Annotated in this window: 50 protein-coding genes and 5 pseudogenes (2 of these 55 only partly in view); 22 read left to right on the top strand and 33 right to left on the bottom strand. The window is 66.7% G+C overall.

Annotated features, from left to right (window positions below; translation table 11 throughout):
• Nucleotides 1-608 carry the 5' portion of an amidohydrolase gene (locus MPSD_RS06325; protein ID WP_086085239.1) on the bottom strand. 1,048 nt of this gene lie to the left of the window's left edge, so the window shows 608 of its 1,656 coding nt (coding positions 1-608); the start codon lies at nucleotides 606-608; its stop codon lies beyond the left edge, outside the window.
• 332 nt (nucleotides 609-940) lie between these two features.
• Here MPSD_RS06325 and MPSD_RS06320 point away from each other — a divergent pair.
• From MPSD_RS06320 to MPSD_RS06290, 5 genes and pseudogenes are all read left to right on the top strand, one after another.
• Nucleotides 941-2,603: pseudogene (locus MPSD_RS06320) on the top strand (PPE family protein).
• Nucleotides 2,604-3,151: 548 nt separating this feature from the next.
• Nucleotides 3,152-4,117, top strand: a pseudogene (locus tag MPSD_RS06310) (PPE family protein); the annotation flags it as partial.
• 144 nt (nucleotides 4,118-4,261) lie between these two features.
• Entirely contained in the window at nucleotides 4,262-5,464 is a 1,203-nt protein-coding gene (locus MPSD_RS06300; RefSeq protein ID WP_420811876.1) for an ISAs1-like element IS2404/ISMul1 family transposase, read from the top strand.
• 17 nt (nucleotides 5,465-5,481) lie between these two features.
• Nucleotides 5,482-6,243 (top strand): annotated as a pseudogene (locus MPSD_RS06295) (PPE family protein); the annotation flags it as partial.
• 265 nt (nucleotides 6,244-6,508) lie between these two features.
• Nucleotides 6,509-6,937 (top strand): hypothetical protein, encoded by a 429-nt coding sequence (locus MPSD_RS06290; protein ID WP_020788505.1) that lies wholly within the window; start codon nucleotides 6,509-6,511, stop codon nucleotides 6,935-6,937.
• 36 nt (nucleotides 6,938-6,973) lie between these two features.
• On the opposite strand, the gene MPSD_RS06285 is transcribed toward MPSD_RS06290, so the two are convergent.
• The 14 genes from MPSD_RS06285 to glmS all read right to left on the bottom strand — a co-directional run bounded on the left by MPSD_RS06285 (nucleotide 6,974) and on the right by glmS (nucleotide 22,162).
• Nucleotides 6,974-8,194 carry an Rv1453 family transcriptional regulator gene (locus MPSD_RS06285; protein WP_086084784.1) on the bottom strand — a complete coding sequence of 407 codons (1,221 nt, stop codon included), beginning with the start codon at nucleotides 8,192-8,194 and terminating at the stop codon, nucleotides 6,974-6,976.
• A gap of 250 nt (nucleotides 8,195-8,444) precedes the next feature.
• Nucleotides 8,445-10,064: a chaperonin GroEL gene (groL, locus tag MPSD_RS06280; protein WP_012393010.1), complete on the bottom strand. Its 1,620-nt coding sequence runs from the start codon at nucleotides 10,062-10,064 to the stop codon at nucleotides 8,445-8,447.
• 92 nt (nucleotides 10,065-10,156) lie between these two features.
• A complete protein-coding gene (groES, locus tag MPSD_RS06275) occupies nucleotides 10,157-10,459 on the bottom strand; it encodes a co-chaperone GroES (RefSeq protein ID WP_011739140.1) in 303 nt (100 codons plus the stop codon).
• Nucleotides 10,460-10,772: 313 nt separating this feature from the next.
• On the bottom strand, nucleotides 10,773-11,804 hold the full coding sequence (gene tsaD, locus MPSD_RS06270) for a tRNA (adenosine(37)-N6)-threonylcarbamoyltransferase complex transferase subunit TsaD (protein WP_036426877.1): 1,032 nt from the start codon (nucleotides 11,802-11,804) through the stop codon (nucleotides 10,773-10,775).
• Nucleotides 11,805-12,281 (bottom strand): ribosomal protein S18-alanine N-acetyltransferase, encoded by a 477-nt coding sequence (gene rimI, locus MPSD_RS06265; RefSeq protein ID WP_011739138.1) that lies wholly within the window; start codon nucleotides 12,279-12,281, stop codon nucleotides 11,805-11,807.
• Complete coding sequence (gene tsaB / locus MPSD_RS06260) at nucleotides 12,278-12,904, bottom strand: tRNA (adenosine(37)-N6)-threonylcarbamoyltransferase complex dimerization subunit type 1 TsaB (protein ID WP_036427500.1); 627 nt, start codon at nucleotides 12,902-12,904, stop codon at nucleotides 12,278-12,280. Before tsaB ends, rimI begins: the two co-directional genes overlap by 4 nt.
• Nucleotides 12,901-13,371, bottom strand: a complete 471-nt coding sequence (gene tsaE, locus MPSD_RS06255; protein ID WP_086084783.1) for a tRNA (adenosine(37)-N6)-threonylcarbamoyltransferase complex ATPase subunit type 1 TsaE — start codon at nucleotides 13,369-13,371, stop codon at nucleotides 12,901-12,903. The genes tsaB and tsaE overlap by 4 nt, the downstream gene beginning before the upstream one ends.
• Nucleotides 13,364-14,485 (bottom strand): alpha/beta fold hydrolase, encoded by a 1,122-nt coding sequence (locus tag MPSD_RS06250; protein WP_020788509.1) that lies wholly within the window; start codon nucleotides 14,483-14,485, stop codon nucleotides 13,364-13,366. Before MPSD_RS06250 ends, tsaE begins: the two co-directional genes overlap by 8 nt.
• Nucleotides 14,475-15,641 carry an alanine racemase gene (gene alr / locus MPSD_RS06245; protein ID WP_020727371.1) on the bottom strand — a complete coding sequence of 389 codons (1,167 nt, stop codon included), beginning with the start codon at nucleotides 15,639-15,641 and terminating at the stop codon, nucleotides 14,475-14,477. Before alr ends, MPSD_RS06250 begins: the two co-directional genes overlap by 11 nt.
• Before the next feature lie 86 nt (nucleotides 15,642-15,727).
• Entirely contained in the window at nucleotides 15,728-17,113 is a 1,386-nt protein-coding gene (gad, locus tag MPSD_RS06240; RefSeq protein WP_086084789.1) for a glutamate decarboxylase, read from the bottom strand.
• A gap of 36 nt (nucleotides 17,114-17,149) precedes the next feature.
• The gene (locus tag MPSD_RS06235) at nucleotides 17,150-18,571 is read right to left on the bottom strand and encodes an NAD(P)H-hydrate dehydratase (protein WP_086084788.1); all 1,422 of its coding nucleotides are present in this window, start codon (nucleotides 18,569-18,571) and stop codon (nucleotides 17,150-17,152) included.
• Between the two features lie 30 nt (nucleotides 18,572-18,601).
• Nucleotides 18,602-19,315 (bottom strand): rhomboid-like protein, encoded by a 714-nt coding sequence (locus MPSD_RS06230; RefSeq protein ID WP_012393003.1) that lies wholly within the window; start codon nucleotides 19,313-19,315, stop codon nucleotides 18,602-18,604.
• Nucleotides 19,316-19,377: 62 nt separating this feature from the next.
• On the bottom strand, nucleotides 19,378-20,220 hold the full coding sequence (locus tag MPSD_RS06225; RefSeq protein WP_086084782.1) for a DUF4436 domain-containing protein: 843 nt from the start codon (nucleotides 20,218-20,220) through the stop codon (nucleotides 19,378-19,380).
• A 64-nt stretch (nucleotides 20,221-20,284) separates the two neighbouring features.
• A complete protein-coding gene (gene glmS, locus MPSD_RS06220; protein ID WP_036426881.1) occupies nucleotides 20,285-22,162 on the bottom strand; it encodes a glutamine--fructose-6-phosphate transaminase (isomerizing) in 1,878 nt (625 codons plus the stop codon).
• A 112-nt stretch (nucleotides 22,163-22,274) separates the two neighbouring features.
• Between glmS and MPSD_RS06215 the strand changes: the two genes are divergently transcribed.
• From MPSD_RS06215 to MPSD_RS06205, 3 genes are read left to right on the top strand one after another with little or no spacing between them, the layout of a single operon-like run.
• Entirely contained in the window at nucleotides 22,275-22,745 is a 471-nt protein-coding gene (locus MPSD_RS06215; RefSeq protein WP_020788515.1) for a DUF2510 domain-containing protein, read from the top strand.
• 9 nt (nucleotides 22,746-22,754) lie between these two features.
• Entirely contained in the window at nucleotides 22,755-23,594 is an 840-nt protein-coding gene (locus MPSD_RS06210; RefSeq protein ID WP_012392999.1) for a dienelactone hydrolase family protein, read from the top strand.
• Nucleotides 23,595-23,609: 15 nt separating this feature from the next.
• On the top strand, nucleotides 23,610-24,653 hold the full coding sequence (locus MPSD_RS06205; protein WP_036427502.1) for an LLM class F420-dependent oxidoreductase: 1,044 nt from the start codon (nucleotides 23,610-23,612) through the stop codon (nucleotides 24,651-24,653).
• A 26-nt stretch (nucleotides 24,654-24,679) separates the two neighbouring features.
• Here MPSD_RS06205 and MPSD_RS06200 read toward each other — a convergent pair whose 3' ends face one another.
• The 9 genes from MPSD_RS06200 to eccCa all read right to left on the bottom strand — a co-directional run bounded on the left by MPSD_RS06200 (nucleotide 24,680) and on the right by eccCa (nucleotide 34,770).
• A complete protein-coding gene (locus MPSD_RS06200; RefSeq protein WP_020788517.1) occupies nucleotides 24,680-26,077 on the bottom strand; it encodes a hypothetical protein in 1,398 nt (465 codons plus the stop codon).
• Between the two features lie 2 nt (nucleotides 26,078-26,079).
• Nucleotides 26,080-26,391 (bottom strand): type VII secretion target, encoded by a 312-nt coding sequence (locus MPSD_RS06195; protein WP_011739126.1) that lies wholly within the window; start codon nucleotides 26,389-26,391, stop codon nucleotides 26,080-26,082.
• A gap of 104 nt (nucleotides 26,392-26,495) precedes the next feature.
• Nucleotides 26,496-27,833: a phosphoglucosamine mutase gene (gene glmM, locus MPSD_RS06190; RefSeq protein WP_015354723.1), complete on the bottom strand. Its 1,338-nt coding sequence runs from the start codon at nucleotides 27,831-27,833 to the stop codon at nucleotides 26,496-26,498.
• A 150-nt stretch (nucleotides 27,834-27,983) separates the two neighbouring features.
• The gene (gene rpsI / locus MPSD_RS06185; protein WP_012392994.1) at nucleotides 27,984-28,442 is read right to left on the bottom strand and encodes a 30S ribosomal protein S9; all 459 of its coding nucleotides are present in this window, start codon (nucleotides 28,440-28,442) and stop codon (nucleotides 27,984-27,986) included.
• Nucleotides 28,439-28,882: a 50S ribosomal protein L13 gene (rplM, locus tag MPSD_RS06180; protein ID WP_012392993.1), complete on the bottom strand. Its 444-nt coding sequence runs from the start codon at nucleotides 28,880-28,882 to the stop codon at nucleotides 28,439-28,441. Before rplM ends, rpsI begins: the two co-directional genes overlap by 4 nt.
• 238 nt (nucleotides 28,883-29,120) lie before the next feature.
• Nucleotides 29,121-29,417, bottom strand: coding sequence for a WXG100 family type VII secretion target (locus MPSD_RS06175; protein ID WP_020788518.1), 297 nt, complete (start codon nucleotides 29,415-29,417; stop codon nucleotides 29,121-29,123).
• A 15-nt stretch (nucleotides 29,418-29,432) separates the two neighbouring features.
• Nucleotides 29,433-29,786, bottom strand: coding sequence for a WXG100 family type VII secretion target (locus MPSD_RS06170; protein WP_012392991.1), 354 nt, complete (start codon nucleotides 29,784-29,786; stop codon nucleotides 29,433-29,435).
• 62 nt (nucleotides 29,787-29,848) lie between these two features.
• Nucleotides 29,849-31,093, bottom strand: coding sequence for a type VII secretion-associated protein (locus tag MPSD_RS06165; protein ID WP_020788519.1), 1,245 nt, complete (start codon nucleotides 31,091-31,093; stop codon nucleotides 29,849-29,851).
• Complete coding sequence (eccCa, locus tag MPSD_RS06160) at nucleotides 31,090-34,770, bottom strand: type VII secretion protein EccCa (RefSeq protein ID WP_086084781.1); 3,681 nt, start codon at nucleotides 34,768-34,770, stop codon at nucleotides 31,090-31,092. Before eccCa ends, MPSD_RS06165 begins: the two co-directional genes overlap by 4 nt.
• A gap of 114 nt (nucleotides 34,771-34,884) precedes the next feature.
• Here eccCa and eccD point away from each other — a divergent pair, with 114 nt between their 5' ends.
• Together eccD and mycP4 are read left to right on the top strand one after the other, a co-directional pair.
• The gene (gene eccD / locus MPSD_RS06155; RefSeq protein WP_174524054.1) at nucleotides 34,885-36,267 is read left to right on the top strand and encodes a type VII secretion integral membrane protein EccD; all 1,383 of its coding nucleotides are present in this window, start codon (nucleotides 34,885-34,887) and stop codon (nucleotides 36,265-36,267) included.
• A complete protein-coding gene (mycP4, locus tag MPSD_RS06150) occupies nucleotides 36,264-37,637 on the top strand; it encodes a type VII secretion system ESX-4 serine protease mycosin MycP4 (RefSeq protein ID WP_036426882.1) in 1,374 nt (457 codons plus the stop codon). The genes eccD and mycP4 overlap by 4 nt, the downstream gene beginning before the upstream one ends.
• Here the strand turns inward: mycP4 and eccB are convergent.
• A pseudogene (gene eccB / locus MPSD_RS06145) lies at nucleotides 37,527-39,034 on the bottom strand (type VII secretion protein EccB). The gene mycP4 and the pseudogene eccB sit on opposite strands and share 111 nt — an antisense overlap.
• Nucleotides 39,035-39,146: 112 nt before the next feature.
• On the opposite strand from eccB, the pseudogene MPSD_RS06140 reads away from it, so the two are divergent.
• The 6 genes and pseudogenes from MPSD_RS06140 (at nucleotide 39,147) to MPSD_RS06115 (ending at nucleotide 46,881) form a co-directional block, all read left to right on the top strand.
• A pseudogene (locus tag MPSD_RS06140) lies at nucleotides 39,147-39,951 on the top strand (cutinase family protein).
• A 31-nt stretch (nucleotides 39,952-39,982) separates the two neighbouring features.
• Complete coding sequence (locus MPSD_RS06135; protein ID WP_036426885.1) at nucleotides 39,983-40,678, top strand: cutinase family protein; 696 nt, start codon at nucleotides 39,983-39,985, stop codon at nucleotides 40,676-40,678.
• 259 nt (nucleotides 40,679-40,937) lie between these two features.
• The gene (locus MPSD_RS06130) at nucleotides 40,938-42,596 is read left to right on the top strand and encodes a purine-cytosine permease family protein (protein ID WP_086084778.1); all 1,659 of its coding nucleotides are present in this window, start codon (nucleotides 40,938-40,940) and stop codon (nucleotides 42,594-42,596) included.
• A 170-nt stretch (nucleotides 42,597-42,766) separates the two neighbouring features.
• On the top strand, nucleotides 42,767-43,927 hold the full coding sequence (locus MPSD_RS06125; protein WP_086084787.1) for a PPE family protein: 1,161 nt from the start codon (nucleotides 42,767-42,769) through the stop codon (nucleotides 43,925-43,927).
• Between the two features lie 65 nt (nucleotides 43,928-43,992).
• Nucleotides 43,993-45,135 carry a PPE family protein gene (locus tag MPSD_RS06120; protein ID WP_086084777.1) on the top strand — a complete coding sequence of 381 codons (1,143 nt, stop codon included), beginning with the start codon at nucleotides 43,993-43,995 and terminating at the stop codon, nucleotides 45,133-45,135.
• Between the two features lie 270 nt (nucleotides 45,136-45,405).
• Nucleotides 45,406-46,881, top strand: coding sequence for an amino acid permease (locus MPSD_RS06115; RefSeq protein WP_086084776.1), 1,476 nt, complete (start codon nucleotides 45,406-45,408; stop codon nucleotides 46,879-46,881).
• A gap of 15 nt (nucleotides 46,882-46,896) precedes the next feature.
• On the opposite strand, the gene truA is transcribed toward MPSD_RS06115, so the two are convergent.
• From truA to infA, 8 genes are all read right to left on the bottom strand, one after another.
• Complete coding sequence (gene truA, locus MPSD_RS06110; protein WP_369797364.1) at nucleotides 46,897-47,814, bottom strand: tRNA pseudouridine(38-40) synthase TruA; 918 nt, start codon at nucleotides 47,812-47,814, stop codon at nucleotides 46,897-46,899.
• Nucleotides 47,741-48,310 (bottom strand): 50S ribosomal protein L17, encoded by a 570-nt coding sequence (rplQ, locus tag MPSD_RS06105; protein WP_011739110.1) that lies wholly within the window; start codon nucleotides 48,308-48,310, stop codon nucleotides 47,741-47,743. Before rplQ ends, truA begins: the two co-directional genes overlap by 74 nt.
• Before the next feature lie 60 nt (nucleotides 48,311-48,370).
• Nucleotides 48,371-49,414, bottom strand: a complete 1,044-nt coding sequence (locus MPSD_RS06100; protein WP_086084775.1) for a DNA-directed RNA polymerase subunit alpha — start codon at nucleotides 49,412-49,414, stop codon at nucleotides 48,371-48,373.
• Nucleotides 49,415-49,499: 85 nt separating this feature from the next.
• On the bottom strand, nucleotides 49,500-50,105 hold the full coding sequence (gene rpsD, locus MPSD_RS06095; protein ID WP_020788531.1) for a 30S ribosomal protein S4: 606 nt from the start codon (nucleotides 50,103-50,105) through the stop codon (nucleotides 49,500-49,502).
• Between the two features lie 18 nt (nucleotides 50,106-50,123).
• Nucleotides 50,124-50,540 (bottom strand): 30S ribosomal protein S11, encoded by a 417-nt coding sequence (gene rpsK / locus MPSD_RS06090; protein WP_011739107.1) that lies wholly within the window; start codon nucleotides 50,538-50,540, stop codon nucleotides 50,124-50,126.
• Between the two features lie 3 nt (nucleotides 50,541-50,543).
• Complete coding sequence (rpsM, locus tag MPSD_RS06085; protein ID WP_011739106.1) at nucleotides 50,544-50,918, bottom strand: 30S ribosomal protein S13; 375 nt, start codon at nucleotides 50,916-50,918, stop codon at nucleotides 50,544-50,546.
• Between the two features lie 190 nt (nucleotides 50,919-51,108).
• On the bottom strand, nucleotides 51,109-51,222 hold the full coding sequence (gene rpmJ / locus MPSD_RS06080; RefSeq protein WP_003879483.1) for a 50S ribosomal protein L36: 114 nt from the start codon (nucleotides 51,220-51,222) through the stop codon (nucleotides 51,109-51,111).
• A 33-nt stretch (nucleotides 51,223-51,255) separates the two neighbouring features.
• Complete coding sequence (gene infA / locus MPSD_RS06075; protein WP_003418601.1) at nucleotides 51,256-51,477, bottom strand: translation initiation factor IF-1; 222 nt, start codon at nucleotides 51,475-51,477, stop codon at nucleotides 51,256-51,258.
• 247 nt (nucleotides 51,478-51,724) lie between these two features.
• Here infA and MPSD_RS06070 point away from each other — a divergent pair, with 247 nt between their 5' ends.
• From MPSD_RS06070 to MPSD_RS06045, 6 genes are all read left to right on the top strand, one after another.
• Nucleotides 51,725-52,621: an LLM class F420-dependent oxidoreductase gene (locus tag MPSD_RS06070; RefSeq protein WP_117421004.1), complete on the top strand. Its 897-nt coding sequence runs from the start codon at nucleotides 51,725-51,727 to the stop codon at nucleotides 52,619-52,621.
• Between the two features lie 26 nt (nucleotides 52,622-52,647).
• Nucleotides 52,648-53,508 carry an LLM class F420-dependent oxidoreductase gene (locus MPSD_RS06065; protein ID WP_015354709.1) on the top strand — a complete coding sequence of 287 codons (861 nt, stop codon included), beginning with the start codon at nucleotides 52,648-52,650 and terminating at the stop codon, nucleotides 53,506-53,508.
• A gap of 9 nt (nucleotides 53,509-53,517) precedes the next feature.
• Nucleotides 53,518-54,513: a dTDP-glucose 4,6-dehydratase gene (rfbB, locus tag MPSD_RS06060; protein ID WP_011739103.1), complete on the top strand. Its 996-nt coding sequence runs from the start codon at nucleotides 53,518-53,520 to the stop codon at nucleotides 54,511-54,513.
• 1 nt (nucleotide 54,514) lies between these two features.
• Nucleotides 54,515-55,120, top strand: a complete 606-nt coding sequence (gene rfbC, locus MPSD_RS06055) for a dTDP-4-dehydrorhamnose 3,5-epimerase (protein ID WP_012392974.1) — start codon at nucleotides 54,515-54,517, stop codon at nucleotides 55,118-55,120.
• Nucleotides 55,121-55,283: 163 nt separating this feature from the next.
• Nucleotides 55,284-56,840 (top strand): MFS transporter, encoded by a 1,557-nt coding sequence (locus MPSD_RS06050; protein ID WP_020788534.1) that lies wholly within the window; start codon nucleotides 55,284-55,286, stop codon nucleotides 56,838-56,840.
• 179 nt (nucleotides 56,841-57,019) lie between these two features.
• Nucleotides 57,020-57,671: the start of a CoA-acylating methylmalonate-semialdehyde dehydrogenase gene (locus tag MPSD_RS06045; RefSeq protein WP_020788535.1), read on the top strand. 869 nt of this gene lie beyond the right edge of the window; the window shows 652 of its 1,521 coding nt (coding positions 1-652); its start codon is at nucleotides 57,020-57,022; its stop codon lies beyond the right edge, outside the window.

The following is a 57,671-nucleotide window of genomic DNA, read 5'->3' as shown; positions in this document are numbered from 1 at the left end:
ATCGGCAGGAACGCGGTTTCCACGATCAGGCCGTCGGGTTCGGTGGAACCTTCCTTGCGCACGATCACCCCGCCCGGCGGCGTTTCGGTGTCCGCCGAGATGCCAAACTTTTGCATCGCCGCGGAATTGAGCACGGCCCCGTGCAGGGATACGTGCCCGACCAGCACCGGGTTGTTCGGGAAGTCCGCGTCGAGGTCTTCGCGATGCAGTGTGCGTCCATCGGGCATGACCGTCTCGTCATATCCGTAGGCCATGATGATCTCGCCGTCGGCGATGTCGCGCGCGTCCCGGAACTTCTTGAGCTCCGCGACAATCGCCTCGACATCTGCCGCCGGGCCGGCTGGCGGTGCGAACACGTTGACCTGGTTGGCCACCGTCAGTGCATTGATGTAGTGGCTGTGCGGGTCGATGAATCCCGGTAGCAAGGTATTTCCGGCAAGATCGACGCGCCGTGTGTGCGGCCCCAGATGTTCGCGAACCACATCGTCGTGGGCCCCGACCGCAACGATGCGCCCATCCTTGACCGCGACCGCTTCGGCTATTGGCTGCTCATCGTCAACTGTGACGATGTCACCGTTGGTGTAGATGGCATCGGCGTCACCGGTCACGTAGACCCCCTCTTGATTGCCGTCATCCTACTGCGACCTCGAACAACACGCGCAACATCGGTTGCTTCATCTACCCAGCGGTCAAGGCCGACCATGTTGTGGCACAAGGCATTACCCGGCAGACAACCTCGCCCCGAGACGCCACCAACACTCGGGGAAACCGTGCACCCACAACTCTCATTAGAGCTGGCCGTCAACCTGGGTCCGGCCCGGCGCAAAGACGAAAATCCGAGTTGACATCGCGGTGGCGGTCCTAGCATTCCTGGCGAATTGCGATTCCACGGCGGCCTGGTCGCCGCCAGAGCAGCAAACGATACGGGCAGGGGCCGACCATGACGAACTTTGCGATGTTGCCACCCGAGGTCAATTCGTTGCGGATGTTCACCGGTGCGGGATCGGCACCGATGCTCGACGCCGCGACGGCCTGGGACAGCATGGCCTCGGAGCTGGGTGTGGCGGCATCGTCGTTTTCGTCGGTGACCTCCGGATTGGCCGGAGATGCCTGGCAAGGCGCGGCCAGCGCGGCGATGACGGCCGCGGCCAGCTCCTATGCGAAATTGTTGGGCGCGGCCTCGACCCGAGCTGCCGCGGCGGCCACCCAGGCCAAGGCGGTGGCCGGTGTGTTCGAGGACGCGCGCGGCGATGGTCCATCCGTTGGCCGTGGCGGCCAACCGCAGCGCGTTCCTCAAGTTGGTTCAGTCAAATTGGCTGGGGCTCAACGCACCGGCCATCATGGCCACCGAGGGCCACTACGAGCAGATGTGGGCCCAGGACGTGGCCACGATGGCCGGCTACCACGCCGGGGTGTCGTCAGCGGCAGCCGCGTTGCCCGGCGGTCTGCAGCAGCTGCTGAAAACCCTGCCCAACCTGGGCATCGGAAACATCGGCACCGCAAACATCGGCACCGGAAACAGCGGTGTGGGAAACACCCCGATCACACCTGGAATCGCGGGCAACTACAACATCGGCGGCGGAAACAACGGCAACAACAACCTCGGCGCCGGAAACTACGGCAACTTCAACTTCGGCTTCGGCAACAAGGGCGACGGGAACATCGGCTTCGGCAACGGCGGCCCGGCCAACCTGTCGAGACTGAACCCGTTCGCCCTGCAACCGGCGCCGGGCAACAACAACGTCGGCATGGGCAACACCGGCAACAACAACTTCGGCCTGGGCAACCTCGGCGACGGCAACATTGGCGGCGGCAACTACGGCAATAACAACATCGGGCTCGGCCTGCTGGGCAGCAATTTGGTCGGCCTCGGCGGTGCCTACTACGACACGGCCGCCGGCCAGTTCCATTTCGACGGCCTGAACACGGGCAGCGGCAACATCGGCATCGGGAACTCGGGCAACAACAACATCGGCTTCTTCAACTCCGGCGACGGCAACATCGGCGCCTTCAGCTCGGGCACCAACAGCGTTCTGCCGGGTCACCTCAACAGCTTTGGCGTCGGGAACTCCGGCATCGGCAACTTCGCCGTCGGGAACGCGGGCGCGGGAAACTTCGGCGCCGGAAACTCCGGCCTGCTGAACACCGGGGTCGGGAACGCCGGCTCGATTGATACCGGCGCGTTTAATGGGAACAACCTCAACACGGGCTTTTTGAACTCGGGCAAGACAAACACCGGCTTTGGGAACTCCGGCCACGAGAACACCGGCTTTTGGAATTCGGGCGACGTGAACACCGGCGTCGGGGCCACCACCGACAGCGGCCTGGCTACCGCGGGGTTCGGCAACACCGGCGAGGTCGGAATCTCGGGCTTCGGAAACACGGCCACGGGCGGTTTCCGCAGCGGCGACATGTCGGGCTTCTTCAACACCGCCGCGGGCGGCTCCAGCTATACCGGCGTCAGCTCGGGCTTTTTCAATACCGGTCTCACCGACCCCATCGGCCCCTTTGCCAGCGGTGTGCTCAGCGGCTTCAACTCGGGCATTTTCAATACCGGCATCGCCGTGTCGGGTTTATTCAGCCTCAGTCAGCTGGCGCGATGATCGGATTGGCCCGGGCGCCGGACTGCGCCCCCACGCATTGCACCGCGAGCAGATCTTCGAACTTGGCCGTGTCTAGCCGGCGGAACCCATCCGGAGGCGCATCTCCAGCGAGGACTTGGACGACAACCCCGGCCGGTATCGGGACGAACTTCGTCTCCCACCCTGCACAACCCGCCGGCGCGGCCGCGCACGCTCGCATTGTTGCGCACCCTTGCCCGGCGACCGGCTGGAGCACCCTCTCTCGACGAGTCATGTTGTGGCGCGAGGGGTTACCCGGAAATCCGCGGAAGCGCTCGAAGGCCGGGCCGACCCGGCCGGCGCCCCGCGAAGCCTCAGGTGGGCGTCGCATCAAGGGGTGCCATTTGCTCGCCTGTGGGCGCGCGCTCAGCATAATTGACGTGCCAGATCGACCGATCAACCTTGATCGGAATTCTGGCCAAAAGGCCAATATCGAAGAAGACAACGTCGTAGCATTCGTGGCGAATTGCTCGATTGCACGGCGACACAGTCGCTTCCAGAGCAGCAAACGCTACAGGTAGGGGTCTACCATGACGAACTTTGCAATGTTGCCGCCGGAGATCAATTCATCCTTAATGTTCTCCGGTGCCGGATCGGCCCCGATGCTTGATGCGGCCGCGGCCTGGGAGGGCCTGGCCTCCGAGCTCGGCACGGCGGCATCATCGTTCTCATCGGTGACCTCGGGTTTAGTCAGCGACACGTGGCACGGCGCGGCCAAGGCGGCGATGAACGCCGTGGCCACCCCGTACGCGCAGTTATTGAGCGCGGCGTCAACCCAAGCCGCAGGGGCGGTCTCCCAGGCCAAAGCGGTGGCCGGAGCGTTTGAGGTCGCGCGCGCCGCGATGATTCATCCGCTGGAGGTGTTGGCCAACCGCAACGTGTTCGTCCAGCTGATTCGAACCAACTTGTTCGGGCTCAATGCGCCCGCAATCATGGCCGCCGAGGGCCAGTACGAGCAGATGTGGGCCCAGGATGTCGCCGCGATGGTCGGCTACCACGGCGGGGCGTCATCCGCGGCGGCAAGCCTGCCGAGCGGGTTGCAACAGATACTGCAGAGCCTGCCGAACCTGGGGCTGGGCAACAAGGGCAATGCGAACCTCGGTAGCGGCAACACCGGGATCGGCAACATCGGCGTCGGCAACAGCGGCGAGGGAAACAGCGCACTGGTGCCCCCGCAGTCGGGGAACTACAACATCGGCGGCGGAAACAACGGCAACAACAACCTCGGCGCCGGAAACATCGGCAACTTCAACTTTGGCTTCGGCAATAACGGGACCGGTAACTTCGGCTTCGGCAACGCCGGCCCCGCAGACCTCTCCAATCCCAACCTGTTCACCTTCCACGTGACGCCCGGCGAGAACAACATCGGTATCGGTAATACCGGCAACGGCAACTTCGGCCTCGGCAACACCGGAGACGGCAATATCGGCGGCGGCAATACCGGTATTGGCAACATCGGGTTCGGACTCAATGGCAACAATTTGGTCAGTGTCGGGGCAGGGCTCCGGCGTTGTTGATTAGCAGGCTTGTGAGCTGGGTTGATGATCTTTGGTGCCGCGCTATTGGGGCCGGAGTGTAGGCACGGGCTATCTGGAGAACGATCGAGTTGGTTACTGTTCGTCGTTGGTCTGGAGTTGCCCGTGCCTACCGTTTCAGTATTGCCTGTGTCGTCGGTTCCAGAGGTGTTCGACCGCTGGAGTCCTGGTGAGCGCAGCGAGCTCATCGGATCGGAGTTTCTCGATGTGTTGGCCTCGGTGCCAGACCCGAGGGGCCCACGCGGTCGGAGGTATTCGCTGATGGCTTTGTTGGCGATCGCGGTTCTGGCCACTGCCGCGGGGATGCGCGGCTATGCTGGTTTTGCCACATGGGCGGCCACCGCTCCCGATGATGTGTTGGCCCAATTAGGGGTCCGGTTCCGGCGGCCCAGTGAGAAGACCTTCCGCGCTGTTTTGTCTCGGCTAGACCCCGCCGACCTCAACGCCAGGATGGGCAGTTACTTCACTGCACACGTGGCCAGCAGCGACCCCAGTGGATTGGTGCCGATCGCGTTGGACGGCAAGATGCTGCGTGGTGCTTTACGCGCCAAAGCGACAGCCACGCATCTCGTGTCGGTGTTCGCCCACCGTGCCCGATTGGTGCTCGGTCAACTCGCTGTCGCCGAGAAAAGCAATGAAATTCCCTGCGTACGTGCCCTGCTCACGCTGCTGCCGGGTAGCTTGCGGTGGCTGGTCACCGTGGATGCGATGCATACCCAGGTCGTCACCGCGAAGTTGATCTGCGCCACCTTGAAGTCGCACTACCTGATGATCGTCAAGTCCAACCAAGCCAAAATATTTGCGCGTATCACCGCGCTGCCCTGGGCCGAGGTGCCCACAGCCGCTACCGACGACTCCCGCGGCCACGGCCGTGTCGAGACCCGCACCCCGCAAATCATCACCGCTGCACGAGGAATCGGCTTCCCCTACGCAAAACAAATCATCCGGATCACTCGTGAACGCTTGATCACCGCCACCGACCAGCGCAGCGTGGAGGTGGTCTATGCCATCTGCAGCCTGCCGTTCGAGCACGCCCGCCCTACCGCGATCATGACCTGGATGCGTCAACACTGGGGAATCGAGAACAGCCTGCACTGGATACGCGACGTCACCTTCGACGAAGACCGTCAAAGGGCACATACCGGAAACGGCGCACAGGTCCTAGCAACGCTACGCAACACCGCGATCAATCTGCACCGCCTCAACGGCGCCGACAACATCGCCGAAGCCTGCCGGATCACCGCTTTGACCGCCAACCGCCGCCTAGACCTCCTCAATCCACAATCCCCCAGCTCACAAGCCTGCTAATCAACAACGCCGGAGCCCTGGGTGTCGGGGGCGCGTATTACGACACGGCGGCCGGCCAGTTCCACTTCGACGGCCTGAACACGGGTAGCGGCAACATCGGAATTGGTAACTCGGGCAGTAACAACATCGGCTTCTTCAACTCCGGCGACGGCAACATCGGCGCCTTCAGCTCGGGCACCAATTCGGTGTTCCCGGGCCAGCTCAACAGCTTTGGCGTCGGCAACTCCGGCACCGGCAACCTCGGGTTCGGGAACGCGGGCAGCGGAAACGCCGGCTTCGGCAACAGCGGCTTGCTCAACACCGGCTTCGGCAACGCGGGCTCGATCAATACCGGTGGATTCAACGGGAACAACCTCAACACGGGCTTCTTGAACTCGGGCGAGGTCAACACGGGCATCGGCAACTCGGGCCACATCAACACCGGATTCCTGAACGCGGGCAATGTCAACACCGGCATCGGTAACGCCACCAACGCCTGCGAGGTCGGCCTCACCGCAACGGATAGCTCGGGATTCTTCAACACCGGTTACGGCGTCTCAGGATTCGGAAACGCGGCAGACGAGAGCAGCTATGGTCACGGCGTGTCGGGCTTTGGAAACACCGCGGTCGGAACGGCATTCGAGGTTGGCGTCAGTTCGGGCTTCTTCAACACCGGCTACTCGGAGGCCATCGGCCCCTTCGCGGCGGGTCAGGTCAGTGGCTTCAACTCTGGCTTCTTCAACTGGGGCACCGCCAACTCGGGCCTGTTCAGCCTCAGCAAGCTGGCCATCAAGTCCTGATCCCGGTTCCGGGTAGCTAGAAGCCCGCACCCGCCTCGGTTCGACGAGATCGCGGCAGGCGGCCGTCAACGCACGCGCATAACCCGGCGGCAGCCGCCGACATCACCGGGCACCGCCGCGCACACTTCTGCACCACCCATACCCGCAATTTGGTCGTTTTTGCACCTTGGTAGGCGGCGCTGGGCCGTTGATCATGGAGAGCATCAAGCACTTCACCGGGCGACGGAACCCGGTCGGACCAGATAGCGACAGAAAGAGAACCCCGATGAGGAACTTTCAACGACGCGGCGCCGCGATCGCCGCATTCGCGTTCGCATTCGCTGCGGCGCCGGTGATCGGACTCGGCGCACCGGCGATCAGCCGGGCCGATGACCACAACTGCATGTCGGGGTGGACCTGGGACAACGTGGCGCAACAATGCGTGATCAGCCCGGTGCCCGCAACCACGGCGCCTGCCCAAAATGGGCCGCCGCCGCCAGGCACCCCGGGCGGCGTGTACGGACCCGGTGGATGGGGTGGCCCCGGGGGACCGGGTGGACCTCCCGCCCCCGGCGAACCGTATGGACCGTATGGGCCCCAAGTTGGCGCGCCCGGAACCCCGGGGTGGCCCGGCGGAATCGCAGGACCCACCGCCGCCGGCGGGCACGCCGGGATGGGCGGGATCGGCGGAATGGGTGGGATGGGACGACACTAGTCGTCCCGGCTCCCCCTCCCCCGAAACCAGAATCGCCTAGGCGGGCGGATTGCCGCGCCACTGCAGCGCTTCGAGGGCGACGGCAACATGCACGCTGCTGTGGCCCAAAGGCCGTGGCAACAGTTGCTGAGCGCGGTCGAGTCGGCGCAGCAGGGTGTTGCGATGCGTGTAGAGCACCTTGGTGGTGCGCCCGATGCTGCACTGCTCATTGACGAAGGTCAGCACCGTCTTGTGCAGCTCAGCACCGGCCGACTCGAAATCCCCGAGCGTGTTCTTGATGAAATCATTTGCGGCTTCGGGGTTTTGTGCAATCAAGGCGATCAACTGGATATCGGCAAACAACGCGACTCGCTGGCGAGAATTCAGCCCGGCCACCATCCGCTGGGTGGTTAGCGCCTCCAGATGGCTGCGCCGGAAGCCCTCGATTCCCGTCGCGGCGGCGCCGATGGCGATTCGCGCTCCGGGAACGTCTCGGACCGCCTGCTCAACCTGTTCGACGTCAAGGGTGGCGTTAGCCGCATTGGCCACCCACACCCAACGGGTGGCCGCGCCGGCGATCACGGTCAGCGGCCGCGCAAAATCGGCGGCGCGGCCGAAGGCGTCGACGACCCGGTCGAGCCGATTCAGGTCGCCATCGGGCTCGTCACTCCAGATGACGGCGGCGGTATGTGTGCGGTTGAGGGCGTATCCCAATCGAGCCTCGGCGCGCTGGCGGCTGATCGGCGCACCGTCGAGGATCAAAGCGGTGACTTCTCGTCGTTCGGCGTGTGTGCCGCGAGCCAGTTCGTCACGTTCGCGCTGCATCTGGGCGGCGATGCCGGCAGAGGTGGCCTCGACGAACTCGCTGATCGACCGGTAGGTCACCTCGAACAGCTCGCGCAGTTCGTCGGGATCGCTGGTTAACCCAAAGGCGACGCCCATCCACAACCGCCAGCCCACCGTTTGCGCGATCCGAAACGTGAACGGGTCCAGGCCGCGGCGCACCATGTCGCGGGCAATGCTTAGCGGCTCGGGGCCGAGATTGGGCGCGACCGGAGCACCGGGGTTGCTCACGTTGGCCGCAGCCCAGTGAATCAGGCTGGAGCGGATGCTGTGGCGGGTCGCTTCGGCCAGGACGGGATCATCGGCAATGGCGGGGTTGGCCGCCATGGTCACCCGGTCGTACTCGTCCAACCATTGCTGAGAACCGTCCAGTACGGCTTTCGCCCCCTGCCGGATCAGCTCACCCACCCGCGGGGACGGACCTTGCCACAGCACTCACTCACGGTAGCCCGCGGGCGCACACTCCTGCACCATCGAGCACCTAGATTTGACTGTTTTGTGCATGGCCGGTTAGCCGCGGTTCAGCCAGCCCGCGACACTTAAACCTCCGCGACAACACGCCGTAGATGCTCGCAAGGGATTAAGTCTCGCGTGCCCGAGGCAATCTCGCGTGAGCGCCCCTTCAGCCTCAGACACGAAAACACCCCCGGCCGCGAAGGACCGGGGGTGTTTCGGATGCCTGCGGCTAGTGCGCGTGGCCGTGATGGCCGTGGCCATCGTCTTCTGGCTCGGCCGGCTTGTCGACAATCGCCGTCTCGGTGGTCAGCACCATACGTGCCACCGATGACGCGTTGAGCACTGCCGAGCGGGTCACCTTGACCGGGTCGACGATGCCGTCGGCAGCCAAGTCGCCGTAGGTCAGGGTGGCCGCGTTCAGACCGTGTCCGGCCGGAAGCTCGCTGACCTTGTTGACCACGACCGAACCGTCCAGACCGGCGTTGGTGGCAATCCAGTACAGCGGCGCGGCCAGTGCCTCGGAGAACACGTCCACGCCGACCGCCTCATCGCCCGACAACGACGCACGCAAGTCCTTGAGCGCGTTGCGAGCCTGGATCAGGGCGGACCCGCCCCCGGCCACGATGCCCTCCTCGACGGCAGCCTTGGCCGCCGCGACCGCGTCCTCGACGCTTTCCTTGCGCTTCTTGAGCTCGGTCTCGGTGGCGGCACCAACCTTGATGACGGCCACGCCGCCGGCCAGCTTGGCCAGCCGCTCGCCCAGCTTCTCGCGGTCCCACTCGGAGTCACTTCTGTCGATCTCGGAGCGCAGCAGATTCACCCGCGCCTCGACCGCTTCCGGGGCACCGCCGCCGTCGACGATGATGGTGTCGTCCTTGCTGACCACGACGCGCCGCGCCGAGCCCATCACCTCCAGGCCCACCTCCCGCAGCACCAGGCCGGCGTCGGGGTTGACCACCTCGGCGCCGGTCACCGCGGCCAGGTCTTGCAGGAAGGCCTTGCGCCGGTCGCCGAAGTAGGGCGACTTGACCGCGATCGCCTTCAGCGTCTTGCGAATGGAGTTCACGACCAGGGTCGCCAACGCCTCGCCCTCGATGTCCTCGGCGATGATCATCAACGGCTTGCCCGATTCGGCGACCTTCTCCAGCAACGGCAGCAGGTCGGGCAGCGAGCTGATCTTGTCCTGGTGCAGCAGGATCAGCGGGTCTTCGAGAACAGCCTGCTGAGCGTCGAAGTCGGTGACGAAGTAGGCCGAGAGGTATCCCTTGTCGAAACCGACACCCTCGGTGAACTCCAGCTCGGTGCCCAGCGTCGAGGATTCTTCGACACTGACCACACCGTCGTGGCCGACCTTGCTCATCGCCTCGCCGACCAGATCACCGATCAGCTGGTCGCGCGAGGAGACCGTGGCGACCTGCGCGATGGCGTCCTTGCCCGACACCGGCGTGGCCGAGGCAAGCAGGGCCTCCGACACCGCGTCGGCGGCCTTGCCGATTCCCGAACCCAGCGCGATCGGGTTGATTCCGGCGGCGACCAACCGCAGGCCGGTCTTGACCAGCGCCTGGGCCAGCACCGTCGCGGTGGTGGTGCCGTCGCCGGCGACATCGTTGGTCTTGGTGGCCACCGACTTCACCAGCTGGGCGCCCAGGTTCTCGAACGGGTCTTCCAGGTCGATGTCACGGGCCACGGTGACGCCGTCGTTGGTGACGGTGGGGCCACCGAACGACTTGGCCAGCACCACATGCCGACCACGCGGGCCCAGCGTCACCCGTACCGTGTCGGCGAGCTTGTCCACGCCCGCCTCCATAGCGCGGCGCGCAGTTTCGTCGTACTCAATCAGCTTGCTCATCAGGCTCCTTATGCCCAGCTAGTCCGCTAACGCATGCCGCCCCGGAAATCACCCGCGCTTGAACACGGGGATCGCCGGGGCGGTACACGGGGTTACTTGGAAACGACAGCCAGCACGTCGCGCGCCGACAGGATCAGGTACTCCTCGCCGCCGTACTTGATCTCGGTGCCGCCGTACTTGCTGTAGATGACGGTGTCACCCTCTGCCACGTCCAGCGGGATCCGCTTCTCGCCGTCCTCGTCCCAGCGGCCGGGGCCGACTGCGACGACGGTGCCCTCCTGGGGCTTCTCCTTGGCGGTGTCAGGAATGACCAGACCGGACGCGGTCGTGGTCTCGGCCTCGTTGGCCTGCACGAGAATCTTATCCTCGAGTGGCTTGATGTTCACCTTCGCCACGATTGGAGCCCTCCACTAATTCGATCGGATCCGGTGCTGTCGCCCCGGATTATCTTGATTCGGATCCGGGACTATTCGCCCGGACCGGAGTTTTCGGCCGGTCCGGGGCGCGCCCCGAACCGTCCGAATTATCAGGTGATTCGGCATCCGTCCGTGCCCTCGCGTCGTCGTCGCGGGTGCCGGCGCAGGGGTCGTCCGACTGCCACCTAGCACTCTATACATGAGAGTGCTAGCACTCAAGGGCGCCCCGGTGCTTCTCGCGTGTCGGTTCGCCCACGGCGTATTCCGCACCGCCGCCGCGGCCGCACCGGGATCAGCCGACCTTGCCCTTGACCACCGGCAAGCCGGGGTCGCTGGGCACATCCAGCGGCGAGGGAGCCGCCTTCGCGGCCACCAAATGCGCGGCGAACGCGGCGATCATGGCGCCGTTGTCGGTGCACAGCCGCGGCCTGGGGATACGCAGCGTCAAGCCGGCCTCGCTACAACGTTGGGTTGCCAACTCGCGCAATCGTGAATTGGCCGCCACACCCCCGGCGATCAGGAGGGTCGATACCCCCAGGCCGGTGGCCGCGCGCACCGCCTTACGAGTCAGCACGTCGGCCACGGCTTCCTGGAAACCGGCCGCGACATCGGCCGGCCGAAAATCTGGATGGGCCTCCACGTAGCGCGCCACCGCGGTCTTGAGACCGGAGAAGCTGAACGCGCATGGATCGTCGGACGGCCCGGTCATGCCGCGCGGAAACACGATGGCATCGGGGTCCCCGGAGCGCGCCAGGTCGTCGAGCACCTTGCCGCCCGGATAGCCCAGCCCCAGCAGCCGCGCCACCTTGTCGTAGGCCTCGCCCGCGGCGTCGTCGACGGCGGCCCCCAGCTCGACCATCGGTTCGCCCAACGAACGCACATGCAGCAAGTGGGTGTGCCCGCCGGAGACCAACAACGCCACACACTCGGGCAGCGGTCCGTGTTCGTACACGTCGGCGGCCAGGTGTCCGCCCAGATGGTTGACCGCGTAGAACGGCACTCCCCAGGCAGCCGCATACGCCTTGGCCGCGGCCACCCCCACCAGCAGCGCACCCGCCAGCCCCGGCCCGATGGTGGTGGCGACGACGTCGGGCCGCACGATGCCTGCCGTCGTGAGCGCACGGCGCATCGCCGGTCCCAGGGCTTCCAGATGCGCCCGCGAGGCGATCTCGGGGACCACGCCGCCGAACCGCACATGCTCATCGACGCTGGAGGCCACCTCGTCGGCCAACAGGGTCAAGGTGCCGTCGGCCTCCAGTCGCGTGATACCGACGCCGGTCTCATCGCAGGAGGTCTCGATGGCCAAGATGACTGTCCCCGGCATTTACCGCGCACCCCCTGGATCCCTGCGCATCGTGTATGCGTCGGCACCGCTGACCCGGTAGTAGCGCCGGCGCAGTCCGACCTGCTCGAAACCAACGCTGCGATACAGCGCTATCGCCGGCTCATTATCGGTGCGGACCTCGAGGAAAACCACGCCGCCGTCGGCGAAGGCCAACAGTTCGTCAAGCAGCCGGCGGCCGATGCCCCGCCCCTGATAGGCCGGGTCGACACCGATGGTGTGTATCTCGTATTCGAAAGGCGCAACACGGCCCAGCCGCGAGACACCGGCATAGCCGACCAGGTTATCCGCGCACCGGGCGCCCACGTAGTGATTGCGCCCGCTGGCCAGCTCGCGCTCGAAGGCCACCTCCGGCCACGGGTCGTCGCCATCGAAAAGTTGCGCCTCCAGCTCGGCGCAGCGCCGGGCATCGGCGCGGGTCAGCGCGCCGATGGTGACGGGCCCGAGATCGGCGGTCATGGGCGCGCCGCCAGCGGCTTGGCATCGGGCCGGCGCAGATACAACGGCACCAGGGGCGCCGGGTCCTGCGCCCAGTTCACCGCGGCGGCCAGGCCCGCCACGGTCGGGTAGCTGGGCTCGCACCGGGGCAGGTCGAACAACCCGGCGTGCTCGGGTGATCCCGCTACCGCGTGCGCGGTGCCGGGATCGACGTCGCCCGGGGCGTTGACCGCCGGGCCGTGAGTGCGCACGCCATCGCGGTAGCGCGCCCAGTAGACCTCGCGGCGACGGGCGTCGGTGACTACCAGCGTGTCACCGGTGGTGAGTCCACCGATGGCATCGAGGCTGCACACCCCATACACCGGGATGTCCAGCGCATGCCCGTAGGCGGCGCCGGTGGCCATTCCGGCCCGCAGTCCGGTGAACGGGCCGGGACCGCAGCCCACGACCACCGCATTCAGGTCGGCCATCGTCAGCGCCGCACCGGCCAGCGCCGCCAGCACGTTGGGGGTCAGCCGTTCGGCGTGCGCCCGGGCGTCGACGGTGACCCGCTCGGCCAACGCGACGCACTCGGACCCCGTCAGCTGCGCCACCCCCGCGGTCACCGCGGGGGTAGAGGTATCCAAAGCGAGAATGATGGTCATCGGCCGGCCCACGCCCAGGTCGCGATCCGCACGTCGGAGTGACTGACCCGCTCCAGCCGAATGTCGAGATGGCGCTCGGAGAGTCGCTCGGCCAGGCCCTCCCCCCACTCCACCACCACGACCGAGTCCGTCAGATCGGTGTCCAGATCCAGCGAATCGAGCTCACCGAGCAGGTCGGCGCTCCCGTGATCCAACAGCCGATAGACATCAACGTGAATCATCGCCGGGCGGCCCGGCCCACGCGCCGGATGCACCCGCGCCAACACGTAGGTCGGCGAGGTGACCGGGCCATCGACGTCCATCGCCGCGGCAATGCCCTTGGCCAACAACGTTTTTCCAGCACCCAATGGGCCCGAGAGCACCACCACGTCACCGGCGCGCAGCTGCTCGCCCAGCCGGGTTCCCAGCGCCACGGTGTCCGCCACGCGTTCCAGCGTTGCCGTGCCCGAATCGTGCTGCTCAGCCATGGCGGCGCCACCGATCCCGCAACCGCTCGCCGACCCGCCGGTACCGCAGCGTCAACTTGCCCGGAAGGGCGCGGTCGACGAGCCGGACCAGCCCTTCGTTGATGGCGTCGGGCTTGTCCAACAGGGCCAGATGACTGGCCCCGCCCACGATGACCAGTTCGGATTGTGGCAACGAGGCCGCCATCTTTCGAGAGTATTCGTCGGGGGTCATCAGGTCGTGATCACCACAGGCAATCAAGGTCGGGATCCGCAGCAGCGTCCACAGCCCGGCGGTTTCGTCGTGCACTTCCAGCGCGTGCAGGAAACCCACCAGGGTGGCGATGGGCGTGTCGTTCATCATCTGCTGCGAGAACGCATCCAGGCTGCGGCTCACCTCCAGGTCACTGTAGGACGCGGCCCGCAGGATCGGGCCGATCAGTGACCGGGACGCGGTGCGGCCGCGGTGCATCAGTTTCGGCGCGGACCGGGCGGTGAACCGGACCGCCTCGAGCGCCGGGTTTTTCAGGAACTCGCCCAACGGCGAGCGGGTCACCCCTTCGGCCGCCGAAGAGATGACGGCGGCACCCACAATCCGCCGGCCGTAACGCTGCGGGAACTGACGGGCGTGTGACAACACCGTCATGCCACCCATCGAATGCCCGACCAGCACTATCGGCCCGCGCGGAGCGGTCGCTTGCAGCACCGTTTCCAGGTCTTGTCCGAGTTGGGTCAGCGTGTAGGTCTGCGGATCGGCTTCGCCGGACTGGCCGTGCCCGCGCTGGTCATAGAAGACCATCCGCACCCGCGAGCCCCATTGTTCGCCGAGCCGCATGCGCTGAAAGTGGAAGGCACCCATGCGCAGGCAGAAGCCGTGGGCGAACACCATGGTCAGCGGGGCGTCCACCGGCCCCGCCTCGCGCACGGCCAGCGGCACGCCGTCCGGTGTGGTAACCACCCGGGCGCGATCGCTGTCCAGCCGCTCGAAATCCTCACCCGCGTACGGGTCGTCGCAGACCGAGCCGCGTTCGGCCAACGAGCGCCGGGACGAGGCGCCGACGATGGTGGCGACCGCCGTCAGCCCGGCGCCTCCGGCAAGCCAGGCTCGCTGGCGCCGGCGAGTTTCCTCAGCGCTCAACGGTTTCGGCCTCGCGGTAAACCCTGGTGATACGCCCGCGCGGGCTGGTCACCACCTCGTAGTGGATGGTGCCGACCAGATCGGCCCAGTCCTGCGCGGTGGGTTCACCGCGGGTACCCGGCCCGAACAGAATCGCCTCGTCGCCTTCGGCCACATCGAGCGGTCCGGGGCCCAGATCGACGAGGAACTGGTCCATGCAGACCCGGCCGACGCCCGGCCGGCGTTTGCCGTTGATCAAGACCTCCAGGCGCCCGCCCAGCGACCGGAAAACCCCGTCGGCGTAGCCGATCGGCAACAGCGCCACATTCGTGTCGTGGGGCGCAATCCAGGTGTGCCCGTACGACACGCCTTCGCCCGCGCTCACCGATTTCACCAGCGCGACTGCGCATTTCACGGTCATCGCCGGAACCAGTCCCATGTCGCCCAACCTGGGCACCGGGCTCAGCCCGTACACCGCGATGCCGGGCCGCACCAGATCCAGCGTCAGATCGGGACGAGCCATGGTTGCCGAGGAGTTCGACAGGTGTGCCACCTCGAATCGCACTCCCTGGTCGCGGGCGTGGTCGAGCATCTGCTTGAACCGCTGGGACTGGATGTCGTTGATCGGCTTTTCCGGTGCGTCGGCGTGCACCATGTGCGTCATCAGCCCGCGTAGCCGAATCGCGTCTTCGGCGACGGCCTGGCGCAGCCTGGTCACCATCTCCGGGTAGAGCGCCGGCGCCACGCCGTTGCGGTTGAGGCCGGTGTCGATCTTGACCGTGACGGTCGCCGTCGTTCCGGTCCGGCGCGCGGCATCGAGCACTTCGTCGAGTTGGCGGATCGAAGAAATGGCGATCTGGACGTCGGCGGCCAGCGCGGGCCCGAAATCCATGCCGGGTGCGTGCAACCAGGCCAGCACCGGGGCGGTGATGCCGTCCGCGCGCAACGTCAGCGCCTCGTCCACCGACGCGACTCCGAGTTCGACCGCACCGGCTGCCAGCGCGGTGCGGGCGACCGCGGTGGCGCCGTGACCATAGCCGTCGGCCTTGACGACCGCCATGACTTGTGCGCTGCCGGCACGTTCGCGCAGCAGCCGCACGTTGTGGGCGATAGCGCCCAGGTCCACCACCGCCTCGGCGAGGACCCCGGGCGTCAGAGATATCGGGGTGGTAGTCATCGACTCGATTGTCCCAGAGCCGCGCGAAGGTGCTCGCCCAGTCCGCGTTGACCCCCGGCGGCCGGGCCGGCGACCAACCTCCCCGCTTAGTGCGCGAAGTGCTGTCCGTCGTAGTTGCCGCCCGGCTTGACCTTGTCCAGCGTGCGCAGTGAGGTGACGGCATCATCGTGCAGAGCGCGTGCCATGTCGGCGGACAGACCTTCGCGCACCACGATGCGCAGCACCGATACGTCGGTGGCGTTGTCCGGCATGGTGTAGGCGGGCACCTGCCACCCGAAGGTTCGCAGCTCGTGGGAGAGGTCGAACTCGGTGTAGCCGCGGTCGCCGGCCAGCCGGAAGGCGACCACCGGGATCGCCGAACCGTCCGCTATCAGCTCGCAGTGATCTACCTCACGCAGCTGCGCGGAGAGCCAGCGCGCGGTCTCCGACAGGGCCTGCATGACGTTGATGTAGCCCTCCCGGCCCAGCCGCAGGAAGTTGTAGTACTGGCCGACGACTTGGTTACCGGGCCGGGAGAAGTTGAGTGTGAATGTGGGCATATCCCCGCCCAGGTAGTTGACCCGGAAGACCAGATCCTCCGGCAGGTATTCGGGGCTGCGCCACACGACGAATCCGACGCCGGGATAGGTCAGCCCGTATTTGTGACCGCTGACATTGATCGAGACCACCCGCAGCAGCCGGAAGTCCCACTTGAGGTCTGGATGCAGGAACGGCACCACGAAGCCCCCGCTGGCGGCGTCCACGTGCACGGGCACATCAACGCCGCCGCCGGCCGCCAATCTGTCCAGCGCCGCGCAGATCTCGGCAACCGGTTCCAGCTCGCCGGTGTAGGTGGTGCCCAGGATCGCGACCACACCGATGGTGTCCTCGTCGACGGCGTCGACGACCTGTTCGGGGGTGATGACGTAGCGCCCCTTCTCCATCGGCAGGTAGCGCGGCTCGACGTCGAAGTAGCGACAGAACTTCTCCCACACCACCTGGACGTTGGAGCCCATCACCAGATTCGGTGTGCGGCCTTTCCAGTCCTTGCCGACCTTCTGCCGCCACCGCCACTTCATGGCCAGGCCGCCGAGCATCACCGCCTCGCTGGAGCCGATGGTAGACACCCCGGTGGCGCTGGACGGGTCGTCGTCGCGCAGTCCCTCGGCGTGAAAGAGGTCGGCGACCATCGACACGCAGCGGGTCTCGATCGCCGCGGTCGCCGGGTATTCGTCTTTGTCGATCATGTTCTTGTCGAACGTCTCGGCCATCAGCTTGCCGGCCTCGGGATCCATCCAGGTGGTGACGAAGGTGGCCAGGTTCAGCCGCGAGCTACCGTCGAGCATCAGCTCGTCGTGGATGAACCGGTAGGCGGCTTCGGGATCCATCGACTCCTCGGGCAGCCGCAACGCCGGTACCGGAGCGGTGAACAGCCGGCCGGTGTAGGCCGGAGCGATCGAATGTGCGGGTACCGACGGGTGGCTACGGGACACGGTGGATCCTTTCATTGCCGAGTCGAGCTACTGACTTCACAGAGCCGCCAGGGCGGCCCGGATGTGGTGGAGAATTCGCGACGCGGACGTCGGTGCGCCATCGGGCCCCGGATCGAGGGCCGATAGCTCGGCGGCACGGGCGTGGACGAACGCCGCGGCCGCGGCGGCCTCGGCCGGTGCCAGCCCCGCCGCCAGCAGGGCCCCGATCATTCCGGACAACACATCACCCGATCCAGCGGTGGCCGCCCAGGACTGCCCGGCCGGACTCAGGTACACCCGGCCGCCGGGATCGGCGATGACGGTGACATTGCCCTTGAGCAGCACGGTGGCGCCGAACGCATCGGCCAGCTTTCGGGTTGCGCCGACCCGGTCGTCCCCCGGCCCCGAGCCCGCCAACCGAGCGAATTCACCGGCGTGCGGCGTCAGCACCGTCGGGGCGCTGCGATTGACCACCAATTCGGGATGCGCCGCCAGCATCGTCAGCCCATCGGCATCCACGATCACCGGGAGATTGGTTTCCAGCGCGAACCATAGTGCGGCCGCCCCGGGTTCATCGGTGCCCAGGCCCGGCCCTACCACCCAGGCCTGTACCCGCCCGGTCGTGGAGGGGGTGGGCGAGGCGATGACCTCCGGCCAGCGCGCGAGCACCTCGCCCGCCGCGCTGCCGGCGTAGCGGACCATGCCCGAGGTGGCTGCCACCGCGGCGCCACTACACAACACCGCCGCACCCGGATACGTCGAAGAACCCGCCAGCACACCGGTCACGCCCTGGGTGTACTTGTCATCGCGAGGGCCGGGCACCGGCCAGTGCGCGGCCACGTCGGCGGCCTGCAACCCCAGCACCTCGGTGTCGGACAGGTCCAGTCCGATGTCGATCAGCACGACACGACCGCAATCGGCCAGCGCGTGGACGGGTTTGAGTCCGCCGAAGGTAACCGTCAGCGCGGCGCGCACCGCGGGGCCGGTAATCGCCCCGGTCGCCACGTCGATGCCGCTGGGGATGTCCACGGCCACCACCGGGATGCCGGCGGCGTCCACCGCGGCGAACACCTCGGCCGCCGCGGGCCGCAGCGGCCCGGAGCCGGAGATGCCCACCACCCCATCGATAACGAGATCGGTTGCCGCCGAGACGTTTTGTACAACGCGGCCACCAGCCTTGGTGAATGCCGCCAGCGCCTTGGGATGGGCGTGTTGCGGATTGAGCAGTACCGCGTCCGCCGCGGCGCCGCGGCGGCGCAGGAAGGTCGCCGCCCATAGCGCGTCACCACCGTTGTCGCCCGATCCGACCACCGCGCACACCCGGCGACCGAAAATTCCGCCGCTACGGCGGGTCAGTTCACGCCCGATTTCGGTGGCCAGGCCAAAGGCCGCCCGTCTCATCAGCACCCCGTCGGGCAAGCTGGCCAACAGCGGCGCTTCGGCGTCGCGGATCGCGTCTACAGAGTAGTAATGCCGCATCACTGCCAGCATTGCATGTTTGGGACGGGCTCAGGCCGGTGCCTCACGGGAACGGAGTTTTCGCAGAACTTCTCTGATTTTCGCGGGACCCCACGTCGGGCTCCCGCGTTCGCGGGCCATCGGATAGAAGGCCAAACCGATCAGTATCGCGGTGAAATGGCCGATGGCGGTGAAGTCGAGCTCGGTCTTGTCCATTGTGAGCAGCGGAAAGCCGAAGATGACGAGCAACACCGCCAGGTATCCCCATCGCCACGGTTTGACGATGTGATAGGTGAGCACCGCCATCACCCCGACCAAGAAGTAGCTGACCCCGATGTCACGCGAGTACACCAGCCGTTCGGCGGCCTCACGCGTCTGGATCGCGTAGTAGAGCAGGCCTTCGCTGATATAGGTGGCGCCGATGTGGGAAGTCAATCCCACCGTCAGCCAGCGCAAGTGGCCAAGCCAATGCTCGGCCGGCGCCAGGAACAGCGTGAACAGCACCAGATACGGTTCCAGATTCCGGCCGTCGATCCACAGCAGACTGGAAAACAGGACTTCCAGCGGATCGCGCCCCAGGTGGCTGATGTTGGTGGACCGATGCAGGATCACCGAGTGCAGCTGGCGTCCGGCCAGGCTGTTTTGAATGATCGTGGTGATCGCCAAGACGACCAGCCAGGTATAGGTCAGGGGCGCGCTGCTGACGAAATGCCACACCGCGAGCGCCATGCTTCGCACTCGTGCGGATACCGATGCGCTCGCCACGGCGTCAACTCTTACACGCCTCTTACACGCCCGCCGTTGCCCATGCGACATCGGCAGTGGTCTCAGGCCGGCTTGTCGGAGGCGGGTTTCAGGTGCCGCCACCAGCAGGAAATGTAGATCGCCATCGAAATGACCAACACGACTATCGCCCAGACCACGACCCGGACATCGATCCAGGCCCCGAAGGGAGGCGCGTTGGGCAGCGCATTGCGCAGCGGCACCACCGCAAACAGCATCGCCGCGTACCACGTGGTCATGGGCGGCTGGAATGGTCGTCGATCACGTGCGGTCTGCACCGCAACAAAGAGAGCCAGCCCGGCGATCGTGACCAGGACACCGATGATGAGCAGGGCAAACGCGGCGGTGCTCGGTGATCGCTGCAACGCCAACCGGTAGGGCGTAACCCCGGTGCCGTCTCCTGCGGTCGGAATGTCGATCTGCCAGCCGGCGAGGCTGTCGACGAATCTCACCTTCGCCCGCTGGGGCACCTTCGCCGCACCGCTGAACAGCTCGACCGTGATCGGCCCGGAACGGTAGTGATCGAAGGGCCAGTCCGCCACGTTGCCGGTGATGGCCAGCGGAACGGGGAAGACACCGGGCAGCATGCCCTTGGACCAGGTGCGCTTGGTCGGCGTCACCGAGGAGGTGACCACGACGCTGAGGTCGTCGGACAGACCCTCGGTTCGCGGATCCAGCAGCCCCGGCCCCGGCGTGACGGCGAGATTGGCCGACAGCACGGTGTTGCTCGACTGAACCTCTTCCAGGCTGATGGTGACCGTGGTCCCATCGGCGGTCGGACGGCCTTGGGTCAGGTCGTGCGGCCCCTTGCCGGCGTTGCCGTACAGCAGTGTCGAGCCGACATAGGCCACGACGAAAAGCACCAGTCCGACAAATCCCAGCTTCATCGGCCAGGTCCTGACCTACCGCGCTCAACCGCCGACAAGGGTCCCCCTCATTGCCTGCTCCGGACTATTCGACCGTGACCGACTTGGCTAGATTTCGCGGCTTGTCGACGTCGTACCCGCGTGCCTGTGCGACGGCCGCGGCGAACACCTGCAGTGGGATCGTCGACAACAGCGGCTGCAACAGGGTCGACACCGCCGGAATCTCGATCAGGTGATCAGCGAAAGGACGCACGGTGTCGTCGCCCTCTTCGGCGATCACGATGGTGACCGCGCCGCGGGTCTGGATCTCACGAATGTTCGACAACAACTTGGCGTGCAGTGTGGCCGAGCCTTTGGGAGAGGGCATGATGACGATGACCGGCAGCTCGTCTTCGACCAGCGCGATCGGACCATGCTTGAGCTCACCGGCGGCGAAGCCCTCGGCGTGCATGTACGCCAGTTCTTTGAGCTTGAGCGCGCCCTCCAGGGCCACCGGGTAGCCGACGTGGCGCCCCAGGAACAACACGGTCGAGGACTGCGCGAACCGGTAAGCCAGGTGGGCCACCGGCTTGATCGCCGAAATGACCCGGGCCACCAGATCGGGCATCGCTTCCAGCTCGCGGTACTCCCGCTCGACCTCGTCGGGATATTTGGTGCCGCGCGCCTGGGCCAGCGCCAAGCCCAGCAGATAGTTGGCGGCCACCTGGGCCAGGAAGGTCTTGGTGGAGGCCACCCCGATCTCCGGGCCGGCGCGGGTGTAGAGCACCGCGTCGCATTCGCGCGGGATCTGCGAGCCGTTGGTGTTGCAGATCGCCAACACCTTGGCCTTCTGCTCCTTGGCGTGGCGGACGGCCTCGAGGGTGTCCGCGGTTTCACCGGACTGAGAGATGGCCACCACCAGGGTGCTGCGGTCCAGCACCGGGTCGCGGTAGCGGAACTCGCTGGCGAGCTCCACCTCCACAGGAAGGCGGGTCCAATGCTCGATCGCGTACTTGGCGAGCAGACCCGAGTGATAGGCGGTGCCGCAGGCGACCACGAAGACCTTGTCGATCTCCCGCAGCTCCTGGTCCGATAGCCGCTGTTCGTCGAGGACGATGCGGTTGCCCACGAAGTGGCCGAGCAGAGTCTCGGCGACCGCGGTCGGCTGCTCGGCGATCTCTTTGAGCATGAAGTACTCGTAGCCGCCCTTTTCGGCGGCCGCGAGGTCCCAATCGATGTGAAACTCCCGGTAGTCGGTACCGGCAAGCAGGTCGTCGTTGCCATCGAAGTCGCTGATCCGGTAGCCATCGGCGGTGATCACCACCGCCTGGTCCTGCCCCAGCTCAACGGCGTGCCGGGTGTGCGTGATGAACGCGGCGACGTCGGAGCCGACGAACATCTCGCCGTCACCTATGCCGAGCACAAGTGGCGTGGAGCGGCGGGCCGCCACGATGGTGCCGGGGTCATCGGCGTTGGCGAAAACCAAGGTGAAGTGGCCCTCCAACCGCCGCAGCACCGACAACACCGAGGCCGGGAAGTCGCCGGCCGTCTCGCCGTGGTGAAACGCCTGCGCTACCAGGTGCACCGCAACTTCGGTGTCGGTGTCGCTGGCGAACTCCACGCCGGCGGCCTCCAGCTCCTGGCGCAGGACGGCGAAGTTCTCGATGATGCCGTTGTGGACGACCGCGATTTTCCCGGCGGCATCACGATGGGGGTGGGCATTACGGTCGGTGGGGCGCCCGTGGGTGGCCCACCGGGTATGCCCCAGGCCGGTGGTACCGGTCAGCGACTCCGCCGGCATTTCGGCCACCGCCGTCTCGAGATTGGCGAGCCGGCCGGCGCGGCGACGCACCGTGAGCTTGCCGCTGCCGTCGACCAATGCGATCCCCGAGGAGTCGTAGCCTCGGTACTCCATCCGGCGCAGCGCATCCAGGACGACTTCGCAGGCAGGACGCTGGCCTACGTAGCCGACAATTCCGCACATAGCAGACCAGGGTAGTGCAGCCACCCCCATCCGGACGTCCGCATAACGCTGACCGCTAGCTGACCAGCGACTGACCGGGGCGGCTCGCGAGCCCCCGGATGAATCCGGCGGTATGGTCGAAATGGCCCTACGGCGCGAAAGGCCCGATTTGTCCCACCCTTACCAACCCCCTGTCCAGGCGGATCGGTACTACCTCAAGCTGATCAAGCACACCGGCGCCCTGATCTTCTGGCAGCAGCGCAGTTATTCGGTCTACGGGACGCTGCCGGAGTGTGAGGTGGCCTACCGTTCGGCCCAGACCTACAACCTGCTCGCCGGTTGGTGGAGCCTGCTGTCGCTGCTGCTGTTCAACTGGATCGCCTTGATTTCCAATGCCAACGCGATGCGCCAGCTGCGCAACGCGGTCAATTCGGGTGGCCAGGCACCGGCGGCGCCCGTGCCTGCCTCGCGGCCCGCATCGGCGCCGGTATCGACGCCGGTATCGATGCCGGCGGGCTGGTACCCCGATCCTCATGGGGCCGGACAGCGCTATTGGGACGGCACAACGTGGACGAACTGGACCCATCCCCCGCGCCACCGCTAACGTCGACGGGTGGCCCGCATCCGCAACCTCGTTGCCGCCCTCAGCCGCCGAGGCCCACACCGCGTTTTGCGCGGTGACCTGGCCTTTGCCGGACTGCCCGGGGTGGTGTACACCCCTGAAGCCGGTATGAACCTGCCGGCGGTCGCCTTCGGGCATGACTGGCTCACCGGGGTAGCCCGCTATTCGGGGCTGCTCGAGCACCTGGCGTCCTGGGGCATCGTTGCCGGTGCGCCCGACACCCAACGCGGCGTGGCGCCGTCGGTGCTCAACCTGGCCTTCGACATGGGCGTTGCCCTCGACATCGTGGCCGGAGTGCGCCTTGGGCCCGGCGATATCAGCGTGCACCCCGCCAAGCTCGGGCTGGTGGGCCACGGTTTCGGCGGCTCGGCCGCGGTCTTCGCGGCGGCCGGCATGCCGGCCAAGCCCGCCGGGGTGGTCGCGATCTTCCCGACCGTCACCGCGCCCCCGGCGCAGCAGCCGGCCGCGGGCCTGAAGGCGAAGGGTTTGATCCTGAGCGCACCCGAGGATCCCAAGACGCTCAATTCCAACGCACTCGAGCTGTCGCACGCCTGGGACGCCGCCACGCTGCGCGTTGTCAGCAAGGCCAATCCGGGCGGTCTGATCGAGGGTCGGCGATTGACCAAGGTGGTGGGGCTGGCCGGCTCCGACCGCAAAACCCAGCGTTCGGTCAGGGCGCTGGTGACCGGCTACCTGCTGCACACCCTCGGTGGCGACAAGACCTATCGCGACTTCGCCGATCCGGACGTGCACCTGCCCAAGACCGACCCGGTGGATCCGCACGCCCCGCCGGTTACGCCCGAAGAGAAGCTTGTCGCGCTACTGAAGTGACGAGCGCGGCCCATGATGCGAATCGGTATCGCCCTGGACTACTCGGGCGGCTTCCATGAGGGCCTCGACCGCGTCGTGGAACTCGAGAAATCCGGAATCGACGTCGCCGTGGTGGCAGAGGCATATGCCTTCGACGCCGTCATCCAACTCGGCTATCTGGCGGCCAAAACAACCCGCGTTCAGCTGGCCTCCGGGGTGCTGCCCATCTATATCCGCACACCCTCGCTGTTGGCGATGACGGCTGCGGGCCTCGATTATGTGTCGGGCGGCCGGTTCAATCTCGGAATCGGTACGTCCGGACCGCAGGTGATCGAGGGATTCCACGGCGTCGAATTCGATGCGCCCATCGGCCGCACCCGCGAGGTGGTGGAAGTCTGCCGGCACGTCTGGCGGCGGGAGACGCTGCGTTATGCGGGCGCCCACTACCAGATCCCGTTGCCCGCGAATCGCGGCACGGGTTTTGGCAAGGCCCTCAAACTCATCAATCACCCACTACGGGAACGCATTCCGATATCCATTGCGGCGCTGGGCCCCCGCAACGTCGAGCTGACCGCCGAGATCGCCGAGGGCTGGCAGCCGGTCTTTTTTTATCCGGAGAAGGCCGCGTCGGCCTGGAGCGAGGCGCTGGCGTCGGGCACCGCGAAACGCGATCCCGCGCTGGGCCCGTTGGATGTCACGGTGCACGCCTCGTTGGCGATCGGGGACGACGTCGAGCAGCGGCTGGCCCGGGTGAAGCCTCAACTTGCCCTGTATCTGGGCGGCATGGGCGCCAAGGGCCGCAATTTTTACCACAACCTGGCCACTCGTTACGGGTACGGCGATGTCGCAGACCGAATCCAGGAGCTGTACCTGGCTGGGCGCAAGCACGAGGCCATAGCCGCGGTGCCGGACGAGCTGGCGCGGGGAATCTCGCTGATCGGCCCACGCGGGTTCGTCGCCGAACGGCTGGCCGCCTTTGCCGAAGCGGGTGTGACGACCATGCTGGTGAGCCCGTTGAGCACCGATCGCCGCGAATACGTGCGCCACGTCGAGCAGCTGCTGGGGCTGCGTCGCGCCTGAGTTGGTCTGCGAGCTGTCTCGAGTTGTTACGGCCCGGCCTTGGGCAGCTCGTCTGCGGCTATCTCGCAGGGACTCGATGCCTCGCCGGCCGGCGCCGAACCGTCGTGCGGCGGCGCCTCGGGAACTCGCGGCGGCTGGGCGACCGGCGTGGCGGCCTCCTCGGGCACCGGTGTCCTGGCTTGTTCGCCAATCGGCATCGCGGACCGCTCGGCGCCATCGCCCGCCGGCGCCCCCGGCGGTGAACCGTCGGCGGCTTCCGGCGCCTCGCCGTCATCGGACTTCTCGTCACTCGCGCCGGTTTCGGTTGCCGCGTCGGGCTTTCGCGGCTCGCTAGGGTTCTCATCGCCGACGTCGTCGACCGCGTCCGCACCGGACCGATCTCCCCCATCCGCCGGGTCCACCGACCCGAGCGGATCGGCGATCGGTACCGCCGCCGTACCGAGTAGTTCTGCCAGCGCGTCGACAATGCGCCCGGCAAGCCCCGCTAGCCCACCGAGCCCGCCGGTTCCGGCGGCACCCAAGCCGCCGGGGCCGCCGAAATCACCGAGCGCTCCGAAATCGCCGGCATCTGTGGGTAGTTCGAGGCCAGCTCCCGGCGCCGGCGCGATGCCAGCCGGCACCGCCGGCGACGCGGCGAAGGCCGGTTCCGGATCCGGCGCAGGCGCGGAGGTGGCGGCCGCAGGTGCGATCGCCGCCAGCGCCGATGGGACCGGCGGCGATTGGCGTCCGGATCCGAGGTCGTCTGGGTGGTCGAAAGACACCGGCACCGACGAGGTCAGTCGATCGGCCAACGTCGTGTAGGCCGCGCCGATGCCGGCCGTCGCTGCGCGCATCGCGCCCAGCCAGTCGTCACGAATATCGTTGTCCAGATAGGGATTTATCTGATGGCGAACCAGCTCGGCGGCCGCACTGCCGGGCGCTGCTCCGGCACCGACCTCAGCGCAGGCGGCCAACCACGCCGGCCGCCGCGCCAGTGTGCGATCGTCGATGGCGATCACGCTTTCCACCTTCATGTCGACCAGACGCCATAGGTCCTCGCGCAACGATTCGCAGCCCAAAGCCGCCGCCCGAACTTCGGCAACAATGCGCTGCCCCGCCTCAACATGGCGTTGCAGAAAGTTGACCGCGGCGTCGGCTCCAGGCCCCGTCCAGGCCATCGCCAGCGCGCCGACCTGGCCGCGCTGCATCCCAAGCGCCTCAGCGATCGTGGCGCCGGCGGCGCGCAGTCGCGCGCAGTCACCGTCGAGTAGGTAGAGATCGAGGCCGTCTTCGCTGTCGTAGCGGTCGCCGATCGGATCAAAGCCCTTGGCCAGAAAGGGATCTTGGTAGCCGAGCTGTTGGCAGGCGCGTAGGTGCCGCCGCGTGTGGTCCACGGCGGGCCGCCCTTCGTCGAGGCGCTGTGCCACCGCTAGCCCGTTGGTCACGATCAGGCGATCCGTGCCGCGGCGCCACGATCGGCATCAACGTAGTGGTTCGCGGCGGCGCGCATGGCGACCGCTATATCGACTGTGGCGCTGGACCATTGGGATAGCTGCGCACCCAAGCGCTCCAATCCGGCGCGCAGTGCATCACCGTGCGAAGGGTAGTCCCGGCCTGCCGCGGCCCCATCAAAAGTGAGCCTTGCCCAATGGTCGGCGATGGCGTTATCGATCAGCTCCGCCGCGGCGCACAGTCGCTCGGCCACTACCTGCACCGCCGCAACATCGATGCGTGAGTTTCTAGCGAGTTCGGGTCTCATGGATAGTCCGACGCCGGCCGGGGCGTCGAGGTTCCCGCTGAGCCGGGATTGGTCACCTCGATGGCGGTGACGGCAGCGAGCAACGAAATTCAGACGCCTGGTGGCTAGCCCGCGGCACTGACCGCGTCGGCGACGCTGGTGGCCAACCGATGCGCGGCTTCCTCGTCGGCCGCCTCGACCATCACCCGGATCAGCGGCTCGGTTCCAGAGGGCCGAAGCAAGATGCGGCCGGTGTCACCCAGCTCGGTTTCGGCCCGGTCTACCGCCGCCTGAACCGAAGGTGCCGCAGCCGCGGCCGCCTTGTCGGTGACCTGGACGTTGATCAGCACCTGCGGCAACGTTTGCATCCGCGATGCCAGAGCGGCCAGCGAGGCGCCGGTCGCCACCATGCGCGTCATCAAACGCAATCCGGTGACGATGCCGTCACCGGTCGAACCGAGTCCCGGCATCACGATGTGGCCGGACTGCTCACCACCGAGGCTGTAGTCCCCGGCGCGCAATTCCTCGAGCACATAGCGGTCCCCGACGCCGGTGGTGCGCATGTTCACGCCGGCCTCGCGCATGGCCAGGTGCAGACCGAGGTTGCTCATCACCGTGGTCACCAACGTGTCGGAGGCCAATTCGCCCGCCTCCTGCATCGCCAAAGCAAGGACCACCATGATGGCGTCCCCGTCAACGAGGTCACCGTTGGCGTCGACGGCCAGGCAGCGGTCGGCATCTCCGTCGTGGGCCACACCCAGGTCGGCGCCGTGGGCAAGCACCGCCGCGCGAATCGCCTCCAGGTGGGTCGATCCGCAGTCGTCGTTGATGTTCAACCCGTTGGGGTCGGCGTTGATCTCGATGACCCGGGCTCCGGCGGCCCGATAGGCGCGCGGCCCCACTTCCGAGGCGGCGCCGTGGGCGCAATCGACCACGACGGTCAACCCATCGAGTCGCGTGGTGCAGGCCTTGCTCACATGCCGCAGATAGCGGTCGGCGGCGTCCTCGGCGTCGATCACGCGGCCGATCTCCGAGCCAACCGGTCGCAACCCGGGTCCGGCCGCAACCAGACTTTCGATCCGGTCCTCGGTAGCGTCGTCGAGTTTGTGTCCGCCCGGACCGAAGATCTTGATGCCGTTGTCGGGCATCGGGTTGTGCGACGCCGAGATCATCACCCCGAAATCGGCGTCATAGGCACCGGTCAGGTAGGCCACGGCGGGAGTGGGAAGCACCCCGACGCGCAGGGCGTCGACACCTTGACTGGTCAAGCCCGCGATGACGGCGGCCTCGAGCATTTCGCCACTGGCTCGCGGATCGCGGCCAACCACGGCTACTCGCCTGCCCGGTCCGGTCGAACTGGCCAGGTGCTGCGCGGTAGCGGCGCCAAGGGCCAGGGCCAACTCGGCGGTCAATTCGCGATTCGCGACCCCGCGCACTCCGTCGGTGCCGAATAGTCGACCCATGCGGACAAACCTCTCACAGTTGACGTTCTCGCGCCTAACGTGCGCTTCCCTTTCTGCCCGCAACCGTGCGCGTTGACGCGACGACACGCCGAAGGCACACCGAAAACAACGCACAACGTTGCACGGTCGCGGCCAGAAAGTGATCGTTGATCAGCGCTTGCTGTACTGAGGCGCCTTGCGGGCCTTCTTCAGGCCGTACTTCTTGCGCTCGGTAGCACGCGGGTCACGGGTGAGGAAGCCAGCCTTCTTCAGCGCGGGCCGGTCCTCCGGGTTTGCCACGATCAATGCCCGGGCGATACCCAGCCGCAGCGCGCCGGCTTGACCCGAGGGGCCGCCGCCGTGCAGCAGCGCAAAGATGTCGTAGCTCTCCAGCCGGTCGACGGTGACCAGCGGAGCCTTGATGAGCTGCTGGTGGACCTTGTTCGGGAAGTAAGCCTCGAGGCTGCGCCCGTTGAGGTCGAACTTGCCGCTTCCGGGCACCAGGCGCACCCGCACCACGGCTTCCTTGCGACGCCCGACGGTCTGGATGGGCCGCTCGAACACGAACGATTCGCTGTAAGTCACTTCAGCCTCGACAGCGACTTCCACTTCTGGGGTGGTTTCGGTCATTGCGCCACCTGCTTGATCTCGAACGGAACCGGCTGCTGCGCGGTGTGTGGGTGCTCCGGACCGGCATAGACGCGAAGCTTGCTCTGAATCTGCCGACTGAGCTTGTTCTTGGGCAGCATGCCGACGATCGCCTTTTCCACGACGCGGTCGGGGTGCTTTTCCATCAGCTCGCCGATCGAACGTTTGCGCAGACCGCCGGGATACCCCGAGTGGCTGTAGGCCATCTTGTTACGCAGCTTCTCGTTGCTGATGGCGACTTTGTCGGCATTGATGACGATGACGAAGTCACCGCCGTCGACATTGGGCGCGAACGTCGGCTTGTGCTTGCCACGCAGCAGGTTGGCTGCTGCGACGGCAAGGCGGCCAAGCACCACGTCCGTGGCGTCGATGACGTACCACGATCTCGTGGTGTCACCCGCCTTGGGCGCGTATGTAGGCACAGCGCTTACCTTCTCTTCTCTCGGGTGGATCCCGGTGTGACCCGGGTGCCGGTCAGGCGTTCACGGAGGGGCTGTCTCGGCGACCGGCATTGACCCGAGGCCCCGGCGTACCCGCACGCCAACCGAGCAGCTTACCGACGCGCATCCCCGCAGGTCAAAATGACTGTGTGGCCCCCACGGCTCTCCTCCGTGGGGACCACACAGGGTCTGTCGGGTGCCGCGGGGTCAGATGGCGTGGCTAGCGGGCCCATCCGCCGGCCGCGCGGCGGCCGGCGCCGGCGACCTCGTCGGCGCCGTCACGGACGGCGTTACCCAGCTCGACCAGGATCTGGTTGAGCGCAGCGGCCGCTTGATGCCATTTGAACTGCTCGGTTTGATACGCGGCCGCCGCCTCTCGGGACCACAGCTGCTGCAGCGGTGCGATCTGTGACCGCAGCTGCTCGAGTGCGGCGTTGAAACGCATCGAAGTGATGTGAATCTCTTGGCGAACCGTGTGCTCGATCGCGTCAAAGTTGTACGATAGGACAGGGTCCACGGCGAATCCCTCCGATCACAGGTCCGCGCCGGCGGCGCCGATGTGGTGTGCGTGGTTCTGGCCGGCCTCACGCAGCAGGGCCTCGTTGTGCCGAATGGTCTCAGCGATCGTGTGCAGGGCGTGGTAGAGCCGTGTCGACTCTGCACCCCATCGATCCATCGCGTGTTTGAATCGCACCGCCGCCACACCACCCCACACTGAGGCGGGCACATCGTTCATGCGGCCGATGAACGCCTGCAGCAGCGCCCGGATTTCTTCGTTGCGGGCGTCGGTGGTGGCGGCGACCGTGCGCATCAGGTCGAAGTCGGCACTCAACGTGTTCGACGCAGTAGACGTAGTGAACGGATTGGCACCTGCCGGACTACTCATACCCCTTAAGACCGGCGGCAGGCCGATTTGGTTCCACCCGGATGCCGCCCACCGTGCCCGGATCAGTGGACCGCGTGCGCGGATCGCACGGCCCGTTCACACACCTCGCGAATGGCCTCGGCCGCGCCGGTTCGGCTTTGGCATCCAATGCTGATCCGTACCGCCGCGTCCAGCACCACCGTCCATCGCACGTCGTGCCCGGTACGCACCTCCCGGTAGGTCACCGCAGGCCGGCCGGCGCTGACACCGGAGGGATCGAAGTCGACGAACACACCGGCGGGTTCGGCGTCGATCGCCCGTTTCAGCCGCTCCGCGGTGCCCGCAAGCGTCTCCCCCGGCACCGGCGATTGGGTCACGTGCAGGGCTACCTCGGGATCTGCCGGCGAGGTGATCTGTACCCGCATTGACCCGGGTCCCCCAATCACACGCTGCGTCGGCCAGCCCGTGGGAATCGCGACCGCGACGTGGCCCTCCACCAAAACCGTCGTCGGCGTTGCCGCAACCGCGGACACCGCGCGCCGGTCCGGCCGGGCAAGACCCGCCACCATGAGGACGGCCACAACGGTCGCGCCGATGCCGGCCACCGCTGGGCCCGCCAATCTCGTGATGCTCCGGTGCGGCGGTGCTGGAGCGGACCCCAACACCGGCTCCGTGGTCGCCGACCTCGCCAATCCGATCAGTCGCGGATCGTTGACCTGCGCGATGCGCTGGCCGCCGACCAGGGCGGCGCAGATCGATGCCCCAAGCTCGGATGCCCCGGCAACCGCGCCCGGCGCGTCGATGACCACCGCTGTCCGGATGCCCGGCGTCATCGCGTCAACGGCGGCGGCGACCTCTTCGGCGGTGCGTTCGGGCTCGGCGCGACGCGGCACCGCGGTTCGATGCTCGCCGACGACCGCAACCAACCGATCGGCGATCTCGACCACGACGGTGGCCTCGGTTGTGGCCCGCCGCAACAGCCAGGACCGCGGTCGCAGCCAGACCTGGGCTGCGCGGTCAACGTGTGTGTCATCGGCTTCGTCGCCCGCGGCCCGGGCGGCGCGGGTAACCACGGCGACGCGCGCCGCCGACCACCACGACGGATGCACAACGATCATGCCGGCGCGATGGCCTTCGGCCAGGCGACGCAGGGTGGTCGACCAAAGGGACCACACCTGGACCGGCCGGTCACCCACCAACGCCACCGGGTCGTCGATGGCAGCCAGCGCGGCCGCGCACACCTCGATGTCAGCGACAGTCTCGGTGCCACAACACAGTCGGCGGATTGCCTGCGGGCCCGCCTCGATCATGGCGCGGTGCGCGTTCATCCGGGCTCAGTCCAGGCCACTTGGACCAGCCGCTCGTCACCGGCCCGGGTGACCAGGACGGCGCGGCCGGGCGGCAAGGGCATCGGCCGACCGGAGCCGAACAATGGTCCCTCATCGCAACGTCCGCTCATCATCAGCGCCATGCAGCCGAAATCTCGCAGCGCGGCGAGCAGCGGCTCGAACAGGGCCCGTGTGGCTCCCCCGCTGCGCCTGGCCACGATCAGATGCAATCCGAGATCGGTTGCGTAAGGCAGGTATTCGAGCAGCGCCAGCAGTGGATTGCTGGACGATGTGCATACCAGGTCGTAGTCGTCGACCATCAGGTAGATCTCCGGCCCAGACCACCACGACCGGTCGCGCAACCGAACCTGGCTCAGGTGCGGGGCCGGCATCCGGGCCCGCAGCAATTCGACCAGCCCCGGCAGGAATGCACCCAATCCCCCCGCAGCTATCGCATGGCCGCCCAGGTACTCGGACTCGCTGAGACCGAGCAGTTCCCGCCGGAAGTCCACCAGGAAAAGCCGTGCCTGCGCAGCGGTCTTGGTCCGGGTGATCTCGCGGCACAGGGTGCGCAACGCGCTGGATTTTCCGCACGCATTGTCACCGAGTATCAGCAGATGGGCGTGGTGTTCGAAATCGACCGCGACCGGTTGTAGCCGGCGCTGCTGCAGACCCAGGAGGATCCGCCCGGATAGGGCCGCACCCGCGGCCTCGACCACGTCGCGATGCTCAACCCGCTGCGGCAACAGCGGGACCGCAGGCGCCCCCGAGCCGGCATGTTGTTGACTCACAACGACTTCAGCGACATTGGGCAATGCGATCATCATGTGCATCCCGTCGTCGCACAGGCCGCGGCCCGGCCGGTCCCGGGGTACCTGGCGCGCGCCTCGGCGATCCACCTCGGAATCAGCGGGATCCCCCAGGCGCAGCTCGATCCGGGTGCCCAGCTGATCCTTCAGTGACCCCCTGAGGTGAGCCCAGCGCGTCGCGGAGACCACCACGTGCAGGCCGTAGGAAAGTCCTTGCCCCGCCAGCGCAGTGATCGGTTCCTGCAGCTCTTCGAACTCATGGCACAGCGTGGCCCAACCATCGATCACCACAAACAGGTCGGCGAGCCGCTGGGCGCCTGAATCGGCCCGGAGCCGGCGATACGCGGCGATCGAGTCGATGCCCTGCTCACCAAAGAGCGACTCGCGGGTCCTCAGGCAAGACTCGAGTTCGGCGACGATGCCCCGGATCAGGTCCGGTTCACCCCGGCCGGCGACCGCACCGACGTGGGGCAGGTCGCGGACCGCGGCCAGGGCGCCGCCACCGAAGTTCAGACAGTAGAACTGCACCAGGTCCGGGTCGTGGGTGGCCGCCAATGCGGTTATCAGCGTGCTCAGCGTGGTGGACTTTCCCGACTGCGGCGCGCCCACGACCGCGACATTGCCCGCGGCCGCGGTGAGGTCGATGGTCAGGGGTGTGCGGGACTGATCGAACGGCCGGTCCACCACCCCGATCGGCACGGCCAGTTCAGCGTGCTCTGCCGCACCGTCGCTCAACAGCGACGCCAGCGCGGGCGCCCGGTCCAACGGTGGCAGCCAGACCTGATGCGCGCGCGGCCCGTGGCCAGCGATCCGGTCCAGCACGGTCTGCAGAACGGTTGGCCCGGTTGCGGTATCCGCGCCGTCAGCGCCGCCCGTCCTGACGTCTCCGGTGGCTTCGGAGGTGAACGGCCGCACCGCGGCAGGTAGCGCCAGAGAATCGGCATCGGGCAGGCCCGCCGGAACCGGTCCCGATACAAACGCCGTTTCGAACCGGGTCAGCTCTGCGGTGGGAGAAGACAACAGGCCGGAGCCGGGGGTGTTGGGCAGCTCAAAGGCGTCCAGCGTTCCCAGGGCGGTCCGTGACTCGATGGCGGACAGGGTCTTGAGGCACACGCGATAGGACAGGTGGGCTTCGAGTCCACGCAATCGCCCCTCCTCGAGCCGCTGGCTGGCCAGTAACAGGTGCATCCCCAGTGATCGGCCCAGCCGACCAATGGCGACGAAGACCTCGGCGAAATCGGGATGCTGACTGAGCAGTTCGGCGAACTCGTCGACGATGATGAAAAGCGTCGGCAGCGCGGCCAGGCCGGCGCCACGGCGGCGGGCATCCTCGTAGGCCGCGACGCTGACGAAATTTCCGGCCGTCCGCAACAGGTGTTGGCGCCGGTTCATCTCGCCGGCCAGCGCCTCCCCCATCCTCGCGACCAGCAGCGCTTGGTCGGCGAGATTGGTGATGACCGCGGCCACGTGCGGCGCCTTTTCCAGGTCGAGAAATGTAGCGCCGCCCTTGAAGTCGATCAGCAGTAGATTCAGTACCTCTGGCGAGTTGCGCACCATCATGCCCGGCGCGACGGTGCGCAGCAGCTCGGACTTTCCCGATCCGGTGGCCCCGATGCAGAGCCCATGTGGCCCCATCCCCCGCGCCGCGGGCTCCTTGATGTCCAGCAGCACGGGTGATCCGTCCGCGGTCGCGCCGATCGGCACGCAAAGCCGTTCGCGTTGATTCCGCTTGTGCCAGTGGCTTACCGGGTGATAGGTGGCGATTTCGCCGATGCCCAGCATCCTCGCCCAGTCGCCGGGGTGACCGCCGGCGCGGTCACCGCAACGGTGCGGCGCCAATAGGCGGGCACATACCAATGCGCTGACCTGATCCAACTCGTCGGGCCGCGTCAACGTCGTCGTTTCTCCGGCCCGCTTGACCACCACCTGCGTGCCGTCGGGTCCGCGCCCCACCTCGAGGACGGTGACACCGGCCGGCAACTGCTTGCCGTGTTCGTCGGTGTCGACGATCACCATGACCGGCAGCGCCACGGCATCGAAGGCGGCGCTGGCTTGCGTGATGTTGGGGTACACCATTCTTTCGGCCCCCACCTCGTCGTGGTGACTCGGATGCTGGTTGTGCGGCAACCATTTCAGCCACTCCCACCCCGGCCGGTTGCGGTCGCTGACCACCGCGGCGACCAGCAGCTGATCTGGACCGTGCAACACAGCCATTTGGCACACCATCGCCCGAAGCAGCGCCCGTACCCGCGCCGGGTCGCCGCCGATGGTCACCACACCGGCGCCGTGTAGCGCGATGGCGATCGGGACATCGGTAACCCGCGCGTGGGCCTCGAGGAAGCGGCGCAGCGCGCTGACGGTGACCGGATCCGATCGGTGCGGGGGTGGCAGCGGCGCGGCCACCAGGCGAGTGGCCAGCGGCTGGGTTCCAAGGCCAATGCGGATTCGGCAGAAATCGGCATCCGCGGGCCGGCGCTCCCACATCCGGGAGCCGCCAATCAACGTCCACACGGTGTCGGGTTCGGGATGGGTTCGGTTCGACGATATTCGCTGGGCTGCCGCGATTTCGGTGACGCGTTGCCGAAGCTCGCTCAGATATTGCAGATACCCCACCCGGTCTTGGTCGAGCCCGGCACCCCGGCGCCGACCGCGTGCGCTGACCGCCATCACCATCAGCGACAGCGACATCGTCGCCGGGAGGATCAACATCGTTGGGTTGCGCGCGCTCGGGGCGCCCGAGACATAGGTCGCTGCCATGGCAATCAAGGTGGCGATCGACATGGCCAGGGGCACCAGGCGCAGCAGCGGACCGGTCGACGTTGTCTGGGCCAGCTCCGGTGGTGCGGCAACCACGAGGTCCTCGGTCACAGTGCGACGACGCTAGGCAGCGGCCCGAGCGCCGGCAAGTCGCCTGTGCACAACCGGATACGACGGCGCCGGAGGCGAACTAGCGTGCCAGTGATCCACCTGTCAGGGGGCCCGATGTTGTCTGGATCCGAACCGGGATTGTGCCGTGTCGCCGTGCATTCCGGGACTGCTGTCGTCGATCTTTCGCTACCGGCGGCACTCCCCGTCGCCGAGTTGATCCCCGCCATCGTCGAGAGTCTGGGCGGCCGCGATATCGGCGCGGCGCCCACGCGCTATCAGTTGTGTCCACTGGGCGCGGGGGCGCTCCCGCCGTCAAAGTCTTTGGCGCAAAGCGGCATTCGAGACGGCACCGTCTTGTCGTTGAGCCGTTGCAGCGCCGAGCCGGCACCCGGGCCGCATGATGACGACGCTGAGGCGGTACTGGCAACGCTTCGCGGTAGCACCCGGCCGCCGTCGCGGCGCGCCAAGGAACTCACCGGCGCGCTGACCGCGGGTGGGGTTGGCGGGGTCGGCGCCGTGCTGCTGGTTCGCGACGCGCTGGGCAACACCGACCGCCACGGCGCGGCAACCGCGGTCGTGGCGATCACGTCCGGCGTCCTGGCCTTGCTCGTCGCCGGCATGACGCGACGGACCGGCCGGGAGCCTACGGCGGTGTTCACGCTGAACGTCATCGCCACGACGTTCGTGGCGGTCGGCGCACTGCTGGCGGTTCCCGGTCGGCTGGGTGTGCCGAATCTGATGCTCGCCGCGATGGGAGCGTCGGTCGCCGCGGCGCTGGCGATCCGGCTGACCGGTTGTGGTGGGGTCACCTTCACCGCCGTCATGTGCTGCGCGATCGTCATCGCCGCGGCCGCGCTATGCGGTGTGATCACTGGCGCCGCGTTGTATGTCGTCGGTTCATTGACCACGTTGGCCGCCCTGGTTGCGCTGGAAGTGTCGGCCCGCATGTCGATGGTCGTGGCAGGTTTGTCCCCAAAGCTTCCCGCAGCGCCCGGGTCCGAAGAAGCACCCGAGTTGGCGGCCCCGGATCTGTTGGCGACCAGGGCCATCCGGGCCGATCGCTGGTTGAACGGCCTGCATGGCGGATTCTCATCGGCTGCGGCCCTGGGCGCCGTCGTCGCCGTGCTTGGCAGTCAGCGCGCCATCGGACTCACCGCGGTCACCGGCGCGGTGTTGTTGCTACGTGCGCGCGCGCAGGTCGACGGGAGGTCCCGGTTGATGTTTTTGATCGCCGGATATGTCGCGGGCACAGCCGCATTCGCTGTCGCGGCCCCCGGCCTCGCCCAGCACGGGCCGTGGATCGCCATCCTGACCGCGGCATTGACCGCCCTGGCGCTGCATCTGGGGTTCATCGCGCCCACCCGGCCGCCTTCGCCCATCGCTTGTCGACTCATCGATGCGCTGGAGTTCAGCGCATCGGCCAGCCTGCTGCCGCTGGCCTGCTGGACCTGCGGTGTCTTCAGCGCCGTTGGTGGCCTGGGACTGACGTGGACATGACCTCGCGATTCGGACACCTGCTGGCGGCGTGTGCGCTCGCCGCACCGTGCTGGTGCGCCATGCCGGCGGCGCACGCGGTGACACCACCCCCGGTGGACGAAAGATGGTTGCCGCAACCCGCGCCGCCGGGCCCGCCCAGCCGCACCCAGCAGCGCGAGGTGTGTGCGGCGGCTACCTGGGCACCCGAGCGACCCGAGGCCGCCGCCCAACTCGCCGGCCTCGACCTACCCGAAGCGTGGCGGCTCACTCGCGGATCCGGTCAGCGGGTGGCCGTGATCGACACCGGGGTGGCACACCACCGACGGCTGGCACACCTGGTGGCGGGAGGCGACTATGTCTTCACCGGAGACGGCACCCAGGATTGCGATGCGCACGGCACCATCGTCGCCGGCATCATCGCCGCCGCACCTGACTCCGCGACAGACCAATTCAGCGGTGTGGCTCCCGATGCCACGGTGATCGGCATCCGCCAGTCCAGCGCCAAGTTCTCCCCCGTCGGCAACCGCTCCAGCACCGGAGTCGGCGACGTCGACACCATGGCCCGAGCCGTTCGCACGGCTGCCGATCTGGGCGCATCGGTCATCAACATTTCGACGATTGCCTGTGTTGCGGCCGAGAGCCCACCCGATGACCGAGCCCTCGGCGCGGCTTTGGCGTACGCCGTCGATGTGAAGAATGCCGTCATCGTGGCCGCGGCCGGAAACACCGGCGGTGCCGCCCAGTGCCCATCCCAGCGCCCCGAGACATCCCGGGATACCGCGACCGTCGTCGTCAGCCCCGCCTGGTACGACAACTACGTGCTGACCGTCGGTTCGGTCAATGCCAACGGGGAGCCCTCGGCGTTCACCCTGCCCTCACCCTGGGTCGACGTCGCCGCCGGCGGCGAGAACGTGACCTCGCTCAACCCCGTCGGCGACGGAACCGTGAACGGCCTTGACGACCACGGTGGCTTCCGACCGCTGTCGGGCACCAGCTACGCCGCTCCCGTGGTCAGCGGACTGGCCGCGCTGATTCGCGCTCGGTTTCCAGCGTTGACCGCGCGCCAAGTCATGGCGCGGATCATCTCGACCGCCCATCATCCGCCCCATGGCTGGGATCCCTTCGTCGGCAACGGCACCGTCGATGTGCTGGCGGCGGTGAGCAGCGACCCCGCCGTGCAGCCGGCTCCGGCCCAGCCAGGTTCGCCGACCCCAGCCGCGCCGGTCACCACGCCGCCCACCCAACCGGATCGCCGGGCCCGGATTACCGCATTGAGCGGATCAGCGATCTGCTTGATGGGGTTGCTGGCGGCATTGGCCTCCCGGGCATTCGGTGGCCGGTCCGGGAGCCGGCACCGGCGGATCCACCGCGACGACGTCGTAGGCGACTGACGCGCTCGCCCCGCTCAGTTCCGGCCCCTCCGGCAATGTCGCCAACATCGGCCACGGCGCCGCCGTCGGAGTCAACAGCCCTAGGTGACGCGCCGTGTCCTCGTCGTGAATCAGATACCGCACTCCGGCATCGGTGACGAGGTAGCGCCGGCCCAGGGGGCACCCGAACCGGAGAGCCCGCGCGATGTCACATAGGCGCTGCGGCCCGGCGGCAGGTAGACGGCGTCCAGCGCGGGGCCGCGCCCGTCGGCCTGGACCAGGGGCAGCGCCCTCGCCCCAGCGGGCACGGGCAGACCGTCGCCGGCCAGAAACGCGACGTCGGGGCGACTTGCGTGCCTGCTCACCCAACTCAGGCACAACGTGGTGACGCCGGCGTCCAGCGGTTCGGACACCGTGTCGGGATACCCGGTGACCGGCAACGTCTCAACGATGGGCGCGGCACGGATCACGTCGGGGGCCACCGCGATCGCGTTGGCCGCCCCCTGCGAGTCGCTGAAACGCAGCAAGTCAGCGGCGACCTGGCCGATCCGCTGCACGCCCTGCGCCAACACCACGTAGTACGCAGCGCCACCCCCCGCTGTGATACTCAGCACAGTGCCGACCGAGAAACCGAGTTTCCCGGCCAGCGCCGGTTCGCCCGCATGGCCGATCCGCAACACGCTGATCGGCGGAACTTCCGGCACCGCGCTCAGCAACGACCGCGAGACGCGGTAGGGGGTCCGGCCTTCCAGCCGCAGCGCCCGCCGAACCGTGGGATCGGCCAGATCGACCACGGCCCGATGCCCGTCGTAGAGCAGATACGCCGGCGAACCCGACTCGGTCGCCACCAGAATGGTCTGCTCGGCGACAAGGCGACGAACCGACTGCTGGGCCGGACGCCCCACCAACAGGGTGGTCGCCGCACCACGGTCGGTGTCGCAGATCGTCCACGCCGACTCCTGCACCGGCAGCGACTGGCCAACGAACTGAGGTGCCCCCGGGATGCCCAGCAGCGGGCCACGTTTGGCGCGGATCACCTCCGCCTCGCGCACCGGTTTTGGGTTGGCGCCGGTCCCGGCGATCAAACGGGCCGAGGCCAGGTTGAGCACCGGATGCCAGGTATCGCCCACGCGCACATACAGCGCGCCGGATTCGCGGCCCACCACGATCTGGGCATCGCCCAGCCCGACCTGCGGCCGCAGCAAAGCGCTGATCACACAGCCCACGAGGACGACGACCGAAAGCACGCAGCCCGCCGCCAATGACACCGCGGACGCCCGCGGGCGCCCGTCGGCCGGGTCCAGACCCCCGCGCAGCAACGCGCACTCGAGGCGCCGGACCAGAAAGCGGTAGGCGCTGACCTGCAGCCACGTCGTCGGCCGGCCAGGCGGCCAGCCCCGAGAATCCCCCGCATCCACACCGCCACGCTAGGCAGGTGAACGCGACATTCTTTGCGTTCATCCACAGGCCCGGGCCGGGGCCCGATTCGTTCGAGGTTTTACGAAGTCCGATTGCGGGTAAAATTTCGGCGTGAACAAGCACCCATTGGCCGTGCTGGCCGGCGCTCTGGTCACCGCGACCGGCCTGTTGGCCGCCCCCCAGCATCACTGGAACCGCCATCCCGTCGGCGTCCGCAGCGGACTGCCCCGACGCCGAAGTCGTGTTCGCACGCGGAACCAGCGAGCCACCCGGCATCGGCCGGGTGGGTGAGGCCTTCGTGGACTCGTTGCGCCAGCAGACCGGCAAGAACATCGGTGTGTACGCGGTGAACTACCCCGCCAGCCGTTTGCAGCTGCACGGCGGCGACGGAGCCAATGACGTGATTTCACACGTCAAATCGATGGCCTCCTCCTGCCCCAACACCAAGATCGTGCTGGGCGGCTATTCACAGGGCGCCGACGTGATCGACATCGTGGCCGGAGTCCCGTTGGCCGGCATCAGCTTTGGCAACGAGCTGCCCGCCCAGTACGCGGACAACATCGCGGCGGTCGCGGTGTTCGGCAACGTGGCCAACCGCTCCGGCGGATCATTGACCACCCAGAGTTCGTTGCTGGGTTCCAAGTCCATCGACCTGTGCAACCCCAGTGACCCGATCTGTCACTCCGGCCCCGGCAACGATTGGAACGGGCACACCGACGGTTACGTCCCCACCTACACCACCCAAGCGGCGAGTTTCGTTGCGGCCAAGCTGGCCGCATCGTCGATGGCACCGGTGGTCCAGTTGCCTGGGCCCGTGCCGCGGGCGCCCGGCCCCGCTCCGCAGGCCCCCGGACCCGCTACGGCATCGCCCGGAACCCCAGTCGGGGCGACAGGCACCCTCGTCGGCGCTCACTGACCCACTGTCAGCAAGCCCGTAAAATTGCGCCATGTGGCTATTTCCCCTGGACGCACAGAAGTGGGCGCGCTCGGGTCGCGGCCGAACACGACTCGCACGGCGCTGTGCCGGGTTGGTGGCCACCACGATTGCGGCGTGCGCGGTATTGCTCGCGTTTCCATTGGCGCCTAAGGCAGCCGCGGCCTGCCCCGATGTCCAGGTGGTTTTCGCCAGGGGCACCGGCGAACCACCCGGTCTCGGCCGGGTGGGCAACGCCATGGTGGCCTCGCTACGGCAGAAGACCGACCAGAGCATCGGCGCGTACGCGGTGAACTACCCCGCCAACAAGGACTTCCTGGCGGCCGCCGACGGCGCCAACGACGCCAGCGACCACGTCCAGCAGATGACGAATGAATGCCCCAACACCAAACTGGTGCCCGGTGGTTATTCCCAGGGTGCCGCGGTCATCAACATCGTTACCGCCGCACCCCTTCCCGGCCTTGGCTTCACCCAGCCGCTGCCGGCCCAAGCCGCCCAGCACGTGGCCGCGGTCACCCTGTTCGGGAACCCATCGGGCCGAGCGGGTGGATTGATGACGGCGCTGAGCCCGCACTTCGGCGGCAAGATCCTCAACCTGTGCAACACCGGCGACCCGATCTGCTCGGACGGCGACCAGTGGAAGGCCCACACCGGCTACGTTCCGGGCCTGACCAACAAAGCCGCCAGTTTCGTCGCAGGCCGGATCTGAATCAGCCCCACTCGCGAATCGGCCGAGCCGATTCAGCGCGCTTGTGAGGCGACTGGGCAAGCCCTTGGGCTTGCCTGTACCGGAACGCTTCCGGTGGCAGACCCCTGCGACCAGGGTTACGATCACGCTGAACCTCAACGAGGCGTACCGAACGCGCCAACGAAGGTTCTCTTTGCCGCTGTACACGAAGGCAAGTGCGCGATGCGCGCCGTGGCGATTCTGATGCACCATTGTCCGGCGATTGCGCCCAGGAGGATCGATGCAGGATACCGACGTATCGCAGGTATCACCCTCAGCCCCTGCGGATCTTGCTGAAATCACGGCGGCCAAGGAAACCCTCGAGGACTACACGCTGCGGTTTGCGCCGCGCAGCTACCGCCGGTGGTCGCCGGCGGTCGTCGGGATCTCCGCCCTGGGCGGTATCGCCTACCTGGCCGACTTCGCGATCGGCGCCAATATCGGGATCACGTGGGGAACCACCAATGCCCTCTGGGGCATAGCCATCTTCGCCGCGGTGGTCTTCACCACCGGATTGCCCCTGGCCTACTACGCGGCCCGCTACAACATCGATTTGGATCTGATCACCCGTGGCAGCGGTTTCGGCTACTACGGGTCGGTGGTGACCAACGTCATCTTTGCCACGTTCACCTTCATCTTCTTTGCACTCGAAGGTTCGATCATGGCCCAGGGACTGAACCTGGGTCTGCACATTCCGTTGTGGCTGGGGTATGCCTTCTCGACGCTGCTGATCTTTCCGCTGGTGATATACGGCATGAAAGTTCTTTCACAGCTGCAACTTTGGACCACGCCGCTGTGGCTGATCCTGATGATGGCCCCGTTCGGCTACCTCTTGATCAGCCATCCCGAGTCGGTCGCGCAGTTCTTCGCCTACGCAGGCAAGGACGGTCGCGCCACGGCCAGCATCGGCTCCGCACTGATGGCGGCGGGCGTATGCCTGGCGCTGATCGCTCAAATCGCGGAGCAGATCGACTATTTGCGGTTCATGCCGCCACGGACGCCCAAGAACTCACGTCGGTGGTGGGCCTGGATGCTGCTGGCCGGGCCCGGCTGGGTCATCTTCGGCGCGGCCAAACAGATCATCGGCCTGTTCCTGGCGGTCTATCTGCTCTCCAACGTCGCCGGTGCGGCCGATTTCGCCAATCAACCGGTCCGCCAATTCATGCAGATCTACCGCAACTTCATGCCGGGTTGGCTGGCGCTGACATTGGCGGTGATCTTGGTGGTGCTCAGCCAGGTCAAGATCAACGCGACGAACGCGTATTCGGGTTCGCTGGCCTGGACGAATTCATTCACCCGCGTCACCAAGCACTACCCCGGGCGAGTGATGTTCCTCGGCGTGAATCTCACGATTGCCCTGATCCTGATGGAAGCCAACATGTTTGACTTCCTCAACACAATCCTCGGCTTCTACGCCAACTGCGGCATGGCCTGGGTGGTGACGGTGGCATCTGACATCGTCTTCAACAAGTTCCTGCTCGGCCTGTCGCCGAAGACACCGGAGTTCCGTCGCGGCATGTTGTATGCCATCAACCCGGTTGGCTTCGGGTCGATGCTGTTGGCAGCGGGCCTTTCGATCGTCGCGTTCTTCGGCGGCCTCGGTGAGACGCTGCGCCCGTACTCGCCGTTGGTGGCGATCAGCGTCGCCTTGGTGATGCCACCGATTCTGGCCATTGCCACCAAGGGCAAGTACTACCTGCGACGCACCCACGACGGCATCGAGCTGCCCATGTACGACGAGCACGGCAACCCGTCCGCCGAGCACCTGAATTGCCATGTCTGCCGGCAGAACTTCGAGCGACCCGATATGGCGGCCTGCCAGACCCACGATGCTCACGTTTGTTCGCTGTGCCTGTCCACCGACAAACAGGCCGAACACGTCTTGTCAGCCCATCCCTAACCCGACGATGTGGAGCCACAAGTAAATCGTGCCGAACTTTTGCCTTTGGCGATTGTTTCTATTGGTCATATAATCGGGGCCTTGTTGCTTGTGGGTGATCAATAGTTCCCGTTGATCCGACGACGGCGATGTCGCAGGAGGCTGCACTCACCGCTGTTGAGGAGGATCTCGTGGTCGTTGACACCTCGCCGGTCGACGCCGGCGGCTACGTGTCCGTCCCCGTGCTCCTCTCTGATTTCGGCTCGCTGTCGCCGGAGATCAACTCCGGGCGCATCTACGCCGGTCCGGGATCTGGACCAGTGCTGGCCGCGGCGGGAGCCTGGGATGCGCTGGCCACCGAGTTGGGCGCCACCGCATGCGGATACAGCTGCGTGATCACCCAATTGACGAGCTTGCCGTGGTCGGGGCCCGCCGCCGCGGCCATGCTTACCGCGGTCACGCCGTACGTCTCCTGGTTGACCACGATGGCCACGCGCGCCGAACAGACCGCCATGCAGGCCAGGGCCGCCGCGGCGGCCTATGAGGCGGCCTTCGCGATGACCGTGCCCCCGCCGGCGATTGCAGTCAACCGAGTCCGGTTGCTGGCGCTGATCGCAACCAATTTCTTCGGGCAGAACACGCCGTCGATCGCGGCTACCGAAGCCGAGTACGCCGAGTTCTGGGCGCATGACGCCACCGCGATGTACTGCTACGCCAGCACCTCGACGTCGTTTCTGGCACTACCCGCCTTCCCCGGGCCACCACGCACGACCGACCCGGCAGGATTGGCCGGACAGGCCGCCGCGACCAGCCAATCCGCGGCGTCGGCGACCTCCTCATCGGCAATCCAGGCGCTTACCCAAGTCTCGTCGTCGCTAGCCGCGGCCGGGCATTGGCTGCCCATCCTCTCGACCGCGGAGTGGAACACCTTGGTCAACACCTGGGGCCTGGCCTATTTCGGCGCGGGAATCTTCCAGTTGGGCACCCTGTTTGCCCAACAACTCTTGCCAGATGCTGCGGCGGCGCCGTCCGCGGCCGCGGCCGCGGCCGCGGCATCGACCGCCGTGGCCGCACAACTGGCAGCACCCGTTGCCGCCACGCCGGTTTCGGCCGTATTCGCGCGGGCGGACACCATCGGATCGATGTCGGTACCGCCAAGTTGGACCACCGCCGCACCGGCACCCACCGCCGGGGGCGCCGCGATCTCTGGCATCGACGTCGCGCCCGGGCGCCCCCAAGCACCCAACGCCCTGCTTCCCAATCTGCGCGACAACAGCCGAGCAACGACCTTCGCTCGGCGCCGATACGGCATCCGCCTGACGGTGATGTTGCGCCCACCGGAAGCCGGATAGGCACCCAAGCTTCGAGGAGAAGAGCAGATGGCACAGGCAGCCACACAGGTAGGGAGTTGATAGCAATGGACTTTGGGATACTGCCGCCAGAGATCAACTCCGCTCGCATGTACTCCGGCCCCGGCTCGTCACCCTTGTTGACGGTGGCCTCGGCGTGGAGCGGCCTGGCCGCCGAGTTGAGCGCTACCGCCAACGACTACGAGACCGTGATCTCCGGGCTGCAAAGCCAGGGTTGGGTCGAGCCTTCGTCGGAAGCGATGGCCAACTCCATCTGGCCCTATGTCGCGTGGCTGCGCGCCACTGCCGCCGCGACCGAGCAGTCGGCAAGCAAGGCTCGCATAGCGGCCAGCGCGTACGAAGCCGCCTTCGCCGCAACGGTGCCGCCGCCACAGATCGCCGCCAATCGCGCCGAACTCACCGGGTTGATCTCAACCAACGTGGTGGGCCAAAACAGTGCCGCGATAGCCGCTGCGGAAGCCCAATACGGCGAGATGTGGTCCCAGGATGCCGCGACCATGTATGCCTATGCCGCCAGCTGCGCAACCGCCACGTCCGTGACACCGTTTGTGTCGCCGCCGCAAACCACCAGCCCGACCGCGGCGGCGACACAAGCCGGCACCCTCGCCCGGGCCGCCGCCACCACCGCCGGTACCGCACAGAGCACCTTGTCACGGCTGATCTCGGAGGTACCGGGTGTGCTGCAAGCCCTTACGTCGCCGTTGGCCTCGGCCGCATCATCGACGGCCGGCCCCATCGAGCGGTTCTTGGAGTGGTACGCGCCGTTCGCAAATTTCTTCTACGACACCCTCGGCCTGCCGTTCTTTGGCGCCGGCATCACCAGTTTCTTCGCGGCAACGGCCAAGACGGCGGGGGCGATTGGCCCCGCGGCCGCCGCACCAGCGGCCACCGTCGCCGCCACGGGTGCGGCCGAAGCGGTGGGCGCTGGGCCGGTTTCGGCGAGTCTGGCTCAGGCCAGCACGGTCGGCAAGCTGTCGGTACCCCACACCTGGGAAGGGGCCACCCCGGCGACAAGCCCCACCACCGCATCGAAATTCATCAGCGACGTGATCGAACCGGAAAGCGTGGAGGCGGGCGGCAACGTCATCGGCGGAGTGCCGATGCCCGGTCCAGGCGAAGGTTCGGCGGGTGCGGGTCCCCGCTACGGGGTACGCCTCACCGTCATGCCTCACCCACCGTCGGCGGGCTGAGTTGAGCACACATCTCGGGCATGGGGCAGCCGCCACCCGAGCGCCGGGTCTGGGTGGTTGCCCCGGCCATTCCACATCACTGAGCACCCGCGGATTCCGGGCGCCGCCGCCGATCCGGCCCTCGCCCACCCATCCAGCACGCCTCGACGTCCCGCAGTCGGCTGATGCCGTGTCCACCATTCGGGGGATAACGCCTCAGTGCAGCACCGCAACGGGGCTGGTGCCTATAAACCCGACCGCTCCGCCCCGATCTGATGAGGACGCTCATTGATGCCTGAAGATGTTGCTACCTGCCAACCCACCGAATCAATGCCGCATCTTCATCGGGGTCTTTCCAACCGACACATTCAGTTGATCGCCATTGGCGGGGCGATCGGCACCGGCCTGTTCATGGGGTCCGGCCGCACCATCTCGCTGGCCGGCCCGGCGGTGATAGTCGTCTACGCGGTCATCGGGTTTTTCGTCTTCTTCGTGCTGCGCGCGATGGGCGAGCTGCTGTTGTCGAACTTGAACTACAAGTCGTTCGTCGACTGTGCCGCCGACCTTCTGGGCCCGGCGGCCGGCTACTTCATGGGCTGGTCGTACTGGTTCGCCTGGATCGTCGCGGGCATCGCCGATCTCGTCGCCATCACCGGCTGTAGCAAGTTCTGGTGGCCGGACGTACCCACCTGGGCACCGGCACTGGTCACTATCGCCGTCATGCTCTCGATTAACATGTTCGGTGTCAGCAAGTTCGGCGAGACGGAATTTTGGTTCGCCCTGATCAAGGTTGCGGCGATCCTCTGCCTCATCACCGTGGGCGCGATCTTGGTCATCACCGGCTTCACCTCGCCCGACGGCGACCGGGCGGCCCTGGCGAATCTCTGGAACGACGGCGGGTTCTTCCCAACCGGGTTCGTCGGTTTGGCGAGCGGGTTTCAGATCGCCTTTTTCGCCTATATCGGAGTGGAACTGGTGGGTGCGGCCGCGGCGGAAGCCGCCGATCCCAGCCACACTCTCCCCCGTGCGATCAACGCCGTCCCGCTGCGGGTGGCGATCTTTTATATCGGGGCCCTGCTGGCGATTCTCTCCGTCGTCCCGTGGCGACGGTTCGCCAGTGGCGAGTCGCCGTTCGTGACCATGTTCGCCTTGGCCGGACTCGCCGCGGCCGCATCCGTCGTCAACTTTGTCGTCATCACCTCGGCCGCGTCCTCGGCGAACTCCGGCGTGTTCTCCACCGGCCGCATGCTCTATGGCCTGGCCGACGAGGGCAGCGCGCCGGGAATCTTCGGTCGACTCAATAGCCGCGGAGTGCCGGCACCGGCCCTGATCCTCACCGCGGCGCTGTTGTTGTCCGCCATCCCGCTGCTCTACGCCGGCGGTTCGGTGATCGGTGCCTTCACCCTGATCACCACCATCTCGTCGCTGCTGTTCATGTTCGTCTGGACGATGATCGTGATCAGCTACCTCGTCTATCGGCGCCGACACGCACAACGCCACGCCGATTCGGCTTACAAGGTGCCCGGTGGCGTGGTGATGTGCTGGGCCATACTCGGCTTCTTCGTATTCGTGATCTGGACGCTCACCACCGAAACCGAAACCGCGACCGCATTGGTGTGGTTCCCGCTGTGGTTCGTGATCCTCGGGATCGGCTGGGCGCTCGTCCGGCGCCGCCCCGGCCACCTCGAGCAATACCACCGGTTCCAGGCCGAAATGAACGGCACCGCCGAGGGGGTACTCCCGCCCGATGCCTCAGCCCGGACCTAGTCGATACGTAATAAGTCAGTCGGTACGCGAGCGCAGATCGCGGGTAATCAAGACCCGCGATGCGAGCTGGTCATCGGGCGGATAGTCCACCTTGGCCAGGACCAGACCGTGCGCCGGTGCGGCCGCGAAGTCACTGGAACGCGCGGTAGTGGTGAGCAACTCGCGACACCAATCTGGCGTACGCCGGTGTTCGCCCACGGCCAGCAGCGCGCCCACCAATGAACGCACCATCGACCAGCAGAACGCGTCGGCGCTGACCTGCGCGGTGACCAGGTGCCCGTTGCGCGACCAGTCCAGCCGTTGCAGGTCACGGATGGTGGTAGCCCCCTCGCGACGGCGGCAGAACGCGGCAAAATTGTGCAGTCCCAATAACTCTCGGGATGCCACCGTCATCGCATCGATGTCCAGCTCCCGCGGCCATACGGTCACATAGCGAGCCTGCTGCGGCTCGACACCGTAGGGGGCCGTCGACAAGCGGTAGACATAATGGCGGCGAAGTGCCGAAAATCGGGCATCGAAAGCCGTTGGCGCACGCGCGATATCGAGGACACGCAGATCAGCCGGCAAGAAGCGGGCCAAACGTCGCACCAACGGCAGGAATTCCGGATCGCCCGCGCGCGCCGAACGCGAATAGGCGTTCGGCAACGCGTCGACTGGAACATCGGCGTGGGCCACCTGGCCGGTGGCGTGGACCCCCGCATCGGTACGCCCGGCGGCACGCAGGCGCACCGGTGTGCGCAGGACCGTCGTCAGCGCCTCATCAAGGACGCCAGCGACCGTACGCTGCCCCGTCTGCGTCGCCCAGCCTGCGAAATCCGTACCGTCGTAGGCAATGTCGAAGCGCAGACGAACTGCGTCACTAATTCTGCGGTGCCTCGTCAGCGTCGGTGTCAGCGGAGCCGGCCTCGGCGTCGGTGGCCTCGGCGTCGGCAGGCGCTGCCTCGGCTTCGGTAGCGGCCACCGCCTCCTCGGCCGCCGGCTCCTCGGCTGCCTGCGGCTCCGAAGGCGCGTCCTGCGATGCGGCCTGGGAGGCTTTCACCCGTCGTGCCCGGTCGGCCTCAGACGTCACCGTCTTCTCCCGCACCAACTCGATCACCGCCATCGGGGCGTTGTCGCCCTTGCGCGGTTCGACCTTGATGATGCGGGTGTAGCCGCCCTCACGATCGGCAAAGAACGGCCCGATCTCAGCGAACAGGGTGTGCACCACGTCCTTGTCGCGGATCTTCTTGAGCACCTCGCGCCGATTGTGCAGTGCACCCTTCTTCGCGTGGGTGATCAGCTTCTCCGCGTACGGCCGCAACGCCCGCGCCTTGGGCTCGGTGGTCTTGATTCGGCCGTGCTCGAACAGCGAGGTGGCCAGGTTGGCCAGTAGCGCCTTCTGGTGCGAGGACGACCCGCCGAGGCGAGGGCCTTTGGTGGGCTTGGGCATTGCGGCTATCTCCTATTCGGGGCCGGTCCCCGTATCAGGTAGGACCGGGACGGATCTTGGTTAGAGCTGTTCGGTTTCGGCGTAGTCCTGGTCGTCGTAGGCGCCCTCGGTCGACCAGGTACCGGTGGCCACGTCGTAGCCTGCGACCTCAGACGGGTCGAAGCTCGGCGGGCTGTCCTTGAGCGGCAGGCCCAGCTGGTGCAGCTTGACCTTGACCTCATCGATCGACTTCTGACCGAAGTTGCGGATGTCGAGTAAGTCCGACTCGGTGCGCGACACCAGTTCGCCGACGGTGTGCACGCCCTCGCGCTTGAGGCAGTTGTACGAGCGCACGGTCAGATCCAGGTCGTCGATCGGCAGTGCGAACGAGGCGATGTGGTCGGCCTCGGCCGGCGACGGCCCAATCTCGATACCTTCGGCCTCGACGTTGAGTTCACGTGCCAGACCGAACAATTCGACGAGCGTCTTGCCCGCAGATGCCAGCGCGTCGCGCGGGGTGATCGAATTCTTGGCCTCGACATCGAGGATCAGCTTGTCGAAGTCGGTGCGCTGCTCGACACGAGTCGCGTCCACCTTGTAGGTGACCTTGAGCACCGGCGAGTAGATGGAATCGACCGGGATGCGGCCGATTTCGGCGCCCGAAGCCCGGTTCTGCACTGCCGGGACGTAACCGCGGCCGCGCTCGACGACGAGCTCGACCTCCAGCTTGCCCTTGTCGTTGAGGGTGGCGATGCGCATGTTGGGGTTGTGCACCGTGACACCGGCCGGCGGCACGATGTCGCCCGCGGTGACCTCACCGGGCCCCTGCTTGCGCAGGTACATGGTGACCGGCTCGTCTTCCTCCGAAGAAACGACCAGGGCCTTGAGGTTCAGGATGATGTCGGTGACATCTTCCTTGACTCCGGGCACCGTGGTGAACTCGTGCAGCACGCCGTCGATGCGGATGCTGGTGACGGCTGCCCCGGGAATCGAGGACAGCAGCGTACGACGCAGCGAGTTGCCAAGGGTGTAGCCGAATCCGGGTTCCAGCGGTTCGATGACGAACTGGGACCGGCTGTCGGTGAGGACTTCCTCGGACAGAGTCGGCCGCTGAGAGATCAGCATGGTGTTCTTGTTCTCCTTCTCGGCACCCGCTATTTGATGCCGTTAGGTGATCCGTCGCTGCGGCCGCAGCGACGGAAGACGGGGCTTACTTCGAGTAGTACTCGACGATCAGCTGCTCGGTGAGCGGGACCTCGATCTGTGCCCGCTCGGGCAGCTGGTGGATCAGGATGCGCTGACGCTCCCCCACGACCTGCAACCAGCTCGGGATCGGACGGTCACCCGCCGTTTCGCGCGCAATCTGGAACGGCGCCGTGTTGAGCGAGTTGTCCCGCACATCGATGATGTCGTACTGCGAAACCCGGTAGCTGGGCACATTGACGTGCACGCCGTTGACGCTGAAGTGCCCGTGGCTGACCAGCTGACGAGCCATCCGGCGGGTACGTGCCAACCCGGCCCGGTATACGACGTTGTCGAGCCGGCTCTCCAGGATCTTCAGCAGCTCCTCACCGGTCTTGCCGGAGTGGCGAACGGCCTCTTCGTAGTAGCGGCGGAACTGCTTTTCCATCACGCCGTAGGTGAAGCGGGCCTTCTGCTTTTCCTGCAACTGCTGGCGGTATTCACTGTCCTTGATCCGGGCGCGGCCGTGCTGGCCGGGCGGGTAGGGACGCTTTTCGAATGACTGGTCGCCACCAACGAGGTCGGTGCCCAGCCGGCGCGACTTGCGGGTGACGGGTCCGGTGTAACGAGCCATTGGTATGTCCTCCTAGACCTAGACGCGCCGACGCTTGGGCGGGCGGACACCGTTGTGCGGCTGCGGGGTGACATCGGAGATCGCACCGACCTCCAGGCCAGCGGCCTGCAGCGACCGGATCGCGGTCTCGCGGCCCGAACCCGGCCCCTTCACGAACACGTCGACCTTGCGGACACCGTGCTCCTGGGCCTTGCGCGCGGCGTTCTCGGCGGCCAGCTGCGCTGCGAACGGTGTCGACTTGCGGGATCCCTTGAAGCCGACGTGACCCGACGACGCCCAGGCGATGACGTTGCCCTGCGGGTCGGTGATCGTCACGATCGTGTTGTTGAACGTGCTCTTGATGTGCGCGGCACCGTGCGGGACGTTCTTCTTTTCCCGGCGGCGGGTCTTCTGGCCCTTCTTGGGGCCCGTGCCGCTGGCTTTCTTCGGTGGCATCGGTTACCTGGCCTTCTTCTTGCCTGCGATGGTGCGCTTGGGGCCCTTACGGGTCCGCGCGTTGGTCTTGGTGCGCTGGCCACGTACCGGCAAACCACGGCGGTGCCGCAGGCCCTGGTAGCAGCCGATCTCGATCTTGCGACGAATGTCGGCCTGCACCTCGCGGCGCAGGTCACCCTCGATCTTCAAGTTCGCTTCGATGTAGTCACGCAGGTGCGTCAGCTGGTCGTCAGTGAGATCGCGAGTGCGCAGGTTACGGTCAATGCCCGTAGCTGCCAAGATCTCGTTCGACCGGGTACGGCCGACGCCGTAGATGTAGGTCAGGGCGATCTCCATCCGCTTGTCGCGCGGTAGATCGACGCCGACTAGTCGAGCCATAGGTGGCGTTTCCTCTTTTTCTCAGCGGAGGTCTTATCCCAGTCCGTTCCCGCAAGGTTTGCGGGGCCCAGCCTCCGTCCGGGCGCGGATGAGCTGGCCCATCACTATTGATGCCAGCCGCTCATTGGTGCTGGGAGGTCTGCATTCAGTTGTCTGCGCTTCGCGCTAGCTAGCTGCTGCTAGCCCTGGTCTACCCCTGCCGCTGCTTGTGGCGCGGATCGGAGCAGATCACCATGACCCGCCCATGCCGACGGATCACCCTGCACTTGTCACAGATCGGCTTGACGCTCGGGTTCACCTTCACGGCAGTCTCGGTCCTGTTCTCTGGGTGGTTTGGCTATTTGTACCGGTACACGATGCGGCCCCTGGACAGGTCGTAGGGAGACAACTCCACCACCACGCGATCCTCGGGCAGGATACGGATGTAGTGCTGCCGCATCTTGCCGCTGATGTGGGCGAGCACCTTGTGGCCGTTCTCCAGCTCAATGCGAAACATGGCATTAGGCAGGGGCTCGACCACGCGACCCTCGACCTCTATGGCACCGTCCTTCTTGGCCATTACTTTCCGGCGATCCTCACTTCTTGTTCGTGCACCTGGTTTGGCGCAGCACCCGTCCTGACCGCAAAACGTGAGCCGGTGGTGGAAATTCCGCGAAACGATCCGAGAAATTTCGGGACTGGGCACGCCAGGAGTCGGCACGAGACGTCGCACCGTCGTCCCACGATACCCGCACTGCCGCGCTCGGCGCAAAACGCCACAAAGCCGGGCCGGAATAGCCGCCCCGACCCAGCCGGTTGGACCTAGCATGCCCGCCCCTGAGACCGACTCTGACGCCAGATCTTCCGCGAATCCAGCTGCCGGTAAGCCCAACCTCGGCCGGTTCGGATCCTTCGGCCGCGGTGTCACCCCGGCCCAGGCCAGAGACATCGAAGCGCTGGGCTACGGCGCGGTCTGGGTCGGCGGGTCACCGCCGGCGGAACTGGCCTGGGTGGAACCGATCCTGGCGGCCACCACCACGCTGCAGGTAGCCACCGGCATCGTCAACATCTGGTCGGCGCCCGCCAAGCCGGTAGCCGAGTCGTTTCATCGCATCGAGGCCGCCTACCCCGGCCGTTTCCTGCCGGGAATCGGCGTGGGCCACCCGGAAGCGATCACCGAGTACCACAGCACCGGCAACGCGGTGGACGCCCTCATCGAGTACCTCAACAGGCTCGACGACTACGGGGTGCCGGCCAACCGACGGGTGGTGGCGGCGCTGGGCCCGCGGGTGCTGCGGCTCGCGGCGCGACGCAGTGCCGGCGCGCACCCCTACCTGACCACACCGGAGCACACCGGCGCGGCCCGCGAACTCATCGGCCCGTCGGCGTTTCTGGCTCCCGAACACAAAGTGGTGCTGACCACCGACGCGCAACGGGCGCGTGCCGTCGGGCGCAAGGCCCTCGACATCTATCTCAACCTGGCGAACTACCTGAACAGCTGGAAGCGGCTGGGCTTCAGCGAGCGCGACATCGCCCGCCCGGGCAGTGACCGCCTGGTTGACGCCGTGGTCGCCTACGGCACTCCCGCGGCCATCGCGGCGCGCCTCAACGAACACCTGCAAGCCGGCGCCGACCACGTCCCCGTACAAGTCCTGACCAAAAGTGAGAACCTGGTACCAGCGCTCGCCGAGTTGGCCGGGCCGCTCGGGCTGGCCGGCGCCTGAGCTTCAAGCAGGCACGGGGGAACCAGATGACCAACGCAGTTTCACTCAAACCCGAGCTGGGCCGGTTCGGCGTATGGCTGGGTAGCCGCTCCATCACCCCCGAACTCGCCGGGCAGATCGAATCACTCGGCTACGGCGCGGCCTGGATCGGCGCATCACCGGACGCCGATCTGGCTTGGGTCGAGCCCGCCTTGGAGCAGACCACATCACTGCAGCTGGCGACCGGAATCGTCAATATCTGGTCGGCGCCGGCCGATGAGGTGGCGGCGTCGTATCAGCGGATCGAGAGCGCCCACCCGGGCCGGTTTCTGCTGGGTGTCGGGGTAGGCCATCCCGAGCACACCCAGGAGTATCAGAAACCCTATGACGCGCTGGTGGCCTATCTCGACGACCTGGACAAGGCGATGGTGCCGGACAGCAGGCGGGTATTGGCGGCGCTGGGCCCCAGAATGTTGCGCCTGGCCGCGCAGCGTAGCGCCGGCGCCCATCCGTATCTGACCACGCCCGAGCACACCGGCACCGCCCGCCAGTTGGTCGGCAACACCGTGTTCCTGGCGCCCGAACACAAAGTCGTGCTCACCACCGATGCGGCGCAAGCCCGCGCGGTGGGCCGCAAGTTCATCGATTTCTACCTGGGACTGAGCAACTACGTGAACAACTGGCTGAAGCTGGGCTTCACCGAAGACGACGTGCGCAAGCCCGGTAGCGACAGATTGATCGACGCCCTGGTGGCCTACGGCACCCCTGATCAGATCGCCCGGCGGCTCGGCGAACACCACGAAGCCGGCGCCGACCATGTGGCGATTCAGGTGCTGCGCCCGTCCCGGGAGGACAAGCCGATGGCGGCGCTGACCGAACTGTCAGGGGCGCTCGGGCTCACCCGTTAGGGTTTGACCATGCGACTGCTAGTCACCGGTGGAGCGGGCTTCATCGGCGCGAACTTTGTGCACAGCAGCGTGCGCGAGTACCCCGACGACGCGGTGACCGTGCTCGACGCCCTGACCTATGCCGGCCGGCGCGAATCGTTGGCCGATCTCGAAGACGCCATCAGGCTGGTCGAGGGCGACATCACCGATGCCGAGCTGGTTTCCCAGCTGGTGGCCGAGTCCGACGCGGTGGTGCATTTCGCCGCCGAATCCCACGTCGACAATGCGCTGGACAACCCGGAACCATTCGTGCACACCAACGTGCTCGGGACCTTCACCATCCTGGAGGCGGTGCGGCGGCACGGCGTACGGCTGCACCACATCTCCACCGACGAGGTGTACGGGGACCTCGAACTGCACGACCCCGCGCGATTCACCGAGGCGACCCCGTACAACCCGTCGAGTCCGTATTCGGCAACCAAGGCCGGCGCGGACATGTTGGTCCGGGCCTGGGTTCGGTCCTATGGCGTGGCGGCCACCATCTCCAACTGCTCCAACAACTACGGCCCGTATCAGCACATCGAGAAGTTCATTCCTCGGCAGATCACCAACGTGCTGACCGGGCGGCGCCCCAAGCTGTATGGCACCGGCGCCAATGTCCGGGACTGGATCCACGTCGACGACCACAACAGCGCGGTGCGGCGGATCCTGGAGAAGGGGCAGATCGGCAAGACCTATCTGATCAGCTCCGAAGGCGAGCGCGACAACCTGAGCGTGCTGCGCACGCTGCTGCGGATGATGGATCGCGACCCCGACGACTTCGATCACGTCGTCGACCGCGTCGGCCACGATCTGCGCTATGCCATCGACCCATCTTTGCTCTACAACGAGTTGGCGTGGGCGCCCAAGCACACCGATTTCGAGGAAGGCTTGCGCACCACCATCGACTGGTACCGGGCCAACGAATCATGGTGGCGTCCGTTGAAAGACGCCGCAGAAGCCCGTTACCAAGAACGCGGTCAGTGACATGCAGGCACGCGAACTCAAAGTTCCAGGCGCGTGGGAGATCACCCCGACCATCCACGGTGATTCCCGCGGCATGTTTTTCGAATGGCTCACCGACAGCGGGTTCACCGCCTTCTGCGGTCATCGCTTCGACGTCCGCCAAGCCAACTGCTCGGTGTCGTCAGCCGGCGTGCTGCGGGGTCTGCACTTCGCCGAGCTGCCCCCCAGCCAGGCCAAGTACGTCACCTGCGTATCAGGCGCGGTGTTCGATGTCGTCGTTGACATCCGTTTGGGTTCACCGACATTCGGCCAGTGGGACTCGGTACTGCTCGACGATCGCCACCGATCGATTTACATCTCGGAAGGACTTGCGCACGGTTTCCTTGCGCTGCAAGACAAATCAACGGTGATGTACATGTGTTCGGCCGAGTACAACCCGCAGCGCGAGCACACGATCTGCGCGACCGACCCCGAACTGGCGATCGACTGGCCCCTGGTCGACGGCGCCCCTCCCAGCCTGTCTGAACGCGATGCGGCGGCCGGCAGCCTCGATGAAGTGCGCGCTTCGGGGGTCCTGCCCACTTGGGAAGAGACCCAGAGGTTCATCGACGGCCTGCGGGGTACCTAGCCAGCCTCCGCGTGCGAACCGCCCCGCCGGAGCCCAATTGTCGCCGTGGCCGGCGGTACCGACAGCATGGCCGCGCCGAATGCCCGGGTGGCTATCGCTAGCCTTCCAGGCATGCCAACCACACAGATCGCCTGGGACGGCGTCGATGACGGCGAGCCCGCAGGTGAATGAGACTGAGGGCAGGCCGGTAGTCGGGCGTCCCGGTGCGGTGCTGTTCACCGTGTGCGCCGCCCTGTTCTTGGTTGTGGTGGATGTCACCGTGCTGCACGTGGCCGCACCAAGAATCGCCGAGGAGCTGAGTCCCTCACCCACCGAATTCCTGTGGATCGTCGACATCTACCCGCTGATCATGGCCTCATTGATGCTGATGGCGGGAGCCGCTTCAGACCGGTTTGGCCGCAAGCGCCTGCTGATGACTGGTCTGGTGATCTTCGGGCTGGTCTCGATTCGGGCGGCCTTCGCGGCTACACCGTTGATGCTGATCCTGGCCCGTTCGGTGATGGCAGTGGGCGCGGCGATGATCCTTCCCGCCACGGTATCGCTGTTGCGGGTCGCGTTCCCGGACCGCGCCGAACGGATGCGCGCGGTGGGGATCTGGTCTGCGGTGTCGGCGGTGGGGGCGGCGATCGGCCCGTTGATGGGCGGGTTGCTGGTCGAGTACTTCTGGTGGGGCGCAATATTCCTGATCAACGTCCCCCTCGCGCTGCTGGTTCTGCTGCTGGTGTGGCGGCTTGTCCCGGAGTCACGCTCGCAGGCCCGGCTGGTGTTGGACGGTCTCAGCGTCAGCCTGTCGATCGTCGCAGTGCTCACGTCGGTGCTGGCGATCAAGCAGGCGACTCACCACGGGATCGATCCTGCGGCAGTTGGTTACGTCGTCATCGCCAGCGTCGGGTTGTGGTGGTTCATCCGCCGCCAGATCAGCAGGCAGCGCCGCGGGATCGAACCGCTGCTCAACGTGCACTTGTTCACCCGAGCGCCGTTTACCATTGCGGTCCTGGCCGTGCTACTGGCGGTGTTTTCCATCGTCGGCCTAGACCTGGTGTTCGCGCAGTATCTGCAGAATTTTCTCGGCTTCACGCCGATCAAGGCTGCGCTCCTGCTCACGCCGATGGCGGCCGCGACGGTCGTCGGTTCTCTGTCCGCGCATCTGATCGTGGGTCGCTGCGGCACCCGTGTCGCGATCGGCGCCGGCCTCGGCCTTACCGCAAGCGCATTGCTCCCGCTGCTGACCCTGGGCCACAATGGGCAGCTTCTGGTGTTCGTGGGTTCGCTGGTCGGGTTCGCCCTCGATGTGGTGCTGGTTTCGGCAAACGACGCGATCATCTCCGCGGTCTCCGAGGATTACGTCGGCCAAGCCGCCGGTGTCGAAGAAGTCGCCTACGACCTCGGGGGTGGGCTGGGCATTGCGGTGCTGGGCTCCGTCCTCACGGCCACCTATACCGCAGCTTTCGACCCAATTTCGGGGCTGACCGACTCGCAGTTGGCAACCGCTCAGGAGTCCATCCGAACCGCCAATGATCTCGCCGACGCGACCTCCGCGCCGGCGCTGGCGTCCCAGATCCGTATTGAGGCGCACACCGCTTTTCTGGCCGGCTTTCACACCACCATCGTGGTCGCGATAGCGATCCTCGCCGCAGCCGCCGTGGCCGCCGGCGCCCTGCTCTCGACCAAGACCTTGCCCGAACCGGCCGGTCAAGATGCCCCCGATCCGAGCGCATAGCGCCGGGCCGACCGGCCCGCTACCGCGTCGGTACCACACCTTCGGGACCAGCATCGGCACGCTTGCCACGATGATTGGGGCCATGTTCGTCAAGAGTCCGTTGCGTACCACCGACGAGATTTACTAGGATGTCCAAGTATCGGGTCTCCCCGCCGCACACGACCGTTATGGAACACGCTATGACCACACAAATTCCGCATTTCATCGATGGACGCCGCACTCCCGGGCAATCCACCCGCACCGCCGATGTCCTCGACCCCAATACCGGCCAGGTCCAGACGACGGTACCGATGGCCGCGCAGGCCGACATCGACGCCGCGGTCGCAGGCGCCGCCGAAGCGCAAATAGGTTGGGCCGCCTGGAATCCTCAGCGGCGGGCGCGGGTGTTGATGCGCTTCATCGAGTTGGTCAACCAGAACACCGACGAGTTGGCCGAGCTGCTATCACGCGAGCACGGCAAGACAGTGCCCGACGCCCGCGGTGACATCCAGCGGGGCATCGAGGTGATCGAGTTCTGTCTCGGCATCCCCCACCTGCTCAAGGGCGAGTACACCGAGGGCGCCGGCCCGGGCATTGACGTCTACTCGCTGCGGCAGCCGCTCGGCGTGGTCGCCGGCATCACCCCGTTCAACTTCCCCGCGATGATCCCGCTGTGGAAGGCCGGCCCCGCCCTGGCATGCGGAAACGCCTTTGTGCTCAAGCCCAGTGAGCGCGACCCGTCGGTTCCGTTGCGACTGGCCGAACTGTTCGTCGAGGCCGGCCTACCCCCCGGCGTCTTCCAGGTCGTCCACGGCGACAAGGAGGCCGTCGACGCCATCCTCAATCACCCCG

It is taken from the genome of Mycobacterium pseudoshottsii JCM 15466 (assembly GCF_003584745.1).
GTDB classification, from domain to species: domain Bacteria; phylum Actinomycetota; class Actinomycetes; order Mycobacteriales; family Mycobacteriaceae; genus Mycobacterium; species Mycobacterium marinum.
This window is presented reverse-complemented; position numbering and strand designations above follow the sequence as displayed.

What these genes read in the sequence shown, in the direction of transcription:
- MPSD_RS06290 (WP_020788505.1), top strand. Translation starts at nt 6,509, where the DNA reads ATGAGGAACTTTCAACGACGCGGCGCCGCGATCGCCGCATTCGCGTTC.
- groL (WP_012393010.1), bottom strand. Translation starts at nt 10,064, where the DNA reads ATGAGCAAGCTGATTGAGTACGACGAAACTGCGCGCCGCGCTATGGAG.
- tsaD (WP_036426877.1), bottom strand. Translation starts at nt 11,804, where the DNA reads ATGCCGGGGACAGTCATCTTGGCCATCGAGACCTCCTGCGATGAGACC.
- rimI (WP_011739138.1), bottom strand. Translation starts at nt 12,281, where the DNA reads ATGACCGCCGATCTCGGGCCCGTCACCATCGGCGCGCTGACCCGCGCC.
- tsaB (WP_036427500.1), bottom strand. Translation starts at nt 12,904, where the DNA reads ATGACCATCATTCTCGCTTTGGATACCTCTACCCCCGCGGTGACCGCG.
- tsaE (WP_086084783.1), bottom strand. Translation starts at nt 13,371, where the DNA reads ATGGCTGAGCAGCACGATTCGGGCACGGCAACGCTGGAACGCGTGGCG.
- alr (WP_020727371.1), bottom strand. Translation starts at nt 15,641, where the DNA reads ATGACTACCACCCCGATATCTCTGACGCCCGGGGTCCTCGCCGAGGCG.
- MPSD_RS06235 (WP_086084788.1), bottom strand. Translation starts at nt 18,571, where the DNA reads ATGCGGCATTACTACTCTGTAGACGCGATCCGCGACGCCGAAGCGCCG.
- MPSD_RS06225 (WP_086084782.1), bottom strand. Translation starts at nt 20,220, where the DNA reads ATGAAGCTGGGATTTGTCGGACTGGTGCTTTTCGTCGTGGCCTATGTC.
- glmS (WP_036426881.1), bottom strand. Translation starts at nt 22,162, where the DNA reads ATGTGCGGAATTGTCGGCTACGTAGGCCAGCGTCCTGCCTGCGAAGTC.
- MPSD_RS06215 (WP_020788515.1), top strand. Translation starts at nt 22,275, where the DNA reads ATGGTCGAAATGGCCCTACGGCGCGAAAGGCCCGATTTGTCCCACCCT.
- MPSD_RS06205 (WP_036427502.1), top strand. Translation starts at nt 23,610, where the DNA reads ATGCGAATCGGTATCGCCCTGGACTACTCGGGCGGCTTCCATGAGGGC.
- MPSD_RS06195 (WP_011739126.1), bottom strand. Translation starts at nt 26,391, where the DNA reads ATGAGACCCGAACTCGCTAGAAACTCACGCATCGATGTTGCGGCGGTG.
- glmM (WP_015354723.1), bottom strand. Translation starts at nt 27,833, where the DNA reads ATGGGTCGACTATTCGGCACCGACGGAGTGCGCGGGGTCGCGAATCGC.
- rpsI (WP_012392994.1), bottom strand. Translation starts at nt 28,442, where the DNA reads ATGACCGAAACCACCCCAGAAGTGGAAGTCGCTGTCGAGGCTGAAGTG.
- MPSD_RS06170 (WP_012392991.1), bottom strand. Translation starts at nt 29,786, where the DNA reads ATGAGTAGTCCGGCAGGTGCCAATCCGTTCACTACGTCTACTGCGTCG.
- MPSD_RS06165 (WP_020788519.1), bottom strand. Translation starts at nt 31,093, where the DNA reads ATGAACGCGCACCGCGCCATGATCGAGGCGGGCCCGCAGGCAATCCGC.
- eccD (WP_174524054.1), top strand. Translation starts at nt 34,885, where the DNA reads ATGTTGTCTGGATCCGAACCGGGATTGTGCCGTGTCGCCGTGCATTCC.
- mycP4 (WP_036426882.1), top strand. Translation starts at nt 36,264, where the DNA reads ATGACCTCGCGATTCGGACACCTGCTGGCGGCGTGTGCGCTCGCCGCA.
- MPSD_RS06135 (WP_036426885.1), top strand. Translation starts at nt 39,983, where the DNA reads ATGTGGCTATTTCCCCTGGACGCACAGAAGTGGGCGCGCTCGGGTCGC.
- MPSD_RS06130 (WP_086084778.1), top strand. Translation starts at nt 40,938, where the DNA reads ATGCAGGATACCGACGTATCGCAGGTATCACCCTCAGCCCCTGCGGAT.
- MPSD_RS06120 (WP_086084777.1), top strand. Translation starts at nt 43,993, where the DNA reads ATGGACTTTGGGATACTGCCGCCAGAGATCAACTCCGCTCGCATGTAC.
- MPSD_RS06115 (WP_086084776.1), top strand. Translation starts at nt 45,406, where the DNA reads ATGCCTGAAGATGTTGCTACCTGCCAACCCACCGAATCAATGCCGCAT.
- rplQ (WP_011739110.1), bottom strand. Translation starts at nt 48,310, where the DNA reads ATGCCCAAGCCCACCAAAGGCCCTCGCCTCGGCGGGTCGTCCTCGCAC.
- MPSD_RS06100 (WP_086084775.1), bottom strand. Translation starts at nt 49,414, where the DNA reads ATGCTGATCTCTCAGCGGCCGACTCTGTCCGAGGAAGTCCTCACCGAC.
- rpsD (WP_020788531.1), bottom strand. Translation starts at nt 50,105, where the DNA reads ATGGCTCGTTACACCGGACCCGTCACCCGCAAGTCGCGCCGGCTGGGC.
- rpsK (WP_011739107.1), bottom strand. Translation starts at nt 50,540, where the DNA reads ATGCCACCGAAGAAAGCCAGCGGCACGGGCCCCAAGAAGGGCCAGAAG.
- rpsM (WP_011739106.1), bottom strand. Translation starts at nt 50,918, where the DNA reads ATGGCTCGACTAGTCGGCGTCGATCTACCGCGCGACAAGCGGATGGAG.
- infA (WP_003418601.1), bottom strand. Translation starts at nt 51,477, where the DNA reads ATGGCCAAGAAGGACGGTGCCATAGAGGTCGAGGGTCGCGTGGTCGAG.
- MPSD_RS06070 (WP_117421004.1), top strand. Translation starts at nt 51,725, where the DNA reads ATGCCCGCCCCTGAGACCGACTCTGACGCCAGATCTTCCGCGAATCCA.
- MPSD_RS06065 (WP_015354709.1), top strand. Translation starts at nt 52,648, where the DNA reads ATGACCAACGCAGTTTCACTCAAACCCGAGCTGGGCCGGTTCGGCGTA.
- rfbB (WP_011739103.1), top strand. Translation starts at nt 53,518, where the DNA reads ATGCGACTGCTAGTCACCGGTGGAGCGGGCTTCATCGGCGCGAACTTT.
- rfbC (WP_012392974.1), top strand. Translation starts at nt 54,515, where the DNA reads ATGCAGGCACGCGAACTCAAAGTTCCAGGCGCGTGGGAGATCACCCCG.